The following is a 47,751-nucleotide window of genomic DNA, read 5'->3' on the forward strand; positions in this document are numbered from 1 at the left end:
ATCAAATATTCCACTTCCCCGACGTCTCCAGCAAACGCTGCCTCAACTGTTCGATCTCGCGCGCCAGCTTCAGCGAGATCGACACGAATCCGGACAGCTGCGGCGGCGCTTCGTCCCGCAACGCGGCCTGCGGATGCGCGTCGGCGATCGGCTTGAGACGGCCGAGCGTGCCGTACTTGAGCGCGCGCCCGGCGCCGATCAACATGTCACGGATCTTCCGGTTCTCGCGTCCGAGCGCATGCCGGATGAACTGCCGGCCGTCGGGATCCTCGGGCCCGGGCTGCATGCCCGACAGCATCTCGAGCGCGCTGATGCATTGCCGCAGCCCGTGCTGGATCGCCTCGAGCTGCGCCATCGACACGTCGGTTTCCTTCGATACGGAGGGCATCAGCGATCTCAGCTGAACCAACAGCGCGCTCAATGCCGCCATCTCCTTCAGATGCTCGTTGTCGCTGGCATAGCGTTTCGAACTGATCCGCGCATGGACGGCCGCGCAGCCGCGCAGCGAGTCGGCGAGCGTGTAGCGCCACGAATAGGTCGCGTAGAGCGGCAGCGCGAACGAGAACGACAGCGCGAGCGCGATGCCGATCAGGACGTTCACCGCGCGCCACAGGCCGTCGGCGATGCCGTTGTCGCCGTGCCCGGCGACGATCACGAGCGTGATCGCCGACAGCAGCGCGATATAGCCGGCCTTGCCGATCGCGTGATAGGCGAACAGCCCGCAGGCGAGGGTCATCAGCAGCGCGGTCAGCAACGGCCATCCGGTCACCGATTGCAGCAGAATCAGCAACAAGCCGACCGCCGCGCCGATCACGGTCCCGAGCGCGCGCTCCGCCGACTTCTTGCGGATATTGCCGTGATGCTGGAGCCCGCCGATCACGACCAGCACGGTGATCGTCGCCCACTCGCCGTGCGGGACCCGCAGGCCCGCCGTCAGGGCGATCGACGTCAGCACGCTCAGCGCGACGCGGCCCGCGTGGATCAGCTTCGCGTGGCGATAGCGGCGATGCGGGTCGCGCAGCGGACGCAGCGCACCGCGAACGAGCGCCGGCAAACGGGAAAGAGCGGAAAGACTCATGGTGGGACGGGCAGGGCCGGAAGTCGATGCGTACCCCGAACTTTCTCACGTTCTGCACGCCGCGCGATAAGACCGCCGTGGAAAATACCGCCCGAATGCATTCGATCCGCCTCTTGCGGCACTCGGTGCCGCGATGCGATCCGTCCGGCACCGAGTGCTCGCGATACCGGCTCCGCCCGCTGCTTGCCGTGTCGGCGAGCGGTCGAATCGCGGGAATGCGCTGTTGCCGCCCACGCTGTCCGGTCATGCAAAATGTAGCGCTGACGCCTTGGGCCGTGGCATAGTGCGTCGATCCAGCATAAAAGGAGGCGATGATGACAACGACGCTCGAAGCGATCCAGGCAAAGATGAAGAAGCTTCAGGCGCAGGCCGATGCGCTCATCGCGAAGAAAGCCCAGGCGGCGCTCGATCAGATTCGAGAGCTGATGATCAAGCATGGCTTGACGACCGCCGACATCGAAGCGAAGGCGAAGGCGCGCCGCGAGCGCGCGCGGGCAGCCGCCAACGGCAAGCTGCCGGCCAAGTACCTGAATCCGAAGACGGGCGAGACGTGGAGCGGGCACGCGCGTCCGCCCGCGTGGATCAAGAACGTGAAGGACCGCAGCCGATTCCTGATCGAAGGCGCCGCGGCGGGCCACGCGCAACCCGCGCGCGGCAAGGCCGCCGCGAAGGGCGCGCTGCCGCCCAAGTACCGCGATCCGAAGTCCGGCGCGACGTGGAGCGGGCGCGGTCCGGCGCCGGCCTGGCTGGCTTCGGCCAAGGATCGCTCGCTGTTCCTGATCGCGGGCGCGGGCGACCAGGCGGGCGCGTCGAAGGGGGCGGGCACGCGCGGCGCGGCGGCGAAGAAGGCCGGCGCGGCGAAGCGCGAGGCCGTGATTGTGAAGGCGGCGGCCAAGAAGGTAGCGGCCGGGAAGGGCCGTGCGGCCAGCAAGAAAACGGCGGCCAGGAAAGCCGTCAGCAAGACAGTGAAGGCCGGGAAAGGTGCCGCCGGGACGGCAGCAACGCCGGCCGTGAAGAAAGCGGCGGCTCGAAAGACCGCCGCATCCAAACAGCCGGCCGCGGGTTCCGCATCGGTTTCGACTGACGGATCGGCCGCGGCTTGATGCGGCAAGCGGGCGCTTGGCCCGCTCGCTCGATACGCTATGTCGATGCGCCCGGATTGCGTTGCCAGCCCGGGTGCTACCGCGCCCGGCGCAATCGATCACGGCAGCGTGTGCGCGCAGCGGCTCCGCCGATCGTCCGATGGCGTGAGCCGCTGGGCCCCGCTCACGCTTCGCCGAGCGTTTCCTGCCGGAAATCCGGACCGTCGGACGGCGTCGGATGCCGGTCGCCGGACGACGTCACCCGGCTGATCCACCACACGGTGATTGCCGCGACCGCGACCGCCGCCCATCCCACCGTGCCGTACCCTTCGATCCGGCCGTTCGGGCCGCTCGACAGCATCAATCCGCCCAGCCATGCGCCGGTGCCGGTGCCGAGCGCCTGCAGCGCGCTGTTGGCGCTGAGGAATGCGCCGCGCTGGCTCGGGGCCGGGACGGTGGTCAGCAGCGCCTGCATCGGCACCATTCGCCCGGACATCACGACCATGAAGAGCGCGAAGAACGGGACGACCGCGACGAACGGCAGGTTCGGCAGATGCGTGATGAACAGCACGGGCAGCATCGACACCAGCGCGAGGATGCGGAACACGTGATGCTTGCCGTAGCGGTCGGCCATGCGCCCGATCCAGCGCGACGTGAAGAACGTCGCGGCGCCGCCCGCCATGTAGATCCACGACAACTGCGCCGGTTGAACGCCGTGATTCGCGACCAGGGTCGGCGAGATGAACGGGATCACGAGCATGTGCGACACCATCATGATGAAGGTCAGCGCGAACGCGTTCAGATGGCGCGGATTGCTGAACAGCTTCCACAGGTTCGGCAGCACTTCGCGCAGCGCGGGCGGCCGTTGTCGCAGATGCTCGGCGAGCGGCGGCGCGATGCGCAGCACGCCGGACCAGATCGCGAGGGACAGCGCGACCAGCAGCAGGAACGGCGCGGACCAGCCGAAGTGCGCGCCGAGCAGCACGCCGGCGGGGACGCCCGCGATGGCCGCGAGCGAGAAGGCGGTCATGATCGTGCCGGTGGCCGCGCCGCGCCGCGCGATCGGGATCACGTCCCCGACGATGGCCATGACGATCGACGCCAGCACGCCGCCGGTGAGCCCGGCGAAGGCACGCGCGGCCAGCAGCAGCGGATAGGTATCGGCCAGCGCGCAGCCGAGGTTCGACAGCGCGAACAGCGCGTAGACGGCGAGCAGCAGGCGGCGCCGGTCGAAGCGGTCGATATAGGTGGCGGCGAACAGCCCCGACAAACCGGAGCAGACGGAGTAGACCGAGACCGCGGTGGCGAACGCGGCCGGCGTGATGCGGAACGCGTGCATGATCTGCGGGCCGAGCGGCATCATCACCATGAAATCCATGATGACGGTGAATTGCGTGAGCGCCAGCAGCCACAGCAGGCGGCGTTCATGAGTCGAACTGAGCGAATACATCGACGGTGATCCTTGGAAAAAGAAAGCCGCGAGGCTTCCTTGATGGGCGCGATGGAGGCGGCGGCGCGATGCCGGGCCCGACGCGAGCTTCGAGACTTTTCTCAGGATGGGGGCGCGGTGGGACGCGTGCTGATGGATCGGGAGCGGCTCAGCGGGCCAGGGCGCTTCTGCATCGTAAGATATGTTTTACGATATATATCTAAAGATAGTTTGTCAAACGTATTTTGTGTGACGGGCGAGGGTGGAAGGAGGCGGTATGGGGTTGAAAATTAGCCTCTTTTCATAAAGTTGACAAAAGCTATTGAAGTTTATTGATGATAGTTTTTTTTGCTGGGGCGATGGGCGCCGCAAAACAAAGGGCCCGTCGCGTGGACGGGCCCTGCCGGAAGGATCGGGGACGGAGCCTGCGCCGGGAAACCGCCCGGACCCGCCTCCCGATCCCTTGATCGCGACATCGCACTTCACATTGCGATTCCTGATGCCCCGTCGTACGGAGCGGGCAACAGGCGCACGGGACGGCGGCCGTTGCGCGTCACCTCACCTTCTGCTTCGAGGTCGCCACCAGGTAGTTCGGCGCTCCGTTGTGGCGGCCGGGAACATCCAGTTCGTTTTTCCGGCCGCGATGATCGATCTGACCGTTGTATAGCGATCCGCCGCCATCGAGGTTGATCGTGCGCGACGGGTGGCTCTGCGACTGCGATGCATTGTGCCGGTCGAGCTTGGTCATCGTCGCCGCAAGATCGGCCATCGTGACGCCGTCGCTGTGGCTTCCGCGAGTGGTGGCCGTGAACGACGCCATGCGGACCGCGTCCCAATGGGCGCTATCCGCCGGGCCGGACCCGTGGGTGGACGGAAGGCTGTTGCCGCCGTAGCCGACCTGTGCGGGCAAGCCGATGGCCGAGCGGGGGTTCGGCTGGTTGGCGTGGTCGAGCATCGGCCGGCCTTGCTCCGGGCGGTACTGGAAGCGCGGTTCGGCCATCTGCCGCGCGCCGAACTGCTGCTCGCCGCCGCGCGAGAGCAAAGGTCCGCTTTTGAGGCCGGACGTACCGAGGTCGACCGTTTCCAGAACGTCGGCGTATTGCTGCGGAGAACGAAGCGGGGGAAGCTGGCGTCCTCCCAGCGTCCGGTTGTTGCCGATTGCGGTCGCGCTCGGCACGCTGCTGTCGACATGCCGGGCCGCGTTGTAGAAACTTGCGTTCTGCATCACATTGACGTGAGCATCCGCGACCTGAGGGTGGTCCAGCAGTGCTGCGTTGATGTGCTGTCCGCTCATCTCCATCGGCTGACGGATCCGATCTCCGCCGACGGCGTGGAGGCGGAACTTGGAGGCGTCCATTGCCTTGTAGTGGAGCGTCTTGGGGTACGCGCCGGCGAACTGCCCCAGGCCGATCTTGGCGAACGTCTCCGGGCCGCCGTGGACGTCGACATGCACGACGCCGTCGTGCGAACTCACCTTGATCTCCTTGCGCGCGAGGTGGCCGCGCGCCAGCGCCTGTAATTGCGTGGCCGCCGTGTCGGGGTCCATGCGCGGGGCCGAGCCCGAGCCGCCGCTGTTGTCTAGTCCTTCGAACTGCCGGGGTGTGGCGCGTGCGCTGGAGCGCGACTGGCCAGCGTTGGATGGCCGCTGCGAGGCGCCTTGCTCTTGCGGTCCGGAGGTCCGGGCATGTCGCGACGCCGAGGAGCCGAGAGGATTGAAGCGGGTCATGAAGCCTCTCCAGTAGAAAACAGGGAACGTCTCAGCCTGCACAGAAACGCGTGGATCTGTGCATTCGAGTATGGGATGCCGGGGACGAGCCCCGCAAAATCGTGGTCGGGATGCCGTTCCGCGAACTCGAGCGCGCTTCGAATGCCGGCCTGTTCGGACGGCTCGTAGGCGTCGAGGAATTGGGCGGCCTCGTCTGCGTCGAAACCGGAGAACGACAGCGGCTCGCGCAGGTTGTCCATGACAGCCACGGGGATTCTCAGGAACAACGGGGCGTTTTCGAAAGAGTTCATAGTCAGACCGCGGTTGAAGAGGTGAATGTACCGACGCCCAGATGACTCAGGTTGTCGACAACCTGCTTGTGTTGTCCGACCGTCGGCCGATAGTGGCCGCTTCTCCGCGTCACTTCCTGGAGATGGCCGTTTGCCACCCTCAGCGTACCTGCTCCGGCAACCGGCGCGCCTCCCAGGAAGGACGAGTGATGAAATTTACCGACGGCGGGGCTGCACGAGGCGAAGATTCTTCCGTCGTGGTCCATGACGAAAATCGCGTGGCCGCGTTCGCCGCCCGCGCCTGCTTGACTGGTGTCGAAGCGCTGACCGTCGGCGGTGCGCAGGATGCCTTTGTGGTCGACCGTCAGTTCCCGTTCCGCCCGTTCCGACGAGGAGAGGTAGCGCACTTTGGTCCCCCACACGCTCCCCGTTTCCTCGCCGGCGTACTGCGCCATCATTGCGGCTTGCTTGTGATAGATCGCGCGCGCCGGCGCCGGAGAGGCGGGCAGCCGCTTCGTGATGAACGGATCGAGGTCGTCCTTGGAAATGCCGCGAACGGGGTTGCCGTCGGCGTTGCAAGGCTCGCCCGAGCCGAGCCGCTGGAATCCCGTCGGCGATTCGGCGGACCGGGCGATCTGCGCGTGGCCGTCGGCGTTGCAGGGCAGTGTGTCGGGGCCGCGAAAGCCGGTGAATGACGAGGTGCTGGGCGACACGATCGCCCGGCCGTCGCGCTCGCAGGCGAGCCCGTCGAGCGTCTTGAAGCCGGTAACGGAAGCGCGGCTGGGTGCGATGACGGCGCGGCCGTCGCGGTCGCAGGCGAGCCCGTCGAGCGTCTTGAAGCCGGTAACGGACGCGCGGCTGGGTGCGATGACGGCGCGGCCGTCGCGGTCGCAGGCGAGCCCGTCGAGCGTCTTGAAGCCGGTAACGGACGCGCGGCTGGGTGCGATGACGGCGCGGCCGTCGCGGTCGCAGGCGAGCCCGTCGAGCGTCTTGAAGCCGGTAACGGACGCGCGGCTGGGTGCGATGACGGCGCGGCCGTCGCGGTCGCAGGCGAGCCCGTCGAGCGTCTTGAAGCCGGTAACGGAGGCGCGGCTGGGCGCGATGACGGCATGGCCGTCGCGGTCGCAGGCGAGCCCGTCGAGCGTCTTGAAGCCGGTAACGGAGGCACGGCTGGGCGCGATGACGGCATGGCCGTCGCGGTCGCAGGCGAGCCCGTCGAGCGTCTTGAAGCCGGTAACGGAAGCGCGGCTGGGTGCGATGACGGCGCGGCCGTCGCGGTCGCAGGCGAGCCCGTCGAGCGTCTTGAAGCCGGTAACGGAAGCGCGGCTGGGTGCGATGACGGCGCGGCCGTCGCGGTCGCAGGCGAGTCCGTCGAGTGTCTTGAAGCCGGTAACGGAGGCGCGGCTGGGCGCGATGACGGCATGGCCGTCGCGGTCGCAGGCGAGCCCGTCGAGCGTCTTGAAGCCGGTAACGGAGGCACGGCTGGGCGCGATGACGGCATGGCCGTCGCGGTCGCAGGCGAGCCCGTCGAGCGTCTTGAAGCCGGTAACGGAAGCGCGGCTGGGTGCGATGACGGCGCGGCCGTCGCGGTCGCAGGCGAGTCCGTCGAGTGTCTTGAAGCCGGTAACGGAGGCGCGGCTGGGCGCGATGACGGCATGGCCGTCGCGGTCGCAGGCGAGCCCGTCGAGCGTCTTGAAGCCGGTCACCGAAGCGCGACTGGGCGAGATCACCGCATGGCCGTCACGGTCGCAAGCAAGTCCTTCCGACGTTTTGAAGCCGGTAATCGACGAGCGGCTGGGCGAGATCACGGCGTGGCCGTCGCGGCCGCAGGCGAGTCCTTCCGCTGTCTTGAAACCGGTGATCGAAGCGCGGCTGGGCGAGACCACGGCGTGGCCGTCGCGGCCGCAGGCGAGTCCTTCCGCTGTCTTGAAACCGGTGATCGAAGCGCGGCTGGACGAGACCACGGCGTAGCCATCGCGGTCGCAGGCGAGTCCGTCGAGCGTCTTGAAGCCGGTCACCGAAGCGCGGCTGGGCGCGATCGTCGCGCGACCGTCGCGGCCGCAGGGCATGCCGTTTTCCAGTCGATAGCCGGTGGCCGAGGAGCGGCTGTGAACGATATGTCCGGCGCTTTGGCCGGGCGCGCCCCCTTTGAGTCCCGCCGCGCTCGCGTCGACCGCGACCCGGCCGCCGTCCGAGGACGACACCAGCCTCAAGCGACCGGCGTCCCGATGGTTTTGCTGGTCGAAGACCTCGAAGCTGTGTCCATCGGGATGCGCTATGCCGACCACGGCCACGGGCGGCTCGGCACTGCCGGGCTTGACGAACTCGACGACCTGAAGCCGTTCGCCGCTCGGGTGCCGTCCCAGTCCCGCGCCCGCGTCGTATCGCGCTCCCGGGGGAATTTCAAGCGTATCGCGACCCAGCTTGAGTGGGGCCTCGCCGTGCGCGGATGACTTCGGCGGTAGTTCAGCGCGCGGTGCCGGCGTGCCGCTGGCGTGCGACGGATGACGCGCCGGCAATGCGTTCCGCAAGGGGGAGGCGCGCGGACGCGCGGATACCGGTCGGGGTGACGATGCGTCGGCCGGGAGGCCGGCTTCCTGCACCGGATTCAAGGATTTCGATGTGACCTTCATGAAGGTGCTCGAAAAAAAAGCTGATTGGGCGGCGCCTCGATGCTCAACGAACCGGGACGGCCTGTGAGGCGATGAGTAAGCGGCTGTGCTTCAGATGAATCGATGTTAGGTGGGGCATGCGATGGGCTTTGTCGAAACCCGAAGCTGAGGCCACGAGAGCGAAGCCGGCTGCATGCCGACGGCAAATATCGCGTGACTGACGGCACGGTTGCCGGGCGATCGCGGGTTGCCGCGCGGAGCGCATCGCGGATTGACGGCCGTGCTCGGATCGTCACAGCGATGGCCGCGCGACACTCGATGGGCTCACGCCGGGCGAGCAAGAGAGAAAGGGGCAGGGCACGCGGTATGCCGACGACCCGCACGACGCCGATCGGTGGCCGGATCGCGGTCGATCAGGGGGGCTGTCATCGAACACGCGGCGCTTTCGGTGCGGGCCGTATTCGCGATGTGAACGGCGTCGCCCGGTGTGATCGCGCGGCCAACGGCCGGTGCCGATCGTCGATGCATCTCGATGCATGGGCGTCGTATTCGTGCGCAATCTCGCCCTGTCTCCAGGTCGACTGACCCGGCTGTCATTCGATCCGCTCTTCCGGCGCAGGAAGCAAAACCGAATCCGCCATTTCAGGATGGCTGACATGAACAAGTACAAACGGCTGGTGATCCTTTCGGCAAACGCCTCCCTCATTCATACCGTCAGCGAAAAGATCAAGGGATCCGAATACAAGCAGCACATGATCCATAGCGGAGCGGGGCTGGCGAACCGGGTGACCGATGGCGTGTTTTGCCTGATGCTGGTCGGATACGACGACGTGAAATCTCCGGACGGCCAAGCGCTTCTCGCCAGACGGAAAAGCGCGTTGATCGGGATGCCGATCGTCGTCGTGATGCCCGACGAGGAAGACGAGATATCCGGGATCGCCGTGCTGGACGCCGGCGCGGATGCCTTCGTAGCGGCAACGGCTTCCCGGTCGTTCTTCATGTCGTATGTCGGCGCGCTGGTGCGCCGCGCCGAGATCGGCACGGGCGGCCTATCCAGCGAGGTGTATGGAGGCTACGAATTCGATTTGCTCGGTCGAAGGATATTTCTGTTCGGCGAAAGTGTTCCGGTCAATACCGCCGATTTTTATCTGTGCCTGTTGTTGTTCAGGAATCTCGGCCGGCTGCTGCCCGCGAATCAAATCGCGGAATCGATCTGGGGCGACTCGGCCGAATCGGCGGCCGCGCGAATCCGAATGGCTATTGTCAGTCTGAAGAGAAAATTGAAGCTCGGCGCTGAAGGCGGTTACCTGATCAAGTCGATCAGGGGATACGGATACCGGCTGGATGCCGTCGAACCCGTTTGCGCCTCCGTCGACTAGACGGGCAGCCAAGCGAGCGTCTGCTTCAATTCAAACCGGACGACGCTGCCTGCAGCGAGCGCCGTGTCCGCCCGTAATCGGCCCGATTCGACGGGCCGCGGCCGATCCGCACGCCGGGATGTCGAGGCATCGATTGATCTGCTGCTCCATGACCGGCACGCGCGATCGGCGCCGTCGCGCGTTTCCCCAATGCGTGTCGCACCGAATTTCGCGAACCATGTCATTGCCGCTGCCGCGTGTCCGGTCTCGGCGCGCGAGACGGTCGAACGCAGCGGCCCGCCGAGTTCGCGCGCGCGCGTCCGGCTATCGGCGTTGTGGAATCGATGCGCTCGGGATGAGCCACGTGCGGTTGCCGTGGCGTGGCGCCCAGGGTACGCCGCGCTACCTTCGTGCAGACCTGCGTCCCGGATACGCGAGCGGATCTCCGGCCAGGCGCTTGCGCCTTGCGGCATCTTTCCCCATGGGACGGCTGTCCGCGTCGATGGGCTGCCGCGCGGACACCGCCGTTTCGATCGGCGGGCAATCGCCAGCCGGCGATGATTCGCGTGAAACCGATGCGGCGCGCGGGTGGACGGTGCCCCGCGCGCCGCATCGCGGCCGCGATGTCAGAACCGGTGCCGCATGCCGATGGTGGCCGCGATCTGCGTATTCGTCGACGATGCCGCGAGCCCGTTGATGTTCGCGAAGCCGAGCGTCGTGCCCGACGCCACGCCGCCCTGATGCTGGTACACGGTTTGCGCGTACACATCGGTGCGCTTGCTCAAGGCGTAATCCGCCATCAGCGAGACCTGGTGCCACTTGGGGCTGCGGCCGCCTGCGGCGTCGCTATAGTGGCCGTTCGTGAACGTGTAGGCGCCGGCGAACGACACGGCGGACGTCAGCGCATACCGTGCGTTGATCTCGTAGTTGTCGAAGCGCAGCGCGTTCAGCGCGCCCGGCAGCGACGAGGCGGCCGTGTCGTCGAACATCGAATGCGTCCACAGCGCGCCGACCGTCAACTGATCGAACGTGTAGCTGCCGCCCGCGCCGAACACCCGCTGACGCGCCGCCGGGAAATTCGCGCCGTCGTTGTTCGACAGCGCGCCGCCCGCCGTCGTGCCGCCGCGATTGAGCTGCAGGTAGGCCGCGCCGAGATTGACCGGGCCGTTCGCATACGACACGCCCATGCTGTACGAACGGTTGCTCGCGAAGCCGCCGGGCTGGTTGCTGAAGCCGTACATGCCGCCGAACTGCAGCCCCGCGATCGTCGGGCTCGTGTACTTGACCGAGTTGTTGATATAGAACGAATCGTCGATGTTGTCGTTGTCGAACGGGTGCGCGGCGAGGTTGTTGCCGTCGCCGTTGTTCGCCATCGCGAGCGGGCCGAGGTAATCCACTACCGCGTCGTATTGCCGGCCGAGCGTGACGGTGCCGTAACGGTCGTTCTGCAAGCCGACATAAGCGCGGCGGCCGAACAGGGTGTTGCGGTACGACTGCGTGCCGTTGTTCAGGCTGAAACCGCTCTCGAGGCGGAAGATCGCGTGCAACCCGCCGCCGAGATCCTCGGCGCCGTTCAGGCCGAACACCGTGTTCGACAGCAGGCCGCTGCCTTGCTGCCACGTGCTTTTCCCCGACTGATTGTTCGTGTACGCGATGCCGGTGTCCAGCAGGCCGTAGAGCGTGACGCTGCTTTGCGCATGGGCGGCGATACCGAACACGGAAACGGACAGCGCGCAGACAATTTCTTTTTTCATTGTGACTTCCTGGAAAGACCCGATTCAACGGGAGGTGCGACGAATCGCCGGCGCAACCGGGCCCCGCGCGGGCCGGCCTGTGCCGGATCCGACGCGCGCTGCACCGATGATGCTGACGTGAACTGCCTGGCGTGCCTCGCGAGAGGCGGCGCGACGTGTCGCGCATGAGGGGGGATGAGCGTTCGGCGGCGGCGTTACGGCTGCCGCGGGTGCGCGGAACGTGCCGCGCCGGTGCTCAGGATGTGGGTGAACGCCGCGGGCGGCGGATCGGACCGAACTCGGCTTCGGGCAGCAAGCGCATGATCGACGACATCGCGGTCGACACCCGCGCCCTCGCCAGTTCGAGCTGCAGGCAGGCCCGGCCGGTCAGGTTGTCGATCGACGCCGTGTAGAGGCTCAGCGCGGGGCCGATCTCGCGATGCAGCGCGCGGCGCACCTCGGCGAGGCGGTCCGATTCGACCTGGATCGACAGCAGCACCGGATAGTCGGCAGCGGGTTTGCGCGGCGCGGCGGCAACGGTCGGTCGGGGCGCGCGAAAGAGGGGAAAGCGGATCGAGGCGGAATCGGTACGGAGAGGCTTCATGCAGTCATCTTCGCGCTGCGTCATCGCAGACACCACGAAGATCCGGTCTGGAACATGGCGAGCATTCTAGAAATCGCCGTGAAGCTTTGGTATATAGACCGCCGTCCGCTTCGAAAAAATCTCGTAAAGCCGGTGTGCGCGCTGTTCTCGACATGGCGCCGACGTGTCGAGAACAGCGAGTCGTCAATGCGCGGGGTGCCGGCCGAGGAACTGGCGTTCGCCGTCTGTCTTCCGTGGTAGCGATGGACCATCTGCAGAACCGCAACGCCTGAACCTGTTCTTATGTACGGAGCATCCTGACAAGAAACAGCACACTCGATCCGCCGTGCCAAACGTCGAATTTGTCGATAGCAGATGCTGTCGCGATCGTAATCGAGTCCAGACCAACATTCCTTGCGGGTGCGTTTTCTCAATCAGGTAGCGGAACCAGACTGTGAATGCAGTCGGTTCGGCATCGACCCGCTCGACCGGTTCTGCGAACTCGATCCAGCGGCAAGCGGTTGCCTCGACGGGATCGGGTTTCGGCGAACCATCAAATGTGCCGGCATGGATGTGCGTCAGTGCATGTTCGACAAGGCCCCAACGCGCTCGTCGACGTCGTGACCGTCGAGCGGGCCGACGTAGTTGAAGCCCAGTTTCTCGAAGAGCGTCGTGGGTGCGACCAGACTTTTCACATGCGCCTCCATCAGGTTCGCAAGGCAGCGAGAAGTCGAGATAAGGTCGAGCACCGTCTGCGTCTGCCGCTTGGAACGCGCATCGGCGCGGCCGGCCGTCAAGCGTCCCAGTGCATGTCGCAGCGCGCCGACAGGGGGCGAAATCGACATGTCGTTGTCGTTCAACACGACGATCAAGGGCAGGTTTTCCGCAGCCCCCGCATTGTTCGGCGCTTCGAAGGCATGCCGGCCGACAGCGCGCCGCAGCCGATCACCGCGACGCAATGACATCGAATGTCCGACAAGCGCGCCGTGTACGCCATGCCGAACGCGGCGGAAATCGACGTGCTCGAATGCGCGGTACCAAACGCATCGTACTCGGACGCGGCTCGGGAAGCCCGAGAGTCCGCCGAACCGCCGGATCGTCGCCATCGCATCTTGACGACCGGTCAAGATCTTGGGCGGATTCGACAGGTGGCCAACTTCCTAGACGATCCGCTCACGCGGCGTATCGAATACGTAATGCAACACGATCGCCAGTTCGATGCTGCGCAGATTGGAGGCTGGGTGGCCGCCGGGTTTCGACACGCTGTCGAGCACAAAAGCGCGCAGCGCCTGCGCCAGTTGCGGCAGTACGGTTCAGGCAAGCCGACGCGGATCGTCGGGCGGGCCGAGATTCTGAAGGTGGGTCGTCACGATTTCGCCTCGCGACGCGGGTGTTCCATTTCCCCGCGATGAACTACGCCAAGTTGTGGAACGATAAATGTGATCGTTTCCGTAAGCTTCACTGCTTTGCTTGCCACGCGATGTTGGGCACCTGGCACACCAGAACAGATTCTTGAAAACGCGGAATGCCTTGCATATAAATCGCATATCGGGTTTCGCCAGCATAGTGAGAATGCCGGGAAACTGCGAACACAAAGGATTGAAAAAACGGCGAAAAATAATCTTCCCGCAAGGGAAGTAAGATTGAGTTCTTAATTTATCCTTTCGCGAAGCAGGGCGGAGGGTGAAATTTTTCCGAGATCATCGCATCTGGTCTTGTGCCTGGTCGCCGGAAAGGATGAGCCTGGTTTGAAATCGCGCATTTTGACAATGTAGAGAAGCCTTTCCCTTCAGCGTCGCCGTGAAGCGTCTAGTTAATTAAACGCTCAGCTTCGACCCAGGAGCGCACAGTGAACACCATAGCGCTATCCAATTCACCCTCCGCGCGTATTCCGTTCGCTGTCATTCGTGGATCTGAAATCAGCTCTTATCAAGAAAAGGTTGAATCTGCATATCAGGACGATCCGGAAAACTGGAGCAAGGCCATCGGCGATCGTCTTTGGTTCCAGTTCGGCGTATATGACCATCCGCACTCGCCGCAGCCGATCGATCTCGACGAATCCGGCCTCAGGTATTTCGAGCGCCAACTGCAGGTCGCTGGCCTGGACGTGCGTAATCATTCGCCGATCAGCCGGATTCTCGATATCGGATGCGGATGGGGAACAGCGCTGCGGGATCTGTCCCGGCGGTTTCCCGACTGTCGTCGCTTCGACGGCATCAATATCAGCGACCGCCAGCTTGAATATTGCGCCGAAGTCAACGCGGCAAGGGGGTTGTCGGACAGGATCAACCTGTTCCGGTGCAATGCGCTGGACCTCGATTTACTGCCGGATTCCGATCAACTCTACGACATCGCGATCATGCGTGGTGTGATTTCTCATTTTCCTTACGACCTGTTCGAAATCGTGATGACCAAGCTGCGACAGCGGATGGATCCTGACGGAACTGTCGTGGTGTCGGACAATTTATATAACGTCGATCTCTCGAAATACCGGTCGGATACCCCGGACACGGTTGACAGGCTGGCGTGCAAGTATCGCAAGACGCCGACGTATCTGCGCCAAGTGTTCGAACAAAGCAGCTTTCGTGTCGAGGATATGCGAATCCTGCCGGACCGGGCAGACGCGACGCGATGGCTGTTGAGCGTACAGGACAATATCGAACGCAATTTCCCGGCGGGCGTGGCCGGTGCGCTGGAGGAACTTCGCGTGATGTGCGAAAGCTTGGCCGTCGCGATCGTGAAGAATCAGGTTTCCATTTACAGCGTCGTGCTCAAGCCCGGCCGTTGAAGGGTGCCGCGAAACCTCGAACCCGAGAGCCGATCATGAAAGAGATTCCGAACTTCGTGCGCAACCTGCCCGGCCTGCCGAAACACGGCGAAAAGGTATTCCATCCGGATTTCAATCTGCAGCTGAAACCGATGTGGCATCCGGATCATGACGAGGTGGAGCGCCGGATCGCGCTCACTGACAGCCCGTACATCCTCGCTCACTACGGCAGCCAGAAAGCCGTGGACCATTATCTGGCACAAAGCATGCCGTCGTTCGGCGGGCTTTGCTATCCGCACACCCTGAAGGATCGAATCTACGATCTGGAAAGGATGATGAGCATCACCACGCTGATAGACGATACGCTCACCAACCCCGACATGCTGGAGCAGGGGCAAAGGCGATCGGCGCTGCGCCGGCACTATTTCGATGCCATCGCCGGCATCTGTCCGCCGGACTCGGCGCCCATCGCACAGTTGCTGTATGAGGGACTGTTGCCCATCAGGAAGCAGCTTTCGTCGAAACCGCGGGTCTGGAAACGCCTGGAGGACTCCTTGCACGTCCTGATCATCAGGCAGACGGATCCGTTGGCATTGAAAATGGATGAACTCACGTTCGAAGCCTATCTGGAGATGCGGCGCATCGACAACTACGGGGAATGGGCAGCCATCATGACGGAGTACGCGATCGATGTGGACATGACCGACTGCCTCGTGTCGGACCGCTCGCTTGCGGAGATGCGAACGGCCGCGATCGATTCGATCACGCTGGTGAACGATCCGTATTCGTTCCGAAAGGAAATTCACATCGCCGATTCGGTGAACTCCGTCTGGCTGTTGATGTATCGCGAAGGCTTGAAGCTTCAGGAGACGCTGAACAAATTGGCGACATTGGTCGCCGAGAACGAGCGCAATCTGATCGCAGCGCGCGACCGCGTCCTTGCCGGTCCGCTCGGCAGCCGGGACGATGTGCGCGCCTATGTGACCGAACTCGAGCATCTGGCGTCCGGCAACGCGGAATTTCACGCCATCAGCACGCGCTACCATGGCCGGGATTTCAAAGGGAAGCGGTTCATCTCTGGCGAGGTGACCATCCGACCGTTACCGTCTACCGACGAGGTTGCAGCTGCGGATCTGGAAGAGGCGCGGCGCCCACACTGATCCACGGCTGGGAGGGGGTGGGCTTGGCTGGTTGAGCTGATTGGGCTACTCAACCGCTATGTGCCCGACGTTGCCCCTCGTTGTTCCGAAAGGCAGGCGTGGAAGCTCAATCAGCCTGCCGTCCAGCTGACCACATTGCATGCCCCCGTCACTGGGTCGGGCATAGCGGCGGATGCACGCGGCCGCCGGTCGCCGTCTTGATAGCGAGACAATCCTGCTTATCGCAGCAGCATGATCGTGAGCCGAAACTGACGATCCGGGTAACGCGCGAGACCGCGGCCACCTGCGTAGAAATAAGCCGAGGAGCAGTTGACAGCGGGCTTCGCCACGCCGCGGCCAGGGAGAATTTTAATTCGAAACGCGTCACCGACTGAATTCAAAAGGGTTTCGTCTTGCGTCGTGGCTGTCTCTCGACGAGGTGACATCTTTGCTTCGCAAACGGTGACGATTTCACTTTGGCCTACGCCGCTCGGTCGATCCGGCGCGCGCGATAACCGGGCGGCTCATCGCCCGGCGACGCGTCACTGTCGTTCCGGCAGGAACCAGTTCATCAGCAGCGCGCAGATGCCGCCCGTCGCGACACCCGATTCCAGCACGTTCTTGAGCGCGTGCGGCAGGCTGACGAGGATCTCCGGCACCTGGGACACGCCCAGGCCGAGCGCGAGCGAGACGGCGATGATCAGCAGCGCGCGGCGGTCCAGCCGGATGCCGGCGAGGATGTTGATGCCGGAAGCGGCCACCGCCCCGAACATCACCATCGCGGCGCCCCCGAGCACGGGCTCGGGCACGGCCTGCAGCATCCCGGCGACCGGCGGGAACAGCCCCAGCACGACGAGCATGCCGGCGATCCAGAGGCCCACGTGGCGGCTGGCGATGCCGGTGAGCTGGATGACGCCGTTGTTCTGCGCGAACACGGAGCTGGGGAACGTATTGAAGACGCCGGCCAGCAGCGAGTTGGCGCCGTTGACCAGCACTCCGCCCTTGATGCGCTGCATCCACAGCGGGCCTTCGACGGGCTGCCGGGAGATCTTGCTGGTGGCGGTGACGTCGCCGATCGCTTCGAGCGAGGTGACCAGATAGATGATCAGCATCGGCACGAAGAGCGACCAGGAGAACCCCAGGCCGAAGTGCAGCGGCGTCGGGATCTGGAACAGCGCGGCTTCGCGCGCGCCGGTGAAATCCAGGCGGCCCATCGCGGCGGCCGCGAGATAGCCGATCGCGAGCGCGATCACGAGCGCGGTGCTGCGCACCCAGACCACGGGCACCCGGTTGAGCAGGATGATGGCGCCCAGCACCAGGCCGGAGAGCGTCAGGTTCTGCGCGCTGGCGAAGCTGCCCTTGGCCATCGCGCTGTAGCCGCCGCCCATGCTGATCAGGCCGACCTTGATGAGGGTGAGGCCGATCAGCAGGACCACGATGCCGGTGACGAGCGGCGTGATGAGCCGCTTCACGAACGGCAGCACGCGGGACACGCCCATTTCCACGAACGAGCCGGCGATGACGACGCCGAAGATCGCGGCCATCACGGTTTCGACCGGCGTGCCCTGCTTGACCATCAGGCTGCCGCCGGCGATCAGCGGACCGACGAAGTTGAAGCTGGTGCCCTGGACGATCAGCAGGCCGGCGCCCAGCGGGCCGAAGCGCTTGCACTGGACGAAGGTGGCGATGCCGGAGATCACGAGCGACATCGACACGATCAGCGTGGTGTCGCGGCTGGAGACACCGAGCGCCTGGCAGATCAGCAGGCCCGGCGTGACGATCGGCACCAGGATGGCGAGCAGATGCTGCAGGGCGGCGACGAAGGCGACCGTCGGGGCGGGCCGGTCGTCGGGGCCGTAGACCAGGTCGTGGGCGCCGTCGGCGTCGTCGGAAACGGGTTGGGCGAGGGGGGCGGGTTGCATGGCGGAACGGCCGGTCAAGATGGAAAGTGCGAGATTTTAACGGGAACACTCCGCCGGCGCCCGGATTCGCGTCGTCCGGGGCGGTATCGCACCGCCCGTCGCCGTCGGCGCACCGCATCGAGGTCGCGATGCGATGGCGGTTGCAAGGACGTTTCGCGGGACGGCGAGCCGGACGTGTCCATTCCCGGCGATCGGATTGCCGGCCCGCGCGCTGGCCGCGGCCGCTTCGCCGGGGCCTCGGCCGGTCGGGATTCGATCTCCAGGCGACCGCATTCGGTCGAGTAACATGATTTTTACGCAAGTTAGAGGCGAGAAATAGTCGCTTGTCGTGCGTAAATTGCATGACAAGAATGGCGCCTCACCCGCAATCCGTGCGTCCGGTCGCCAGCCGAAGCGATCCGCCGCTGCTTATCCGGAGGAGCCCGCCCATGCGCACCGAGCAACACTACGTGAACGGCCGTTTTACCGAAACCGGCGGCGATGCGTTCATCGCCGTCCACGATCCCGCCAGCGAAGCGGTGATCGCACGCGTGCCGGCCGCCACGCCGCGCGAGGCGCTGGCCGCCGTCGACGCCGCCGCCGCCGCACGGAAATCGTGGGGCAAGCTGCCGAGCACCGAGCGGGCGGCCTGCCTGCACCGGCTTGCCGATGCGCTGGCGGCGCGCGCGCCGCAGATCGGCGCCGCGCTCGCGCGTGAGTCCGGCAAGAGCGTCGAGGAGGCGACCAACGAAGCCGTCTACGCCGGCCAGATCACCCGCTATCACGCCGAATGGGCGCGCCGCATCGAAGGGGAAATCATCCCGAGCGACACCCCCGACGAGAACCTGTTCCTGCAGCGCGAGCCGATCGGCGTCGTCGCGTGCCTGATTCCGTTCAACTTCCCCGTGTACACGCTGCTGCGCAAGATCGCGCCCGCGTTGATCGCCGGCAACACCGTGGTCGTGCGCCCGAGCAACCACACCCCGTGCTCGGCGTTCGAGATCGCGCGGGCGGTCGACGACGCGGGTTTCCCGGCAGGCGTCGTCAACATCCTGACGATGGATCATGCGAGCGCCGAAGCGCTCTGCACCCATCCGGCGGTCGGCATGATCACGCTCACGGGCAGCGTGAACGCGGGCCGCAAGGTGCTCGACTACTGCAAGGCGAACATCGCGAAGCCGTCGCTGGAACTGGGCGGCAAGACACCCGCGATCGTCGAGCCGGACGCCGATCTCGACCGGGCGGCGCGGGCGCTCGTCGCGTCGAAGACCACGCATTGCGGCCAGCTCTGCACGGCGATCGAGCGCGTGTACGTGCACGACAGCGTGTACGAGCGCTTCGTCGCACTGCTGAAGCAGCACATGAGCGCGGTGCGGACGGGCGACCGCGCCGTCGAGCCGTCGCGCATGGGGCCGCTCGTCAGCGCCGCCGCCCGCGCGCATATCCACGGGATGGTCGAGCGCGCGCTCGCCGACGGCGCGACGCTGGAAACCGGCGGCGCGATACCGGACGGCCCGGGCTTTTTCTACCCGGCCACGCTGCTGTCGAACTGCCGGCAGGACATGGAGATCGTGCAGGAGGAGACCTTCGGTCCGGTGCTCGCGGTGTTGCGCTACGCATCGATCGACGAAGCGATCGCGCTCGCGAACGATCACCAGTTCGGGCTGGCGTCGGTGCTCTACACGGAAAACTACCGGGCCGCGATGAAGGTGGCGAACGCCATCGAAGCGGGCGAACTGTACGTGAACCGCACGCCCGCCGATCCGTATCAGGGTTATCACGCGGGCTGGAAGCGCTCCGGCCTCGGCGGCGACGACGGCAAGCACGGGATGCTCGAATTCACGCAGACGCGCCTCGTCGTCATGAAGTACTGAAGTCTTTCGGTTCCCCGGTCTTTCGCAGTTTTTCACGGCAAAACAGGCAGTAGCCGGCAGTACGGCGCGCGGCATTCGGAGGGCGCGCGCCGGTTCGAATGCCTACTCGATCAATAAGAACGTTTGGAGACGCTGGCCGACGCGAGCGATTCTCTCAGGAGAACAGTATGACCACGACCCCGACGACGCAATCGTCAAGCCTGGCGTCGCCCGCGGAAACCGCCGCGCCGGGCGGCACCCGCATGCAGCGCTACCTGCAGCTGCTGCTGCTCGTGATCGCGGCGGGCGCGATCTACCCGATGCTGTATCTGCGGCAGGTGTATCAGCCGACGATGCTCGAATTCTTCCGGATCGACGATGTGCAGCTCGGCTATCTGTATTCGTCGCTCGGCACGATCTTCCTGATCAGCTATCTGCCGAGCGGCTGGCTCGCCGATCGCCTGTCGCCGCGCTATCTGATCTGCTTTTCGCTGCTCGCGACGGGCCTCCTCGGCCTGATCTACGCGAGCGCGCCGCCGTTCCCCGTGCTGCTGGCGATCTTCGGCGGCTGGGGGCTGTCGACCGGACTGACGTTCTGGGCGGCCGTCATCAAGCGGGTCAACATGATCGCCGGGCCGGACGAGCAGGGTCGCTTCTTCGGTCTGCTCGACGGCGGACGCGGGCTGGTCGAGGCGCTGCTCGCGACGATCGCGATCACGCTGTTCGCCTACGTCACGCAAACGCGTCGCGGCTCTGACGCCGCCGGCTTCAGCCTGGTCGTGCATCTGTATTCGTTCACCTGCATCGGACTCGGCCTGCTGCTCGCGCTGGTGAAGGATCCGCAGGCGCGCCTCGGCCGCGCGAAGGCGGACGCGGCGCGGCGCAACACCGTGCTGGCCGACCTCAAGACGCTCGCGAGGATTCCCGAGCTGTGGCTCGTCACCGCGATCGTGTTCTGCGGCTATCAGGTGTTCTGGGCGACCTACAGCTTCTCCGCGTACCTGCACGAAGGCAATTTCGGGCTGACCGCGACGGCGGCGGGCTTCATCACGACGCTGAAGCTCTGGATGCGGCCGATCGGCGGCATCGGCGGCGGCTATCTCGGCGACCGCCTGTCGAAGGTCAACGTGCTGATCGGCGCGCTCGCGCTGGCCGCGCTGTCGCTGGGCGGCCTGATCGTCGCGCCGCCGCACAGCCCGCAGGCGCTGCTGGTCGTGCTGGTGCTGTTCATCGGCGTGCTGACCTACGCGGTGCGCGGCCTGTACTGGTCGCTGCTCGACGATTGCAAGGTGCCGCTGCACTGCGCGGGACTCGCGATCGGCCTGATCTCCGTGCTCGGCTATTCGCCGGACGTGTTCCTGCCGCTGATCAACGGCTATCTCACGCAGAACTTCCCCGGCGCGCCCGGCTATCAGCTCTATTTCGGCTACATCGCCGCCGTCGCGCTGTGCGGCGCGGGGGCGGCCGTCGCGCTCAGGCTTCGTCTCCACCGCAACCAGGAATCGTCATGAAGATCGTCTCGCTCGAAACCCATATCGTCGCCGTTCCGCCGCCGCATATCGGCGGGATGTACTGGATCTTCGTGACGCTCAGGACCGACGACGGCATCGAAGGCGTCGGCGAGATCTATGCGGCCACCTTCCATCCGAAGGCGATGGCGCCGATCATCGAGGACGTGTTCGAACGCTATCTGCTGAATCACGATCCGCATCACGTCGAGCGCTTCTTCCGCGAAACCTATTCGAGCGGCTTCACGCAGCGGCCGGACCTGACGATGATGGGCGTCGCGAGCGGCCTCGAGATGGCGTGCTGGGACATCGTCGGCAAGGCGGCCGGCAAACCCGTGTACGAGCTGCTGGGCGGCAGGGTGCATGAGCGGCTGCGCTCGTACACGTATCTGTATCCGAAGAACGCGCGCGGCGAGTACGACTACGACGATCCGGATCTCGCCGCCGAGTGCGCGGCCGAGAACGTGCAGCTCGGCTTTACCGCGGTGAAGTTCGATCCGGCGGGGCCGTACACCGCGTATTCGGGGCACCAGCTGTCGCTCGAGGTGCTCGACCGCTGCGAGACGTTCTGCCGGAAGGTGCGCGAGGCGGTCGGCAGCCGCGCGGATCTGCTGTTCGGCACGCACGGGCAGATGGTGCCGTCGTCGGCGATCCGGCTCGCGAAGCGGCTCGAGAAATACGATCCGCTGTGGTTCGAGGAGCCGGTGCCGCCCGGCCAGGAGGACGCGATCGCCGAGGTCGCGAGGAAGACGTCGATTCCGATCGCGACCGGCGAGCGCCTGACCACCAAGTACGAATTCGCGAAGCTGCTGCAGGCGGGCGGCGCGTCGATCCTGCAGATGAACGTCGGCCGGGTCGGCGGGCTGCTCGAGGCGAAGAAGATCGCGAGCCTCGCCGAGGTGCATTACGCGCAGATCGCGCCGCATCTGTACAACGGTCCGGTCGGCGCGGCGGCCAGCATCCAGCTTGCCGCCTGCACGCCGAACTTCCTGATCCAGGAAAGCATCATGACCTGGGGCGGCTTCCATGCGGAGGTCGTCAAGACGCCGATCCGCTGGGAGGACGGCTACATCATCCCGTCGAGCGAGCCGGGCCTCGGCATCGAACTGAACATGGACGTCGTGCGCCGCCATGCGCCCTACACGGGCGAACGCCTGCATCTGCAGATGGGCGCGCGGCCCGTCGACGTGAAAGACCTGTCGCCGGCCAAAGGCTGACGCGACCCGACGAACCAGCAGGAAGCAAGTCATGAAATACGATTACATCATCGTCGGCGCGGGCTCGGCGGGCTGCATTCTCGCGAACCGGCTGACGGAGTCGGGGCGCCATACGGTTCTGCTGATCGAGGCGGGCGGCCAGGACCGCTCGTTCTGGTTCAAGGTGCCGGTCGGCTTCACGAAGACCTACTACAACCGCACCTACAACTGGATGTACTACAGCGAGCCGGAGCCGCAGCTCGCGGAGCGCCGGCTGTACTGTCCGCGCGGCAAGGTGGTGGGCGGGTCGGGGTCGATCAACGCGATGGTCTACGTGCGCGGGCAGCGCGCCGACTTCGACGACTGGGCGGCGGCGGGCAACCCCGGCTGGAGCTACGACGACGTGCTGCCGTATTTCCGCAAGCTCGAAACGCATCCGCAAGGCGCGGCCGAACCGCATCTGCACGGCGCGTCGGGGCCGATCCACATCACCTCGATGAAGGCGGACGTGCATCCGATCGTCCACCAGTTCCTGAAGGGCTGCGAGGAACTGCAACTGCCGCGCACCGACGATTTCAACGGCGCGCGGTTCGACGGCGCGGGCATCTACGATCTGAACACCCGGCACGGCGAGCGCTGTTCGAGCAGCGTCGCCTATCTGCGACCGGCGCGCTCGCGGCCGAACCTGACCGTGATGTCCGACGCGCTGGTGCGGCGCTTGCGCTTCGACGGCAAGCAGGCGACCGGGGTCGTCGTGACGCACGCAGGCCGCGAGCAGACGCTCGACGCCGCGCGCGAGGTGATCCTGGCGGCCGGGGCGGTGGATACCCCCAAGCTGCTGCAGCTGTCGGGCGTCGGCGACGCCGCGCTGCTCGCCCGTCACGGCGTGCCGCTCGTGCATGCGTTGCCCGCCGTCGGCCGCAACCTGCAGGATCATCTGTGCGTGAGTTTCTACTTCAAGGCGAACCGTCCAACCCTCAACGACGAGATGGGCACGCTGTTCGGCAAGCTGAAGATCGGCCTGCGTTACCTGTTGACCCGGCGCGGACCGCTCGCGATGAGTGTCAATCAGGCGGGCGGCTTCTTCCGGGGCGCGCCGGAGGCGGACCTGCCGAACCTGCAGCTGTATTTCAATCCGTTGTCGTACCGGATTCCGAAGAGCGACCGCGCGAGCATCAAGCCCGAGCCGTATTCGGGATTCCTGATCGCATTCAATCCGTGCCGGCCGACCAGTCGGGGCTCGATCGAGATCGCGTCGGATCGCGTGGAGGACGCGGCGCGGATCCGCATCGACGCTTTGACGACCCGGAAGGATCTGGACGAGGCCGTGCAGGGCAGCAAGCTGATCCGCCGGCTGATGCAGGCGCCGGCGCTGAAGGCGATGACGGTCGAGGAGATTTCGCCCGGCCCGCGGATCGCGAGCGACGAGGCGCTGCTGCAGTACTTCCGCGAGCAGTCGGGGTCGATCTATCACCTGTGCGGGTCGTGCGCGATGGGGCCGGATCCGCGCACGGCGGTGGTCGATGCGCGGCTCAGGGTGCATGGGCTGGACGGGGTGCGGGTGGTCGACGCGTCGGTATTTCCGAACATCACGTCGGGCAACATCAACGCGCCGACGATGATGGTCGCGGAGAAGGGCGCGGATCTGATCCTGGAGGATGCCGCCGCGTCGGCATCGCAACGCGCGAGAGAAGCGGCGCATGCCTGAGCGGGCGCGATCGCTTCGGGGGGCCGCGCGTGGCCGGCAACGCAGCGTGCGGGTCGCGCCCGGCCGCGCGGCGCGTCATTCGAACGAGGGAAACCCCGCGCGCCCTTGCGTGATGTCGAATACCGCGGCGCGCGCCGCGTCCTCCGCGGTCGCGGGCAGGCGGATCACGAGCCGGACCGTCATCGCATACGCGCTGTCGACGAGTTCGAAGCCTTCCTGTTCGATCCAGCGACGCACCCGCGCTTCGTCCGGATAGCTCATCTCGATGGCGAGACGCGTCTGCGCGATCCGTTCGACGCGTTCCGCGCCGAGCAGCGCCGCCGCGATCGCGTCGGTGTAGGCGCGCACCAGGCCGCCCGCGCCGAGCTTCACGCCGCCGTAATAGCGGACCACCGCCGCGAGCACGCCGTCGAGATCGTGATGGCGCAGCACTTCCAGGATCGGCCGGCCGGCGGTGCCGGACGGCTCGCCGTCGTCGGACATGCCGGATTGACCGCCCGCCAGCAGCGCCCAGCACACGTGGGTCGCGGTGGGATGCTCGGCGCGCAGCTGCTGCAGGGCGGCCATCGCCGCATCGCGATCGGCGACGGGGATCGCATGGGCGATGAAACGGCTCTTGCGGATGTCGAGTTCCGCGCTGACGGCGGCGGGCAGGGTGAAGGTGGGCAAAACGGCGAACCGGAAAAGTCGATGGGTCGGGGCGGGCGGAGGGCGGCACGGCAACCGCTTGCAGCCGACATGGTAGCGCACCGCGTGCGCGGCGCCGCGTGTCGGACGAGGCGCGCGTCGCGGCGCGGGCGATGCCGCTGCTCGGGATGGCGAGGGCGGATCCGGTCGTGTTGTTCCGCGCGAAACAGTTCATGCGAATGTATTCCGCTCAGTCCATTTCGCGCGGGACGGCATGGGCAGGCCATCCCGGACGAGCGACCCCGAACGGGGGATCGCAAGCGGCCCCTTTCGAACGAGCGCGCCGATCGGGCTGTCCCGAGCCGCCAATCGCAGGCGGATGAATCCGGGCAGGCCGTCCCGGACGGGGCCTCCGGCGCAGTCCGTTCCGGATCGCCGCGCGCTTCGGCACCGCATTCTGGCGCGGCGCGGCGCGGCGGGACTGGGCGGGCGCCGGGCCGAGCGCGCATGGCGACCCGAGTCGCGGGCGCTGGAAGCCGGCGTACCCGTCCATTCGCCGAAAAGCCGCTCTCCGCCCTCAAGCTCCGACGCGCGAGGCCGATATCCCGGCTGTCGAGCGCCGTGACCGCTCGCGCATTCCTATCGCGCAACGTGGCCTATTCCGATCCCCTGTTCCTTCAGACCCAGGTTCGCTCCTTGGTGGATACCGTCCAGCGCAACGAGCGCACGCTGCGCCGGTTCCAGGACATCGAACTCGCGCTGATCGGCGCGCAGGGGCTGGCCGTGTTCGCCGGGGCGCTGTTCAAGCGCCTGCCGACGGAATTCACGCTCGACGCCGTGCGTTTGTGGCTCGATCGCGCGGAGCCGCTTGCCGTCGAGATCGCCGAAGGCGGGTCGCATCCCGACGTTTCCTCGGATCCCGACCTCGGCGCGCAGTTGCTGCGGCTGACCGCCCAGGGCGCCCCCTGGCTGGGCGCGCCGCGCGAGTGGGGCGATGCGGCGTTCGGCGCGGCGGCGCAGGTCGCCAGCGCGATCGTGTTGCCGTTGCGGCTCGGCGACGAGCCGGCCACGCGCGTGATCGGCTGCCTGTGTCTCGGCAGCCGGGATGCAGACCGCTTCGCCCCCGGCATGGCCACCGATCTGCTCGAACGGTTCGCGCGCATCGCGGCCGCAAGCCTGGACAACGTCGCGCACCGCGAACGCCTGCAGCGCGTCGGCATGACCGATGCATTGACCGGGCTCGCGAACCGCCGCTGTTTCGACGAGCGGGTGCGCACGGCGGTCTGGCGCGCGGCGCGCCGGCATGACGCGATTGCCTGCCTGTTCTTCGACATCGACCGCTTCAAGCAGATCAACGACGCGCACGGCCACGCAATCGGCGATCGCGTCCTGGTGGCGGTCGCGCAGTGCGCGCGCTCGCAGCTGCGGGCCGGAGATACGCTGGTGCGCCACGGCGGGGAGGAGTTTGCCGTGCTGCTGCTGCGGACCGCCCGCCCCGAGGCGGCGGCGGTGGCCGAGCGGGTCCGGCGGGCCGTCGCCGCGCTCGACGTGCGCGACGAACGCGGGGTCGCGCTGCGCGTGACGGTGTCGATCGGCGTCTCGGTGCGCACCGTCGACGAGCCGGCGGACGCGGCGAGCGTGATCGCCGGGCTGCTCGACGCGGCCGACGCGGCGATGTACCGGGCGAAACACCATGGGCGCGACCGGGTCGAGTTCGCCTGACGACGCCCGGCGCGGTGGCTCGATACGTGGAGCCACGTCTCGCTCACGTCTCGCTCACGTCGCGCTCACGTCTCGTCGCGCCATCCCGAGCCGATCTCTGTCCGGCGCACCGCGGCGGCCGACGCCCGCGCGGCGCGCACCCAAGCCGCCGGGGCCGGATCATATCGTGGCGGGGCGGCCGGAACGGGCGGTTATTTTCGTTCGTCCGCGCATTTGTCGCGCTGATCCCTTATCCTTGTCAGCTTACTAAAATATTACAGTGAAATGGAGCGCGGATGCCTCATGACGTCAGCCTGATTGCGTTGCTCGCGGCCGGTTTCGGCCTCGCGATGATCTTTGGTTACCTGGCCTCGCTGCTGAAAATGCCGCCGCTGGTCGGTTATCTGCTCGCGGGTATCGTGATCGGACCCGGCACGCCCGGCTTCGTCGGCGATCTGGCGCTCGCCCAGCAACTCGCCGAAATCGGCGTGATGCTGCTGATGTTCGGCGTCGGGCTGCATTTCTCGCTCGGCGATCTGCTCGCGGTGCGCAAGATCGCGCTGCCGGGCGCGATCGTGCAGATCGCGGTCGCGACCGTGCTCGGCGGCGGGCTCGCGCTGCTGTGGGGCTGGAATGTCGGCGGTGCGCTGGTGTTCGGGCTGGCGCTGTCGGTGGCCAGTACGGTGGTGCTGCTGCGCGCGCTGGAAGGGCGCGGGCTGATCGAATCGGTGAACGGCCGGATCGCGGTCGGCTGGCTGGTCGTCGAGGATCTGGTGATGGTGCTCGTGCTGGTGCTGCTGCCGCCGCTCGCCGGCCTGCTCGGCGGTTCGCCGCCCGGCGAAGCGCACGGCGTCGCGGCGTCCGGCGGCCTGTGGGGCACGCTCGGCGTGACGCTGCTCAAGGTCGGCGCGTTCATCGCGCTGATGCTGGTGGTCGGCAAGCGGGTGTTTCCGCGCATCCTGTGGCTCGTCGCCCGCACCGGATCGCGCGAGCTGTTCACGCTGTGCATGATCGCGGCGGCGGTCGGCGTCGCGTTCGGCGCGGCCAAGCTGTTCGACGTGTCGTTCGCACTCGGCGCGTTCTTCGCCGGGATGATGATGCGCGAGTCGGAGTTCAGCCGGCGCGCCGCCGACGAAACGCTGCCGCTGCGCGACGCGTTCTCGGTGCTGTTCTTCATCTCGGTCGGCATGCTGTTCGATCCGGGCATCCTCATCAACGAACCGCTGCACGTGCTCGAGGTGGCGGCGATCGTCGTGGTCGGCAAGACGCTGGCGGCCGTCGCGCTGGTGCTCGCGTTCCGCTATCCGCTCAATACCGCGTTGACGGTGGGCGCGGGCCTCGCTCAGATCGGTGAGTTCTCGTTCATTCTCGCGAGCCTCGGCCGCAGCCTCGATCTGCTGTCGGCCGAAGGGCAGAGCCTGATTCTCGCGGTGGCGCTGATCTCGATCGCGATGAACACCTTGCTGTTCGCGGCCATCGAGCCCGCGCTCGTGTGGATCCGCAAGCATTCGGCGTTCGCGCGCCGGCTCGAATCGCGCGACGATCCGCTGGCCGCGTTGCCGATGTCCACGCCGCAAACGCATCTGACGGGGCAGGTCGTGATCGTCGGCTACGGCCGGGTAGGCACCCGGATCGCGCAGGCGCTCGGCGAACGCGGCACCGCGTACGTGGTGGTCGAACAGAACCGCGAGACCGTCGAGAAGCTGCGCGCGGACGGCATCGCGGCGGTGTCGGGCGATGCGATCGAGCCGATCGTGCTGGTGCAGGCCCATATCGCGCGGGCGGGCATGCTGGTCGTCACGCTGCCCGACGTGTTCGACGTGCGGCAGATCGTGGAGATTTCGCGCACGCTGAACCCGGCGATCGAGATCGCGCTGTGCACCAACAGCGACGACGAGGCGTCGCTGCTCGTCAACGAAGGCATGGGCACGGTCTTCGTCGGCGAGACCGAACTGGCGCGCGGGATGACCGAGCATGTGCTGTCGCGGATGGGGCCGCGCGCGCAAGGGGCCGCCGCGCACTGACGGCTCGGCGGCCCGCGTCGCGGGCCTGTCGAGGAATGTGCAGGTTGTCATGATTTTGTATTGAAAGCGACGCACTCGCGTGGCCCCGCCGCCGGCCGGCCATCCGGCCGCCGCTTCGGGCTGCGGGACGAGCGGCCCGCTCTGCTTGAGCGCTGCAGGCCGTCCGGCGCGCCCGGACCGGCCTGCGCGGGGCCGCCGGTTGAGCGTCGCGGCTTCCGAGCGCGGTGGGGCCGGATTCCGTTCCGGCCGTTCAGGCCGCCGGCGCCACCCCGGCCATCTCCTCCGTTCAGGCCATCTCCTTCCCCCTCACAACACTCGGCAAATGTCGACGTAATTCGACATCGAAGCGCCATGGGGGTTGCTAACCTGCGCGGATTCGAGATACGGAAGGAGGTCGCCAGCATGTTTTTCACCACGGGATGGCGCGGCGCGGGCATGCAGTGGCTCGGCGCCTTGCTGGATTCGTGCGCGACGGTTCGCCGGGCGGGCTACACGATCTATCCGGAATCGAGCCGGCTCCATCGCTGGCGGCGCATGCGCTTCTGGCTGCGTTCGCTGGTGTGCTGGCGCGCCACCTCGGTCTGGCTGAAGCGTTGCACGACGGCGCCGCTGCTCGATCTGGTCCGGCGCCATCCCAGCACGCTCGAACGCATGCACCGGCCGTTCCTGCACGCGGCCTTCGGCCCGCACGAACGGCTTGCCGCGAGCCTCGACCACTACGCGTTCGTCCAGCAGCGGGTGCCGTTGCTCGCGAGCCGGATCGCCGCCGAGGGGCGCGCGCAAATCGCGCGATTCTCGGTCGGGGCGGAAGATTGGAGCGTGTCGCTCGAATCGACCGAACGCTTCCAGCGGGAGGGCGAATGGACCGTGTGCATTCGCGACGCGCTGGATCGGTGCGTCGTATCGTGCACTTTCAGCATCGCCTACCTGGGCGGCAAGGTGTGCCGGCCGCGCATGTGGATCGGCTCGGTCCAGGGGCCGAGCAAGGCGGTGAACGGCCGCGAGCTGTTCCGGGCGCTCACGAAGCGCTGGCACGGGCTGCGGCCCAAGTTTCTGGTGATCTACCTGGCGCAATGCGTCGCGCGGACGCTGGATGTCCGGGGGACGTTCATCGTGTCGAAGCGCGCGCATATCTATGCCAACTGGCGCTACTGGCTGCGCAAGTCGCGGGTGTCCGCGGATTATGACGGGCTGGCGCGCGAATACGGCGCGTTCACGTCGTGGAACGGCTGGTTCGTGCTCGCGCCGCCGGCGCTCGATCTGGCCGGCCGGCAGGGGAATGCGATGCGCCGCAAGCGGCAGGCGCTCAAGACGAGCGTTGCCGCGCAGATTGCGGAGACGGTTGCGCTGTCGATAGGGCAACGGGATTGCTGACTCGCGCGCTGTCCCGTCTGCGCGCGCCGCCGGCCCGTTTCACCGTTTCAGTAGAACGACTCCAACGTCAGCTCCTGCGCCATCACCCGGTTGCCGGCGAGCAGGCCGCCGTCCACCGGCAGCATCACGCCGGTGATCACCCGCGCGGCCGGCGACGACAGGAAGAGCGCCGCGTCCGCGACATCGTCGGGCGTCGCGAAATCGTCGAGCGGATACCACTTGCGCAATTGCTCGAACACCTGCGGGTTCTGCTTCACGCGGGCCTCCCACGCCGGCGTCTTCACGGTGCCGGGGCAGACGATGTTCGCGCGCACGCCGTGACGGCCGTACTCGATCGCGAGCGATTTCGTATAGCTGATCAAGCCCGCCTTCGCCGCGCTGTAGGCGGGATGCCCCAGCGCGTTGACGCCGTTGACCGAGCCGACGATCGTGATCGCGCCGCGCTTGCGCGCGAGCATGCCGGGCAGCACGGCTTCGACGCTCAGGTAGGTGGCGGTCAGGTTCGCGTCGAGATCCGTGCGCCACGACGCGGGCGTCGTGGCGCGCAAGGTCGTCGATGCGGCGGTGCCCGCGTTGGCGACCAGCACGTCGGCCTCCGGATGCCCGGCGAGCGAGGCTTTCAGGCGGTCGATGTCGGTCAGGTCGTCGACGACCGGAACCGCATTGGCGTTGTCGAGCGACGCGACGAACGCGAGCAGCGCGGTTGCGTCGCGATCGAGCGCGAGCACGCGGTCGCCCGCCGCGAGAAAGTGGCGGGTCAGTGCCTGGCCGATGCCGCCGGCGGCGCCCGTGATGAGGGTGGTGCGAATCGTCATGTCGGTTCCTTGCCGGCCCGGCCGCTCACAGGCCGAGCGATGCGCGGGCCTGCTTCTCGTTGTCGCGCGTGATGAGCGTGCCCGACGTCAGCACGATGGGCGGCGGGGCCTGGTTCTTCGTGATCCAGTCGTACATGTTGACCGAGGTTTCGTAGCCGTGCTGGCGCGGATTGAGCAGGATCGAACCGTAGAAGCCGGTGGGCTTCGGCTTCGCGAATTCGTTCAGCGCGATCTGGCTGCCGTTGATGCCGACCGCCACCATGTTGTCCGCGCCGATGCCGCGTCCTTCGGCGGCCCGCACGGCGCCGACCGTGGTGTCGTCGTTCGAGCCGAACGCGACCCAGTGCTTGAAGTTCGGGTGCTTGATCAGCGCGATGTTGGCCGCGTTGAACGCGCCTTCGGTGTCGGCGGTCATCTCGGGCGCGTCGATCACGTTCGCAACCGGAAAACCCGCCGCCTTCAAGGCGTCGACGGCGCCCGTGGTGCGCTCGCGGGCGGTCGGCAACTGGTCGTACGCGAGCCGGATGATGCCGACGTCGTTCGGATTCCAGCCGCGCCGCTTGGTCTCGCCGGCGATCGCCTGGCCGACCTGCTGACCGATCTTGTAAGCGGAAATGCCCATGTGCGGCACCCCGGCGATGGGCGTGCCCTTGCCGTCGACGAGCTGGTCGTCGACCGACATCAGCTTCATGTTGTAGCGCTTCGCCTTCGCGACGATGCCGGGCCCGAGCTTCACGTCGGGCGCGCAGATGATGACGCCCTGCGCCTTTTGGGCGGCCAGGCTGTCGAGCGCGGTGGAGACTTTCTCGCCGCTCGGCGCGGCGATCTTGACCAGCGTGAAATGCTTGTCCTTCGCGGCCTGCTCGGCGAAGCGCCATTCGTCCTGGAACCACGGATCGTCGGGTTGCTTGACGATGAAGCCGATCTTGACGGCGCCTGCATCGTCGGCGCGGGCCGCGACGGGGGCTGCCAGGCAGAGGCCGGCGGCAATGCCCGCCAGCACGGTCTTGCTCCAATGAAATCCCATGTGTCTCTCTCCTGCGCACTTCGTGTTGGAATGGAACGGCGCATGCAGCGGCCCGACGGGCGTCCTGCGCGGCGTCCGTCGTGCGGGAGATTGTAGGGGCGAGGAAAGCCGCCGCTCAAATAATGCGCGGCAATCCTAGAAAGTGGGACGATGCCGACGGCGCAGGCCGGCGCTCGGGGAGCGGACGGCCTGCGGGAAGCGGGGTGGCCGGCCCGGCTCAGGCCTTGGGTTTCGCGGCGGCGGCTTTCGGCGGCGTGACGGGCGCGTCGGGCGGAACGCCGAGCAGTTGAAGCGAGCCGCTCGTCACGGCCGAGAACACCGGGCCGGCCACCGTGCCGCCGTAGTAGCCCTTGCCGCTCGGCTCGTCGATCATCACGGCGACGATCAGGCGCGGATTGCTCATCGGCGCCATGCCCGCGAACAGCGCGCGGTATTTCCCCTTCGCATACGACGCGCCGACCTGCTTGCGCGCGGTGCCGGTCTTGCCGCCGATCCGGTAGCCGTCGACCCGCGCGGCGCGCCCGGTGCCGCCTTCGCCGACCGCCATCTCCAGCATCGAGCGGATCGACGCGGCGGTGGCCGCGCTCGTCACGCGATGGCCGCGGTGCGCATCGAGGGTCTGCTGGTCGGTTGCGTCCTTGAGCAGGGAGACAGGGTGTATCGTGCCGTCGCCCGCGTAGGCGGTATAGACCTGCGCGATCTGCAGCAGCGACATCGACAGGCCGTAGCCGTACGCCATCGTCGCCTGCTCGATCGGCCGCCAGCGCTTGTAGGGCCGCAGCTTGCCCGACGCGACGCCGGGGAAGGTCAATTCCGGCGCGCGGCCGATGCCGTATTCCTGGTATTTGTTCCAGATGGTTTCGGCGGGCAGGTTCAGCGCGAGTTTCGCCAGCGCGATGTTGCTCGATTTCTGCAAGGCCTGCGCGACGGTGAGCGAGCCGTGGTTCGAGGTGTCGTGGATGACGGCGGGGCCGATCTTGTAGGTGCCGGGCGCGGTGTTGATGATGCTCTGCGGGCCGACCTTGCGTTCGTCGATCGACAGCGCGACGACCACCGGCTTGATCGTCGAACCCGGCTCGAAGGTGTCGATCACCGCGCGGTTGCGCAACTGCTGGCCGGTGAGGCGGGCGCGGTCGTTGGGGTCGAAGGTGGGGTAGTTCGCGAGCGCGAGAATCTCGCCGTTCTGCGCGTCGAGCACGACCACGCTGCCGGCTTGCGCGTTGTTGGCGACGATCGCCGATTTGAGCTGCGCGTACGCGAGCTGCTGGATCCGGCGGTCGATCGTCAGTTCGATCGTCGCGCCGTGCTGCGCGGGCACGAGCGGGCGGGTATCGGACACGATCCGGCCGAGCCGGTCGCGGATCACCTCGCGCTGGCCGGCGGTGCCCAGCAGGCGGCTGTTCGCGGCCAGTTCGACGCCTTCCTGGCCGCGGTCCTCGATATTGGTGAAGCCGACCACGTGCGCCGCCGATTCGCCCTCCGGATAAAAGCGCTTCGAATCGGCGATCTGCGTGACGCCTTCGATGCCGAGCTTGTCGATGCGGCCGGCCGTTTCCGGATCGATCTGGCGCTTGAGCAGCACGAACGTGCGGTCGCCGCCCAGGCGTCGCTTGAGTTCGGCGAGCGGCATGTCGAGCAGCTTCGCGAGCGGTGCGTACGCGGCTTCGCCCACCTGTTTCGGATTGGCCCAGATTTCGTAGGTGGCCAGGCTGACGGCGAGCATCGCGCCGTTGCGGTCGACGATGCGCCCGCGCATCGCATCCAGCCCGATCGTGCGCTGATAGCGCTTCTGTCCCTGGCTCGCGTAGAAATCCTGGTTCGCGATCTGCACCCAGAACGCGCGCGCGATCAGCGCGGCGAACGCGAGGAACACGATGATCACGATGAACTTCGAGCGCCACATCGGCAGGCTTGCCGACAGCATCGGGTTCTTCGCCACGGCGACGTAAGGTTCGGACGACTTCGATTTCTTCTTCAGGGTCATGGGCGCGACGGGAGAGCGGGCGGGAAACGAGACCGCAGGGTACGCGAACTCACAAAATGAGATTGTAATAAATGCGTAATCGTGATGTGCGGAACTCGGATGATTTGGCTTAAAACTCTGTCAAATCGTGGCGGAGGGCCGACAGTTTGGCGGGGTGGTGGGGCAGGAAAATGGGGACAGCGGGGACAGCGGGGACAGCGGGGACAGCGGGGACAGCGGGGACAGCGGGGACAGCGGGGACAGCGGGGAAAGCAGGGAAAGCAGGGAAAGCAGGGAAAGCAGGGAAAGCAGGGAAAGCAGGGAAAGCAGGGAAAGCAGGGAAAGCAGGGAAAGCAGGGAAAGCAGGGAAAGCAGGGAAAGCAGGGAAAGCAGGGAAAGCAGGGAAAGCAGGGAAAGCAGGGAAAGCAGGGAAAGCAGGGAAAGCAGGGAAAGCAGGGAAAGCAGGGAAAGCAGGGAAAGCAGGGAAAGCAGGGAAAGCAGGGAAAGCAGGGAAAGCAGGGAAAGCAGGGAAAGCAGGGAAAGCAGGGAAAGCAGGGAAAGCAGGGAAAGCAGGGAAAGCAGGGAAAGCAGGGAAAGCAGGGAAAGCAGGGAAAGCAGGGAAAGCAGGGAAAGCAGGGAAAGCAGGGAAAGCAGGGAAAGCAGGGAAAGCAGGGAAAGCAGGGAAAGCAGGGAAAGCAGGGAAAGCAGGGAAAGCAGGGAAAGCAGGGAAAGCAGGGAAAGCAGGGAAAGCAGGGAAAGCAGGGAAAGCAGGGAAAGCAGGGAAAGCAGGGAAAGCAGGGAAAGCAGGGAAAGCAGGGAAAGCAGGGAAAGCAGGGAAAGCAGGGAAAGCAGGGAAAGCAGGGAAAGCAGGGAAAGCAGGGAAAGCAGGGAAAGCAGGGAAAGCAGGGAAAGCAGGGAAAGCAGGGAAAGCAGGGAAAGCAGGGAAAGCAGGGAAAGCAGGGAAAGCAGGGAAAGCAGGGAAAGCAGGGAAAGCAGGGAAAGCAGGGAAAGCAGGGAAAGCAGGGAAAGCAGGGAAAGCAGGGAAAGCAGGGAAAGCAGGGAAAGCAGGGAAAGCAGGGAAAGCAGGGAAAGCAGGGAAAGCAGGGAAAGCAGGGAAAGCAGGGAAAGCAGGGAAAGCCCGGCCGCCGCTACCGAGCGGCCGACGGATGAAGCGGTACCCGATCGGCGTCCGCACGTCCTCATCATGCGGCGCGAGCGCGGGTACGGTCCCTCCCGCGCCGCGGCGCATTCAACCGGACCGGTAGTGTCTCCGTCCGCGCCGCCGCGCCGTCAAACGGGCAGCGCGAAGCGCGTGACCGCCGAGCGCAGCGCGTCCGCCTGATCCTTCAGCGAATGCGCGGCGGCCGCCGCCTGCTCGACGAGCGCCGCATTCTGCTGCGTCACCTGATCCATCTCGCCGACCGCGCGATTCACCTGCTCGATGCCCGCGCTCTGCTCGCGCGACGCGTGGCTGATCTCTTCGAGAATCTCGTTGACGCGCTTCACCGACTGCACGATCTCCGTCATCGTCGTGCCGGCGTTCGTGACCAGCGACGCGCCGTGGCCGACGGTCTGGTTCGACGATTCGATCAGCGTCTTGATTTCCTTCGCTGCGGTGGCCGAGCGCTGCGCGAGCGACCGAACCTCCTGGGCGACGACCGCGAAGCCGCGCCCCTGTTCGCCCGCCCGAGCGGCTTCGACGGCCGCGTTCAGCGCCAGGATATTGGTCTGGAATGCGATGCCGTCGATCACGCCGATGATGTCGCCGATCTTGGTCGAACTGTCGGTGATCGCACCCATCGTCCGCACGACGTCGTCCACCACCGCGCTGCCGCGCGTCGCGACCTGCGCCGCCTGATCGGCCAGTTCGGCGGCCTGCGACGCGCTGTCGGCGTTCTGCCGCACGTTGGCGGTCATCTCGTCCATGCTGGACGCGGTCTGCACGAGCGCCGCCGCCTGTTCCTCGGTGCGCTGCGACAGGTCGGTGTTGCCCGCGGCGATCTCAGTCGCGCCGACGTTGATGTTTTCCGTACCGAGCCGCACGCGCGACACCATGTCGATCAGGCCGGCCTGCATCGTGTGCAACGCGTGCAGCAGGCTCGAACGGTCGTCGTCGCGGACCTCGACCTGCGCGGTCAGGTCTCCCTGCGCGATCCGCTGCGCGGTGACGACGGCCGCCTCGAGATCGCCGCCGAGGCTGCGGCGCACGCTGCGCAGCACGAGCACCATCACGAAGGTCGCGATCGCGCCGAGCACCACTGTCATCGCGAACCAGCGGCCGATGCTGTCGAGCACTGCGGCCTGCACGTCATCCATGTACATGCCGGTGACGAGATACCAGTCCCACGGCGCGAAGCGCTGGACCACGCTGGTTTTTTCCATCGCGCGGTCGGTACCGGGTTTCGGCCACAGATATTCGACGTAGCCGACGCCGCCGGCGTTGCTCTGATTGCCCGCCTTGACGATCTCGACGAACAGGTGCTTGCCGGTCGGATCGGCGAAGCCCGACACGTCCTTGCCGTTCAGCTCGGTCTTGATCGGGTGCATCACGATCACGGGCTTCGAATCGTTGATCGAGATATAGCCGTCCCGGCCGTAGCGCATCGCCGCGATCGCGACGAGCGCATCGCGTTTCGCGTCGGCTTCGGACATCACGTTCTGTTGCGACAGCTTGTAGTAGTGGTCGGTGACGTTGTACGCCTGGGCGATCAGCGCGGCCAGCTGGTCGCGCCGGTCCGAGATCATCGACGCGCGGTTTTGCCACGCGCCCAATGCTCCGATCAATAACAGGCCCAGCCACAAAACCACGATCATCGAGGCGAGCTTTTGATTCAGAGTCAGGGTACGCATGGTGGTCGGCCGGTCGTCGGTTTGCTCGCACCTGCAGTGCGAAAGGGGATGAATACTTGTCGGCCGGCCGCGCAAACGTGCGCAGGGGGGAAATCCCTAGGCGACAGATCAGTCCGGCGCGTGGCTGGAGGGGGCGCAGAGCAGTGAGCGTCGAGACACCGCGCTGGGTTCGGGGCGGGCTCGAAGGATGGAGGAGGCAGGGGCCGCCAGGAGGATTCCGGCGGGGGACGCCGCGCGATGGAGGCCGGCGGGCTTCCGCTCAAGCGGCCGGGCGGCCGTGGGACGGCCCTACACGGGATCCTTGCTCGGCGGCCCCTCGGGCGGCTCCTGCGGATGCTCGTGGTGACCGGGCGACGGCGGCGCGAGCGGATCGCCCTCCGGATCGCGGGTGGGATCGGCGGGCGGTTCGGGCAGCGGCGTCGTGTGATCGGTCATCGGAATCTCGATGAACGCAAGCGCCCGGCGCGGGATGCGGCGGGCTCCGACTTTCTTTATAGGCAATCGGCCGCCGGTTTGCCGGGCGATCGCGCGTCAGTCGAGCGATGCGGCGGGCGGCAGATCGGACGGCGTATCGATGTCGCGCAGCACGGCGGGATCGTCGAGTTCGAGCAGCGCGACCGGGTGAGCGGCGAGCAGCGCGCGCGCGCCGGCGTCGCCGTCGAGCGTCGCGAGTGCGTCGTAGTGATGGCTCGCGAAACCGACCGGATGGCCGCGCCGGCCGAGATAGGCGGGTGCGACGATCGACGTGTTGCCGGTGTCGAGCGCGCGGGCGACCGCTTCGATGGTGGCCGTCTCGATCCACGGCATGTCCGCGAGTGCGACGATCCAGCCTGCGGCGTCGCCGCTCGTCCGTACGCCGGCTGCCAGACTCGCGCCCATGCCGCGTTCGGCGTCCGCCGCGTAGACGACCTGGCAGCCGGCCTCGTTCAGCAGGAACGCGAGCTTTTCCGCGCCGGGGCGCACGACCGCGATCACGTCGGGCACGGCCGCCGCGAGCCGCCGCGCGGCGGCGACGGCAACCGGCGTGCCGTCCGGCAGGCGGGCGAGCAGCTTGCTGTGGGCGCCGCTCGGATCGAATCTCGTGCCGAGACCCGCGGCCAGAAGTATGCCGGTGGCGAGCGTGGCATGGGTCATGGCGGCGCCTGGAGAAAGGGGTGCTGCGATTGTGAGGGGCGAGGGTAGGACGCGCAAGTACGGTATAGCCCGGGGGCGTCGGCAACCCGCGGCGGATCGGTACAATCGTCGTTCGCCGACGAGACCCGCGCCGTAGCGGGAGACGACCATGAACGACCTTCCGCGCTTCGCTTCGAACGCCGCCCTGCTGCTGATCGATCTGCAAAAAGGCATCCACCATCCGAAGCTGGGGCGCCGCAATCAGCCGGACGCGGAATGCCGGATCGCCGAACTGCTTGCCTGCTGGCGGCATGCGGGCCGACCGGTCGTGCATGTGCGGCATGTGTCGCGCGATCCCGACTCGGTGTTCTGGCCCGGGCAGGACGGCGCGGCATTCCAGGATGCCTTCGTGCCGGGCGAAGGCGAACACGTGATCGAAAAGCACGTGCCGGACGCGTTCGCGGCAACGGAGCTGGCGAGCTGGCTGCACGCGCGCGGCATCGCGCAGCTCGTGATCGCGGGCGTGATCACCAATAATTCAGTGGAGTCGACGGCGCGCTCCGCCGGCAATCTGGGGTTCGCGACGGTGGTCGCGGAAGACGCGGCCTTCACGTTCGACCGGCGCGACCTGAGCGGACGGCTGTGGCGGGCGGAGGATATCCACGCATTGTCGCTTTGCAATCTTGCGATGGATTACGCGCGGATCATGACGACGGCCCGGATCGTCGAGCTGGCGCGGCGCTGACCTGCTCGTCGGCGGCTACCAGACGGTTTTCACGTGCGGATAGGCGCGAATCTTCTCGTCGCGGGTGACGAGCGGAGCGGCGAAACGGCGTGCGGTCGCGACGATCATTCGGTCCGCCGGATCCTTGTGGAACTCGCCCGGCAGCGTGGCCGATCTCGCCGCGATCTCGGCGTCGACCGGCGCGAAGCGCACGCCGTCGATCTTTGCGACCGTCGCGAGCCAGGTGTCGGTTTCCATTGTCAGCACGAGCCGTTCGCTGCGTACCCGCATCGCGATTTCCCATGCGGAAATCGATGAAATCACCAGTTCGTCTTCGCCGCACGCGCGTTCGATCGCGCCGCGCGCTTTCCGGCTGAGCAGCGGGCCAACGACAGCGCGACGACGTGGAATTTGTCAGCTTCGCGCGACACGAACACGCAAGTTGCAGCCAGCAGGAAGCAGCCCAAAAAGAGAGGACCGTTCGTCCACTGCGACGGCCGCCCGGTCCAAGATTGAATTTCGGTCATTTTGGTCGACGTGGTTGGTTCGCGGGAACGGCTCAACGAATTGCCGAGTACGCTTCATTGCATTCTTCCGTCATACCGCCGCCGAACCCCAACATAGCGACGATCGCGGCGACGGACTGAACCATTTTTCCCTTGGCTTCGGGCGCGGCGCAGCGTTCTGCAACTGCTTGTGCGCCGACCTGCCGCACGGCCGCTCGCAGTTGGCTGCTCGATGTCGTCAAGGTCGATTCCAGATCGTGTTTGGCCTTCGGCGTTTGCGCGGGGTCCTTCAACTCGGTCAGGTGAACATAGGCGGTTCCGCACACCTTTAGCGCCGTAAGGAATTGTTGGCAGGCGGGCGGGATGGTTGGCGCATGTGCGGACGCGAACGTGATACACGCGACGGTCAGCTTGGCAGTCGCAGCAGAGTTTCGATTCATGTACTTCCCCGAAAGGTTAGTTTTTTTTGAGCGGCGGCGTTCACCGCCGCTTGTTGAAGAAAAAGCGCCGACAGGGGACCATCGGCGAAAAGTAGTTCTGGCATCCGAGGTTGTTGCCGCATCGCCAGAACCGGCCAAACCGAAACGTGGGCGCTTCGTGCTCGCCCAAAGCTTTCTTGTTTGTGATGAACGACCTATATGGAATATAGTATGCCATATAGGGTGTTCATCGAGATTGGAATAGGCACCACCATCGGGGCCTATGCCTACTCGACGCGAACCTTCGACCGATGAAGCACAAGACGCGCTGCTCGCGTCTCGTGTGGGTGCAGCTATTGCAGCAATTCGCCGCGCGCGCGGTCTGACGCAAGCCAAGCTTGCGGAAATGATCAATCTTGAGCAGGAAGCAATTAGTCGATGGGAACGCGGGATGCGTGCACCGACTCTTTACCGACTACAGCAACTCAGCGATGCGCTGGATTGTTCGGTAGATCAGCTTTTGCAGCGTGGGTCGAAGCGGGCAGACGATCAATTGGCGACGATCGCGGATGCGTTGCGCGGACTCGATGCCAACGAACGAGCACTTGTTGTGCAGTTCGTGCAACAGTTTGCCGATTTGCTTCGCACACAACGAGCTTCGCGCGGTAAACCGCGCAAATAGTTGGTCGCTGCGGCTGGTATCTGCGCTTGTCATGCGCGCGCCGTGTCTTGATATTTCGGCAGCGTCAATTTTCGTCACGTCGGTAAATATTCCTCAGACCTTAGCTACAATCGCGCGAGAGCGATTTTTCGTCGCCACTAGCTGACCGTCTGTGTGTCGCTTCTCTGACGGTAGCTCGAACCTGAGAGAAGGACGACAAGAAATGGCACTCGGACCACCCGCAATCGGGGACCTGAAGAATCGCGACCTATACGAGGCCGTCCATCGCGGTTTGTTGCAGCACGACCGGCTGTTGATGCTGGATACACCGCTCGGCAAGAACGCGTTGACTCCGTTGCGGGCGCGCGGATCATCCGGGATTGGCGGTGACTACCATTGGACTGTAGATGTCGCGTCGCTGCGCGACGATACGGCGCTACTGTCGCTGATGCATCAGCCTGTCACCCTGTGGATTCAACAGCGTACGGCGCTATACGCAGATTCGGTTTATCGACCCGTGCACGGTTTCGTGTATCAGGTTGGATATTTGGGCGGAGACGGTAGCGTATCAACGTACCAGCTTGAATTTTCATCCGCGCTGATTTTCCTGAGCAAGACCCACAACGATGAAGGGTGGCTCGAAAAGGACGCGCGCGAAATCATTTCCGACGTGTTTAACCGCTATCCGCAGCTGCAGGGGCGGTTTCGGTTTGACCTGACGCGCGAACCTGCTGTGCGCTCATGGTGCCGTCAGAGTGAATCCGATCTTCATTTTGTGTACCGCCTTCTCGAAGATGAAGGCATGTATTTCCGTTGGGTCCACGAGCCGACGAAGGAAGGCGAGCCGCCGAAAACGACGCTCGTCATCGTGGACCGCGTATCGTCGCTGCCGGAAGCGAAACCGGCCGAATATTATCGTGGTAACAGTGATCACGAAGCGGACGGGTTCACGCAGTGGGCAGTCACGCAGACCATCCAGAGCCTGCGTTACATGTCGCGTGCGTTCGACTACAAGCGTCCGACATCCCATTTCCAGACGGAAAGCGCCCTGCAATCCACGACCTACGCAACGGACGGCGGGCGGCAGTCGGAATCGCGCAGCATTCCTGCTGCACCGATGACGATCTATCAACCGACGGCGTACGGCTACCCCGATTCGGACAGCGGCGAAGGCCGTGCCCGTCGTCGCGTTGAAGAGTGGGAGTCGCGTGCGCGTCGCTATTTCGGTGTCGGCGGTCTGCGATGGCTCGATGCCGGATCGCGATTCACGTTGGATCATCATCCGCGTCATCCCGACAGCGATCCGAAGAAGCGGGAATTTCTCGTCGTCACGGCAAGCTGGTTCATCGAAAACAATGTGTCGATTGGTCAACAGGCGACGGAATATCCGCGCAGTCTGCGCGCGACGCTGGCTGAGCAGCAGGCGGCACATGGCGCGCGCTTCAAGACACCTGAACACGCACAAGACGGAACAGCGGGATTTTTCGTCATCGAGGTTGAGGCACAAGAGGCGAGCGTCGAATATCGCAGTCCGCTCGCGCATCCCAAGCCGAACATGACTATCGAGCATGCGATCGTCGTGACGCAGCAAGGATCGGAAGCGTGGACGAACGAGCGGAACCAAGTGCGCGTGCATTTCGCATGGGACCGCAAAAATCCTGACGGCGCGTTCGCATCGTCGCCGCTGCTATCGACCATGCAGGCCGACACGGGCAACGGCTACGGCTCGGTGCATGTGCCACGGGCCGGTGAATGGGTTTTAATCGCCTATTGGGCAAACGATTGCGACAAGCCATTCATTTTGGGGCGCGTCAACGGCGGCACGACGCCTTCGCAATGGCATTCGAATGTGCTGCTGTCGGGATTCCAGTCACAGGGCTTCGGTGGTACCGGTGCGTTCAATTCGTTCGTCCACGACGACGCCACGAATCAAAGCGGTACACGGCTCGTCAGCTACACAGGCAGCAGCTACGCATCGATCGCGCAGGGATATTTGATTCAGCAGAGCGGAAACGCGCGCGGGCGATATCTCGGTTCGGGATTGCTGTTGCACGCCGACCATTACGCATCTGTGCGCGGCAGCCGGGGCGTGTCGATCAGTGCGCATCCCGTTTCGCGCGACAGCGATCAGCTAGACGTTGACGAAGCACGCCAGCAGCTTACGCGCTCAAAAGACCTGCTCGGCAGCATTTCGGATGCGAGCGAGCAACATCAGACCGAGAGCCTGAAGCTCGGTGTCGATGCGCTGGCGACGTTCACCGACGCAACGAAGCAGTCGGCATCCGGCGAAGCAACTGGCGGCCATACAGCGGGCGGTGGCACGGGTAACGCCAACGCGTTCGCTGCACCGCTGTTGCTGCTCGGCAGTCCGGCCGGGATTGGCCTGTCCACGCATCAGTCGCTGCATGCCAGTGCAGACCAACAGGCGAACTGGGTCAGCGGCCAGGATTCATATTTTGCGGCGGGCGGATCGATGCACGCGGCTACGGTAAATCATCTGAGCCTGTTCGCACGCAATCAGGGGATCAAGGCCGTCGCAGGTAACGGCAAGGTCGAGATACAGGCGCAGGCTGGTGATTTGGAAATGATCGCGCAGCAGCTTGTGAAATTGTTGTCGGTGGCCGGACGGATGGAAATTGCGGCCGATCAGGAGCTAGTCCTGTACTGCGGCGGTGCGACGATCCGCATCAAGGGCGGCAACGTCTCGATACATGCACCGGGGAATGTTGACTTCAAGGGCGCATCGTTCAGCTTCGCGGGACCGGTTAGTGAATCGTACGCGATGCCGCAGTTCAAACCGTCGTATCAGGCGCAATACGTCTTGAAGAACGAAGCAGATGGCACGCCGATGATTCGACACGCGTACGAACTGAAGCTGCCATCAGGGCGGACCGTGCTCGGCCATACGAACGATCTTGGCGAGACAGTACCGGTCTTTACGCCGAATGCACAGAGCGTGAGCCTCAAGGCGTTCAAGCAGGAAAAGCAGGACGTGGAGCCATGGAAGTATGCCGGTGGTGGGGAACCCGACATTTGGGCCGATTACCTGAAAGTTGACCCTGACGAGCGCACGTGAGCGCCAACGATACTAGGAGAACACAATGGGCGGATCACTTCAACCGGCAGGCGCGTGCGAGACGATCAAAGAGCGCGTACCTGAATATGCGCTTCTGCCGTCAGACGCAAAGGGATATTTGCGAGAGAAGGTTGAGATTGCGCTGAAAACAGCGGAGTACGTTCCCGTGCGGTTGAGCGATGGGTCGATTGTTTACCGGTTGCTCATGCAGTCCGCGATGAGTTTGCCGATGATGTTCGAGGAAGAGTTCAAATGGAAATGGCTATTCAAGTACAAGGCTGAAGTGAGCTTCGACATGATGCCGTTCCTCGCGACAGGCGGCGTTGCCGCTCCGATTCCCTTCCTGAGTAATGAAAAGCCCCACGGGACCGAGCGTCGTCGAAGCCGGAACCCGTTTCCGCCCGGAGCGAAGGTGGGTGCTCTTCGGCGCCCCGACGTGATCATTGTGGAAAGTGAGGCGATTCTCTGGCCCGGGCGTGGAACGGTCGATCGCGAAGGCGGGCATCATGCCAACAATATGTTGCGATTGGTCGAAGTCAAATTCCCGGGTGACAAGTGGGGGCTGGGGCAAGAGGAAGCTTATCGGGCGATTTCCGGTGACTTCAAAAATCGCATGACCGTGATCGACGTGACCGATTGCAACAGGGACTTGCAGAAAATCCCCAAGCCCGCGCCCATTCCCGCGCCGAAAACCAACGATGAGAAGGAGCGGCAGACTGTGCCCATCCGCAGTATTCCCGCCGTCCCACACCATGTCTGGTATGAGGACTGGTGGCAAAAGGCGCACAAGTTCGGCGAAGAGGTTGAACATGCTGTCGCCCCTGTTTGGGATGCCGTTCATCGTGGATATTCGTATGTGTCTGCTGAAACCAGTGCGTTCCTGCATCAGCATGCGGCGTGGATGTTTACGGCGGGTCAGTGGGTTGCTGACAAGGCGCATAGCGCTTGGGTATGGGTTGACGAGAAGGGGCACGAAGTATTCCGCTACACGGCTGCGCAACTCAAAGCCGGATGGGAAGCAATTGTGAAAATGACCGATATGACGTGGGATGTGCTCACGCATATCGATTGGGCACAGGTCGGTGTGACGCTGATGAAGGGCGTTGCGATAGCGGTAGCCATTGTCGTTGGCGTCGCGATCGTGATCCTGTTGTTGCCTGAGCTGATTGCGATATTTGCTGCTCTGTGTGCGATTATCGCGGCTGGTGCGGAAGCTGCTGCGGGGCTAGCTGCGGCGCTTGGCGTAGTGCTTGGCGGCGGGAGTGCGGTAGCAGCGCTGGCTGCGAGCTGACTGAATTTATACCCCACTGATCAATAGACGACCCGATTATGACTTTGAGTGATCCAAAACCTGTCTTGACGCCGTTGCAGGCGCTTTCCCGCTATCAGGAAGATTTGAGCGTGCGCCTTGCCGACAACTCGATGGGTATGTTGCCGGGTGTCATCGGTACGGTGTTCTTCGAGCGCGGTTCGCAGCCTGAGGTGCGAAAGGCAATCCTCGACTGCTTCGACCGCTTCGCCGAACTGTTCGGTGAACATCTGAAGGGCGGGAAGGATTCTGACCTTGGAAAATTCACGACGCGAAATGCCAAGGGCGTTGAGAAGATTCGCCGTGCAATTTCCGATACGCCGTCATATATGCAAGTCAGTGTGTTGCGTTCCAGTGCAACCGACCAAGACACAGCAGCGGAATACAATATCGGCGTGCTGACCGGGATGGCACTCCAAGAGGACTATGTTTCGCCCACCGGACGATTGAGGGTGCCTAAGGGACGGGAGACGGGGCTATCGCATTTGAAATTCAATGTGCCGATGAGCTTGGTCACTACCGACGAAGGAATCGCGAAGTATGAGAAATTTCTGCGCTATACGTGTAACAAGCTCGTAGTGCGCGGAGGGTATGGTGGGCTTGCGCCCGTTCTTGCTTATAGCTACCACCGATATATGCCGCAAGAATGGGCGCTTGCGGAACGTTTCAGCGGGCTAGACATTGACAGTACCGCGCACCTGCAGAAGCAAGAGTACGACCCAGTGTCCTACGAAGGTGAATCCAAGGACGATCTAACCGCCTCCTATGATCATCTGCATCCCGGCGCGAAAGTCGGTCGGTGGGGCTTCATCAAGGGCGTGAATTGGTACACGATCCTAGGCGAACTGTTCATCGAGCGCTTGGGAGGCGAAGCGGTGATTCGAGAAAAACTTGATCGCCCTGATATTCACATCGAGCGCGCGAATGCGTGCCTGATGATCCGTGCGGGTGGCTTCCCGCGCCTTGGCGCTCCTGAAGAGGGTTTGCCTGAGCCGTACGTGTTCGTGAATAGCGTTCTGCGGACACTGCGCGATCCTAAGCCTGATGCACTGCATACCTACATCCCCGATCTGCCGAGCGCAGACATGAGAAATGCGCGGAAATGGGTGGCCCGCTTTGACTTGCCCGATGCCCCGCCGATCCCTGAGCCACCGACGATTGTTCCGCCGCCCGCAAACCGCGAACCCGCCCGCCAAAGTGTGCGGGGCGGCAGTGCATGCCCGGAAGCGGGTTGGTGGCATACGCCAGCAAAGGTTGGGAGTCGTCGTTACTTCGAGGCTGGCGAAATCATGCCGGTGATTGAAGGCAGTTCGTGGGGTACAACAAACTGGCACTGGTCGCCGACTGAGAAGCAAGACGGATAAAACCGGCCATGACGAGATACCTGATTCTCGACGGCGATCACACGACGGTCGCAGGAACGGTACAGGCGAAGGCTACGCCGTTCGCGCTCGACGGCAGGAACATCGCGCATGAGGATGACGATGTGTTTTGCCCGGTGTGCAAGACGATCGGCAAGATCAAATGCGTCGGCCCGCGAATTCCGATGACCGGGCCGGATGGTCGCCGCGTAGCGCTGAGTGACGATCTGTGCGTTTGCAAGTGTCCGGTGTCGCCGTTACTCATCCCGTCGCAGCAGGTCATGTCAGTTGACGCGTAAGGTCTATGTTCTGGTGAGGGACTTAAGATTGGTACAGACCTTATCTTGATGGCACGTCGCACCTTGACTAACGATGTAGCATCATCGATGTGTTGATTGATAATTCTCCGTCTCTACTCGAGGGATTTGGTATGAATATTGACACGGTTGTTAGCTCTTTGGGAACAATTAATACTGCTATCGCGGTCGCAACCGGAGTCTGTGCTGTTATCATGTTTTTCAAAAATTACCGTTCTGGGAGCCAGATTTTTTCTCAGAGTCGTACGAAACGATTGTATGAAATTATGAAGCTAAAAGATCGGGATTGGCGTGCAATCTCATCTGGTGCATTGCAGCTGGCAGTTAAGGAGGCGTTCGGGGTGCAATTAAGTGGTGATGAAATTAGGTTTGTATTCGAGCGAGATGATGCGCTATCTCTATTTCGATCGATAAAGTATGCCGGGAGGTTTGTGAAATTCAATCCCGACGAAGTATGCTATGAAGATAATAGATTTGAGTGGCTCAGAAGATTTACCTTGGTGCAAAATTTTAAGTTCTTTCTCGTTGCTTCGCTCGTCGTCTATTTTGCCACTTTTCTCGCGATCCCCAAAAATGGGGTGATCACGCCGATTTTGGCTACGATACTTATGCTTTTCGGTGCAGGCACAACATTTGTTCTAATGTTTTTGGCTAGAGGGGCAGAATCAGCAAGCACTCTGTTGAATGTAAATGAAAAATACCCCTTGCCAGCGTACGGATACGACTCGGAGTCACGTTTGGGCAAGAAACACACCGCTAAACTTTCGGATCGTACTCGTCACGATGCTACGAAACAGCCGGTGCTTGCTAGTCGTCGCGCGACGCGGCCCCTTCGCCGATCCATTCGATCAACTCGGAAAATTCGGTCTGCAACGATCTGAGTCCGCTTTGTCCAGTTGCACGGGACTAGGTCAAAAGGAAGTGTGACGGCGCTCGCAAAGGAGACGTTCAGGGAGGAATTTAGGGTGATGACGGCGCGTAGCGCTGGTGATTCAGAGATGGGATGTCGTCTGAACTATGTTCTTTCGGTGGGGTTGGCGCTTTTGAGCGTCCAAAGGAAGTAACCCTTTTTATCCATAAGCTCTCCGCGCTCTCTGAGCCGCGCTACTTGCTCTGCAATCATCGCTGCTGTGCCGGATGCGAGTCCGGTAATAAGCATTGCGTTTGGCGCACCAATAAGGGCCGCGGCATCGAGTCCGACCAAACCAGTCAGGATGCCCATCTTCCGTAGCGCGCGCGATTGATTGATGCGATGCACTGTTTTTTCTACGTCGCTGAGCGCGGCGTCAATCTGATTCCGTTGGATGCTTCGAACCTCGCGTACAAATCCTTCAGTACCAAACGCTGACTTGATGCCGACTAGTGCATCGGCTAGCTACGGCTGAACGTGCTGAAGCCCGACAGTTCACCGCCAGACAAGGGCATTCATGGGCCGATGTGTACGATTGTCGATGCCGTTAGGAAATCTGTATCGGGTTTGCCGTGTTCGTCGAGCGTACCGTTGTGGGCTTCCATGTCGGCCGTCAGCACTACGGCACCACCGACTGTCAAGACGATAGTCCGCATGTCGTCCATTTCGGCATTTGGCGAGAATTCGTACTCGCCGCCGGTGTCTGCCAGCAGGTCGATATCGGGAACAACCGCGTCGCGCTTATCTGGCGCGATGATCGTATTGGCTTTGGCTTCATCCGGAACTCGTTGCACGCGAAGTACAAACGAATCACCGTCCGTCTTGACCAGACGGAAGGCCACGCTGCGCGGATTCTTGGACTTCACGTGCACGACAAGCAGACGCAGATCGTCACGGTATGGAAGCACCTGAGTTTCGATGGACAGATTGCTTTGCCAGTTGGTGGCCCCGGCGATGGGGGGTGTCAGAAATTCCGTGTTCAAGGCGGGGTTGAGAATCACACGGATGGCCGACTGAATCGGTCTTCGTAAA

40 protein-coding genes and 1 pseudogene are annotated in these 47,751 nt (G+C 64.6%); 20 read left to right on the plus strand and 21 right to left on the minus strand.

What is annotated here, in order from left to right; translation table 11 throughout:
* Position 1 precedes the first annotated feature (1 nt).
* Positions 2-1,078, minus strand: a complete 1,077-nt coding sequence (locus RZR99_RS01615) for an FUSC family protein (RefSeq protein ID WP_323117966.1) — start codon at positions 1,076-1,078, stop codon at positions 2-4.
* A gap of 311 nt (positions 1,079-1,389) precedes the next feature.
* Here RZR99_RS01615 and RZR99_RS01620 point away from each other — a divergent pair, with 311 nt between their 5' ends.
* The gene (locus tag RZR99_RS01620; RefSeq protein WP_323117967.1) at positions 1,390-2,181 is read left to right on the plus strand and encodes an H-NS family nucleoid-associated regulatory protein; all 792 of its coding nucleotides are present in this window, start codon (positions 1,390-1,392) and stop codon (positions 2,179-2,181) included.
* A 163-nt stretch (positions 2,182-2,344) separates the two neighbouring features.
* Here the strand turns inward: RZR99_RS01620 and RZR99_RS01625 are convergent, their stop codons facing one another.
* The 4 genes from RZR99_RS01625 to RZR99_RS01640 all read right to left on the minus strand — a co-directional run bounded on the left by RZR99_RS01625 (position 2,345) and on the right by RZR99_RS01640 (position 8,196).
* Positions 2,345-3,610, minus strand: a complete 1,266-nt coding sequence (locus RZR99_RS01625; protein ID WP_323117968.1) for an MFS transporter — start codon at positions 3,608-3,610, stop codon at positions 2,345-2,347.
* 532 nt (positions 3,611-4,142) lie between these two features.
* Positions 4,143-5,315 carry a hypothetical protein gene (locus RZR99_RS01630; RefSeq protein ID WP_323117969.1) on the minus strand — a complete coding sequence of 391 codons (1,173 nt, stop codon included), beginning with the start codon at positions 5,313-5,315 and terminating at the stop codon, positions 4,143-4,145.
* The gene (locus RZR99_RS01635) at positions 5,312-5,554 is read right to left on the minus strand and encodes a hypothetical protein (RefSeq protein ID WP_323117970.1); all 243 of its coding nucleotides are present in this window, start codon (positions 5,552-5,554) and stop codon (positions 5,312-5,314) included. The genes RZR99_RS01630 and RZR99_RS01635 overlap by 4 nt, the downstream gene beginning before the upstream one ends.
* A 53-nt stretch (positions 5,555-5,607) precedes the next feature.
* A complete protein-coding gene (locus RZR99_RS01640) occupies positions 5,608-8,196 on the minus strand; it encodes a hypothetical protein (protein ID WP_323117971.1) in 2,589 nt (862 codons plus the stop codon).
* A 656-nt stretch (positions 8,197-8,852) separates the two neighbouring features.
* Between RZR99_RS01640 and RZR99_RS01645 the strand changes: the two genes are divergently transcribed.
* Entirely contained in the window at positions 8,853-9,575 is a 723-nt protein-coding gene (locus tag RZR99_RS01645) for a winged helix-turn-helix transcriptional regulator (RefSeq protein ID WP_323117972.1), read from the plus strand.
* A 605-nt stretch (positions 9,576-10,180) separates the two neighbouring features.
* Here the strand turns inward: RZR99_RS01645 and RZR99_RS01650 are convergent.
* The 3 genes and pseudogenes from RZR99_RS01650 to RZR99_RS01660 all read right to left on the minus strand — a co-directional run bounded on the left by RZR99_RS01650 (position 10,181) and on the right by RZR99_RS01660 (position 12,976).
* Entirely contained in the window at positions 10,181-11,308 is a 1,128-nt protein-coding gene (locus RZR99_RS01650) for a porin (RefSeq protein WP_323117973.1), read from the minus strand.
* Between the two features lie 235 nt (positions 11,309-11,543).
* Positions 11,544-11,891 (minus strand): hypothetical protein, encoded by a 348-nt coding sequence (locus tag RZR99_RS01655; RefSeq protein ID WP_323117974.1) that lies wholly within the window; start codon positions 11,889-11,891, stop codon positions 11,544-11,546.
* A 557-nt stretch (positions 11,892-12,448) separates the two neighbouring features.
* Positions 12,449-12,976, minus strand: a pseudogene (locus RZR99_RS01660) (1-deoxy-D-xylulose-5-phosphate synthase N-terminal domain-containing protein).
* Positions 12,977-13,066: 90 nt separating this feature from the next.
* On the opposite strand from RZR99_RS01660, the gene RZR99_RS33565 reads away from it, so the two are divergent.
* The 3 genes from RZR99_RS33565 to RZR99_RS01670 all read left to right on the plus strand — a co-directional run bounded on the left by RZR99_RS33565 (position 13,067) and on the right by RZR99_RS01670 (position 15,797).
* Positions 13,067-13,282, plus strand: coding sequence for a hypothetical protein (locus RZR99_RS33565; RefSeq protein ID WP_456061823.1), 216 nt, complete (start codon positions 13,067-13,069; stop codon positions 13,280-13,282).
* A gap of 437 nt (positions 13,283-13,719) precedes the next feature.
* Positions 13,720-14,658, plus strand: a complete 939-nt coding sequence (locus tag RZR99_RS01665) for an SAM-dependent methyltransferase (RefSeq protein WP_323117975.1) — start codon at positions 13,720-13,722, stop codon at positions 14,656-14,658.
* A 35-nt stretch (positions 14,659-14,693) separates the two neighbouring features.
* On the plus strand, positions 14,694-15,797 hold the full coding sequence (locus tag RZR99_RS01670; RefSeq protein WP_323117976.1) for a terpene synthase family protein: 1,104 nt from the start codon (positions 14,694-14,696) through the stop codon (positions 15,795-15,797).
* A gap of 521 nt (positions 15,798-16,318) precedes the next feature.
* Here RZR99_RS01670 and RZR99_RS01675 read toward each other — a convergent pair.
* On the minus strand, positions 16,319-17,698 hold the full coding sequence (locus RZR99_RS01675) for a uracil-xanthine permease family protein (RefSeq protein ID WP_323117977.1): 1,380 nt from the start codon (positions 17,696-17,698) through the stop codon (positions 16,319-16,321).
* Between the two features lie 428 nt (positions 17,699-18,126).
* Here RZR99_RS01675 and aldA point away from each other — a divergent pair, with 428 nt between their 5' ends.
* The 4 genes from aldA (at position 18,127) to RZR99_RS01695 (ending at position 23,942) form a co-directional block, all read left to right on the plus strand.
* The gene (gene aldA / locus RZR99_RS01680) at positions 18,127-19,551 is read left to right on the plus strand and encodes an aldehyde dehydrogenase (protein ID WP_323117978.1); all 1,425 of its coding nucleotides are present in this window, start codon (positions 18,127-18,129) and stop codon (positions 19,549-19,551) included.
* A 167-nt stretch (positions 19,552-19,718) separates the two neighbouring features.
* Positions 19,719-21,041, plus strand: a complete 1,323-nt coding sequence (locus RZR99_RS01685; RefSeq protein WP_323117979.1) for an MFS transporter — start codon at positions 19,719-19,721, stop codon at positions 21,039-21,041.
* Positions 21,038-22,255: a mandelate racemase/muconate lactonizing enzyme family protein gene (locus RZR99_RS01690; protein ID WP_323117980.1), complete on the plus strand. Its 1,218-nt coding sequence runs from the start codon at positions 21,038-21,040 to the stop codon at positions 22,253-22,255. Before RZR99_RS01685 ends, RZR99_RS01690 begins: the two co-directional genes overlap by 4 nt.
* Positions 22,256-22,286: 31 nt before the next feature.
* Complete coding sequence (locus RZR99_RS01695) at positions 22,287-23,942, plus strand: GMC family oxidoreductase (RefSeq protein ID WP_323117981.1); 1,656 nt, start codon at positions 22,287-22,289, stop codon at positions 23,940-23,942.
* Between the two features lie 75 nt (positions 23,943-24,017).
* Here the strand turns inward: RZR99_RS01695 and RZR99_RS01700 are convergent, their stop codons facing one another.
* Positions 24,018-24,611 carry an IMPACT family protein gene (locus RZR99_RS01700; RefSeq protein WP_323117982.1) on the minus strand — a complete coding sequence of 198 codons (594 nt, stop codon included), beginning with the start codon at positions 24,609-24,611 and terminating at the stop codon, positions 24,018-24,020.
* Positions 24,612-25,268: 657 nt separating this feature from the next.
* On the opposite strand from RZR99_RS01700, the gene RZR99_RS01705 reads away from it, so the two are divergent.
* The 3 genes from RZR99_RS01705 (at position 25,269) to RZR99_RS01715 (ending at position 29,668) form a co-directional block, all read left to right on the plus strand.
* The gene (locus RZR99_RS01705; protein WP_407655390.1) at positions 25,269-26,291 is read left to right on the plus strand and encodes a GGDEF domain-containing protein; all 1,023 of its coding nucleotides are present in this window, start codon (positions 25,269-25,271) and stop codon (positions 26,289-26,291) included.
* Between the two features lie 275 nt (positions 26,292-26,566).
* Positions 26,567-28,294: a cation:proton antiporter domain-containing protein gene (locus tag RZR99_RS01710; RefSeq protein WP_323117984.1), complete on the plus strand. Its 1,728-nt coding sequence runs from the start codon at positions 26,567-26,569 to the stop codon at positions 28,292-28,294.
* Positions 28,295-28,696: 402 nt separating this feature from the next.
* Positions 28,697-29,668, plus strand: a complete 972-nt coding sequence (locus RZR99_RS01715) for a DUF535 family protein (RefSeq protein WP_323117985.1) — start codon at positions 28,697-28,699, stop codon at positions 29,666-29,668.
* A gap of 47 nt (positions 29,669-29,715) precedes the next feature.
* Here RZR99_RS01715 and RZR99_RS01720 read toward each other — a convergent pair whose 3' ends face one another.
* The 3 genes from RZR99_RS01720 to RZR99_RS01730 form a co-directional block, all read right to left on the minus strand.
* Positions 29,716-30,483, minus strand: coding sequence for an SDR family oxidoreductase (locus tag RZR99_RS01720; RefSeq protein ID WP_323117986.1), 768 nt, complete (start codon positions 30,481-30,483; stop codon positions 29,716-29,718).
* 25 nt (positions 30,484-30,508) lie between these two features.
* Positions 30,509-31,510 carry an arabinose ABC transporter substrate-binding protein gene (locus tag RZR99_RS01725; protein ID WP_323117987.1) on the minus strand — a complete coding sequence of 334 codons (1,002 nt, stop codon included), beginning with the start codon at positions 31,508-31,510 and terminating at the stop codon, positions 30,509-30,511.
* 217 nt (positions 31,511-31,727) lie between these two features.
* Complete coding sequence (locus RZR99_RS01730; protein ID WP_323117988.1) at positions 31,728-33,494, minus strand: peptidoglycan D,D-transpeptidase FtsI family protein; 1,767 nt, start codon at positions 33,492-33,494, stop codon at positions 31,728-31,730.
* A gap of 99 nt (positions 33,495-33,593) precedes the next feature.
* Here RZR99_RS01730 and RZR99_RS01735 point away from each other — a divergent pair, with 99 nt between their 5' ends.
* Positions 33,594-34,643, plus strand: coding sequence for a hypothetical protein (locus tag RZR99_RS01735; RefSeq protein ID WP_323117989.1), 1,050 nt, complete (start codon positions 33,594-33,596; stop codon positions 34,641-34,643).
* Between the two features lie 120 nt (positions 34,644-34,763).
* Here the strand turns inward: RZR99_RS01735 and RZR99_RS01740 are convergent, their stop codons facing one another.
* From RZR99_RS01740 to RZR99_RS01750, 3 genes are all read right to left on the minus strand, one after another.
* Positions 34,764-36,323: a methyl-accepting chemotaxis protein gene (locus RZR99_RS01740; RefSeq protein ID WP_323117990.1), complete on the minus strand. Its 1,560-nt coding sequence runs from the start codon at positions 36,321-36,323 to the stop codon at positions 34,764-34,766.
* Positions 36,324-36,611: 288 nt separating this feature from the next.
* Positions 36,612-36,758 (minus strand): hypothetical protein, encoded by a 147-nt coding sequence (locus tag RZR99_RS01745; RefSeq protein WP_323117991.1) that lies wholly within the window; start codon positions 36,756-36,758, stop codon positions 36,612-36,614.
* Positions 36,759-36,854: 96 nt separating this feature from the next.
* Positions 36,855-37,457, minus strand: coding sequence for a nucleotidyltransferase family protein (locus tag RZR99_RS01750; RefSeq protein WP_323117992.1), 603 nt, complete (start codon positions 37,455-37,457; stop codon positions 36,855-36,857).
* A 148-nt stretch (positions 37,458-37,605) separates the two neighbouring features.
* Here RZR99_RS01750 and RZR99_RS01755 point away from each other — a divergent pair, with 148 nt between their 5' ends.
* A complete protein-coding gene (locus RZR99_RS01755) occupies positions 37,606-38,181 on the plus strand; it encodes a cysteine hydrolase family protein (RefSeq protein WP_323117993.1) in 576 nt (191 codons plus the stop codon).
* A gap of 15 nt (positions 38,182-38,196) precedes the next feature.
* Here the strand turns inward: RZR99_RS01755 and RZR99_RS01760 are convergent, their stop codons facing one another.
* From RZR99_RS01760 to RZR99_RS01770, 3 genes are read right to left on the minus strand one after another with little or no spacing between them, the layout of a single operon-like run.
* Positions 38,197-38,571, minus strand: a complete 375-nt coding sequence (locus RZR99_RS01760; RefSeq protein WP_323118029.1) for a type II toxin-antitoxin system VapC family toxin — start codon at positions 38,569-38,571, stop codon at positions 38,197-38,199.
* Positions 38,481-38,687 carry a hypothetical protein gene (locus RZR99_RS01765; protein WP_323117994.1) on the minus strand — a complete coding sequence of 69 codons (207 nt, stop codon included), beginning with the start codon at positions 38,685-38,687 and terminating at the stop codon, positions 38,481-38,483. The genes RZR99_RS01760 and RZR99_RS01765 overlap by 91 nt, the downstream gene beginning before the upstream one ends.
* 32 nt (positions 38,688-38,719) lie before the next feature.
* Positions 38,720-39,106 carry a hypothetical protein gene (locus RZR99_RS01770; RefSeq protein ID WP_323117995.1) on the minus strand — a complete coding sequence of 129 codons (387 nt, stop codon included), beginning with the start codon at positions 39,104-39,106 and terminating at the stop codon, positions 38,720-38,722.
* A 262-nt stretch (positions 39,107-39,368) separates the two neighbouring features.
* Between RZR99_RS01770 and RZR99_RS01775 the strand changes: the two genes are divergently transcribed.
* The 6 genes from RZR99_RS01775 (at position 39,369) to RZR99_RS01800 (ending at position 46,690) form a co-directional block, all read left to right on the plus strand.
* Positions 39,369-39,767 (plus strand): helix-turn-helix domain-containing protein, encoded by a 399-nt coding sequence (locus tag RZR99_RS01775; protein WP_323117996.1) that lies wholly within the window; start codon positions 39,369-39,371, stop codon positions 39,765-39,767.
* A 202-nt stretch (positions 39,768-39,969) separates the two neighbouring features.
* Positions 39,970-42,822 (plus strand): type VI secretion system Vgr family protein, encoded by a 2,853-nt coding sequence (locus tag RZR99_RS01780; RefSeq protein WP_323117997.1) that lies wholly within the window; start codon positions 39,970-39,972, stop codon positions 42,820-42,822.
* A gap of 25 nt (positions 42,823-42,847) precedes the next feature.
* Complete coding sequence (locus RZR99_RS01785) at positions 42,848-44,113, plus strand: VRR-NUC domain-containing protein (protein ID WP_323117998.1); 1,266 nt, start codon at positions 42,848-42,850, stop codon at positions 44,111-44,113.
* Positions 44,114-44,151: 38 nt separating this feature from the next.
* Positions 44,152-45,495 (plus strand): type VI immunity family protein, encoded by a 1,344-nt coding sequence (locus RZR99_RS01790; protein WP_323117999.1) that lies wholly within the window; start codon positions 44,152-44,154, stop codon positions 45,493-45,495.
* Positions 45,496-45,503: 8 nt separating this feature from the next.
* On the plus strand, positions 45,504-45,791 hold the full coding sequence (locus tag RZR99_RS01795; protein ID WP_323118000.1) for a PAAR domain-containing protein: 288 nt from the start codon (positions 45,504-45,506) through the stop codon (positions 45,789-45,791).
* 131 nt (positions 45,792-45,922) lie between these two features.
* Positions 45,923-46,690 carry a hypothetical protein gene (locus tag RZR99_RS01800; protein WP_323118001.1) on the plus strand — a complete coding sequence of 256 codons (768 nt, stop codon included), beginning with the start codon at positions 45,923-45,925 and terminating at the stop codon, positions 46,688-46,690.
* A 134-nt stretch (positions 46,691-46,824) separates the two neighbouring features.
* Here RZR99_RS01800 and RZR99_RS01805 read toward each other — a convergent pair whose 3' ends face one another.
* Together RZR99_RS01805 and RZR99_RS01810 are read right to left on the minus strand one after the other, a co-directional pair.
* Positions 46,825-47,031, minus strand: coding sequence for a hypothetical protein (locus tag RZR99_RS01805; RefSeq protein WP_323118002.1), 207 nt, complete (start codon positions 47,029-47,031; stop codon positions 46,825-46,827).
* A gap of 203 nt (positions 47,032-47,234) precedes the next feature.
* A partial coding sequence (locus RZR99_RS01810) for a hypothetical protein (RefSeq protein WP_323118003.1) occupies positions 47,235-47,751 on the minus strand: 517 nt, incomplete at its 5' end.

The sequence above is a fragment of the Burkholderia alba genome (assembly GCF_034721475.1).
GTDB classification, from domain to species: domain Bacteria; phylum Pseudomonadota; class Gammaproteobacteria; order Burkholderiales; family Burkholderiaceae; genus Burkholderia; species Burkholderia alba.

What these genes read in the sequence shown, in the direction of transcription:
- RZR99_RS33565 (WP_456061823.1), top strand. Translation starts at nt 13,067, where the DNA reads ATGCAACACGATCGCCAGTTCGATGCTGCGCAGATTGGAGGCTGGGTG.
- RZR99_RS01620 (WP_323117967.1), top strand. Translation starts at nt 1,390, where the DNA reads ATGATGACAACGACGCTCGAAGCGATCCAGGCAAAGATGAAGAAGCTT.
- RZR99_RS01780 (WP_323117997.1), top strand. Translation starts at nt 39,970, where the DNA reads ATGGCACTCGGACCACCCGCAATCGGGGACCTGAAGAATCGCGACCTA.
- RZR99_RS01695 (WP_323117981.1), top strand. Translation starts at nt 22,287, where the DNA reads ATGAAATACGATTACATCATCGTCGGCGCGGGCTCGGCGGGCTGCATT.
- RZR99_RS01655 (WP_323117974.1), bottom strand. Translation starts at nt 11,891, where the DNA reads ATGAAGCCTCTCCGTACCGATTCCGCCTCGATCCGCTTTCCCCTCTTT.
- RZR99_RS01725 (WP_323117987.1), bottom strand. Translation starts at nt 31,510, where the DNA reads ATGGGATTTCATTGGAGCAAGACCGTGCTGGCGGGCATTGCCGCCGGC.
- RZR99_RS01715 (WP_323117985.1), top strand. Translation starts at nt 28,697, where the DNA reads ATGTTTTTCACCACGGGATGGCGCGGCGCGGGCATGCAGTGGCTCGGC.
- RZR99_RS01735 (WP_323117989.1), top strand. Translation starts at nt 33,594, where the DNA reads ATGATTTGGCTTAAAACTCTGTCAAATCGTGGCGGAGGGCCGACAGTT.
- RZR99_RS01625 (WP_323117968.1), bottom strand. Translation starts at nt 3,610, where the DNA reads ATGTATTCGCTCAGTTCGACTCATGAACGCCGCCTGCTGTGGCTGCTG.
- RZR99_RS01645 (WP_323117972.1), top strand. Translation starts at nt 8,853, where the DNA reads ATGAACAAGTACAAACGGCTGGTGATCCTTTCGGCAAACGCCTCCCTC.
- aldA (WP_323117978.1), top strand. Translation starts at nt 18,127, where the DNA reads ATGCGCACCGAGCAACACTACGTGAACGGCCGTTTTACCGAAACCGGC.
- RZR99_RS01710 (WP_323117984.1), top strand. Translation starts at nt 26,567, where the DNA reads ATGCCTCATGACGTCAGCCTGATTGCGTTGCTCGCGGCCGGTTTCGGC.
- RZR99_RS01675 (WP_323117977.1), bottom strand. Translation starts at nt 17,698, where the DNA reads ATGCAACCCGCCCCCCTCGCCCAACCCGTTTCCGACGACGCCGACGGC.
- RZR99_RS01685 (WP_323117979.1), top strand. Translation starts at nt 19,719, where the DNA reads ATGACCACGACCCCGACGACGCAATCGTCAAGCCTGGCGTCGCCCGCG.
- RZR99_RS01755 (WP_323117993.1), top strand. Translation starts at nt 37,606, where the DNA reads ATGAACGACCTTCCGCGCTTCGCTTCGAACGCCGCCCTGCTGCTGATC.
- RZR99_RS01615 (WP_323117966.1), bottom strand. Translation starts at nt 1,078, where the DNA reads ATGAGTCTTTCCGCTCTTTCCCGTTTGCCGGCGCTCGTTCGCGGTGCG.
- RZR99_RS01635 (WP_323117970.1), bottom strand. Translation starts at nt 5,554, where the DNA reads ATGGACAACCTGCGCGAGCCGCTGTCGTTCTCCGGTTTCGACGCAGAC.
- RZR99_RS01795 (WP_323118000.1), top strand. Translation starts at nt 45,504, where the DNA reads ATGACGAGATACCTGATTCTCGACGGCGATCACACGACGGTCGCAGGA.
- RZR99_RS01790 (WP_323117999.1), top strand. Translation starts at nt 44,152, where the DNA reads ATGACTTTGAGTGATCCAAAACCTGTCTTGACGCCGTTGCAGGCGCTT.
- RZR99_RS01630 (WP_323117969.1), bottom strand. Translation starts at nt 5,315, where the DNA reads ATGACCCGCTTCAATCCTCTCGGCTCCTCGGCGTCGCGACATGCCCGG.
- RZR99_RS01800 (WP_323118001.1), top strand. Translation starts at nt 45,923, where the DNA reads ATGAATATTGACACGGTTGTTAGCTCTTTGGGAACAATTAATACTGCT.
- RZR99_RS01745 (WP_323117991.1), bottom strand. Translation starts at nt 36,758, where the DNA reads ATGACCGATCACACGACGCCGCTGCCCGAACCGCCCGCCGATCCCACC.
- RZR99_RS01785 (WP_323117998.1), top strand. Translation starts at nt 42,848, where the DNA reads ATGGGCGGATCACTTCAACCGGCAGGCGCGTGCGAGACGATCAAAGAG.
- RZR99_RS01690 (WP_323117980.1), top strand. Translation starts at nt 21,038, where the DNA reads ATGAAGATCGTCTCGCTCGAAACCCATATCGTCGCCGTTCCGCCGCCG.
- RZR99_RS01770 (WP_323117995.1), bottom strand. Translation starts at nt 39,106, where the DNA reads ATGAATCGAAACTCTGCTGCGACTGCCAAGCTGACCGTCGCGTGTATC.
- RZR99_RS01775 (WP_323117996.1), top strand. Translation starts at nt 39,369, where the DNA reads ATGCCTACTCGACGCGAACCTTCGACCGATGAAGCACAAGACGCGCTG.
- RZR99_RS01720 (WP_323117986.1), bottom strand. Translation starts at nt 30,483, where the DNA reads ATGACGATTCGCACCACCCTCATCACGGGCGCCGCCGGCGGCATCGGC.
- RZR99_RS01650 (WP_323117973.1), bottom strand. Translation starts at nt 11,308, where the DNA reads ATGAAAAAAGAAATTGTCTGCGCGCTGTCCGTTTCCGTGTTCGGTATC.
- RZR99_RS01670 (WP_323117976.1), top strand. Translation starts at nt 14,694, where the DNA reads ATGAAAGAGATTCCGAACTTCGTGCGCAACCTGCCCGGCCTGCCGAAA.
- RZR99_RS01730 (WP_323117988.1), bottom strand. Translation starts at nt 33,494, where the DNA reads ATGACCCTGAAGAAGAAATCGAAGTCGTCCGAACCTTACGTCGCCGTG.
- RZR99_RS01805 (WP_323118002.1), bottom strand. Translation starts at nt 47,031, where the DNA reads ATGGGCATCCTGACTGGTTTGGTCGGACTCGATGCCGCGGCCCTTATT.
- RZR99_RS01765 (WP_323117994.1), bottom strand. Translation starts at nt 38,687, where the DNA reads ATGACCGAAATTCAATCTTGGACCGGGCGGCCGTCGCAGTGGACGAAC.
- RZR99_RS01750 (WP_323117992.1), bottom strand. Translation starts at nt 37,457, where the DNA reads ATGACCCATGCCACGCTCGCCACCGGCATACTTCTGGCCGCGGGTCTC.
- RZR99_RS01740 (WP_323117990.1), bottom strand. Translation starts at nt 36,323, where the DNA reads ATGCGTACCCTGACTCTGAATCAAAAGCTCGCCTCGATGATCGTGGTT.